Raw genomic sequence first — 57,671 nt, 5'->3', positions numbered from 1 at the left:
AACGCTGTTGCATCCACTGTGGTGATTCGCCATTTTGAACATTGCGTACTTCACGCCAAGCGAAACCTAAACATAATGATGAATCTTGCGAAAAATCTAATGAAACACCGAGAGGTGTTTCAAAAGAAGGCTCAAATTTTGACAAAGATAATTCTTTTAATTTTCCCATTCCAGCGGCAGAAAGATCACGGGCAATACCGCGAACACCTGTGCAATCGGAACGATTAGGGGTCAAACCAATATCAATAACCGGATCATCTAAACCAGCATAAGCTGCAAATGAACCTCCAATAGGACTATCTTCTGGAAGTTCGATAATCCCATCATGTTCATTTGATAATTCAAGCTCCGCTTGCGAACACATCATCCCAAAACTTTCAACACCGCGTATTTTTCCTACAGATAATGTTACATCAAGTCCTGGAATATAAGTGCCTGGTAGTGCCAGAACACCAATAAGACCTACGCGTGCATTTGGTGCTCCACAGACAACTTGAACAGGTGTGGAAGTCCCTGTATCGACTGATAAAATTTGAAGTTTATCGGCATCAGGATGTTTTATTGCTGTTAAAACTTTTGCAATCATAAAACCTTTTAAAGAAGACCGATCATCAACGTGATCAACCTCAAGACCGATAGCGGTTAATTTTTCACAAATTTCATTCAAAGATGCATTTGTTTCTAAGTGATCTTTTAACCACGACAATGTAAACTTCATTTTAAAACCTCACATGAAAGCGATGACTAAGATCACACGTTTTTATTAGGAAAAAAAGCAGGCATATCAAAGCAACGAAAGCCATAATGGTCTAACCAACGCAGGTCAGCATCAAAAAAAGCCCGCAAATCAGGCATACCGTATTTCAACATGGCAATACGATCAATGCCCATGCCCCATGCAAAACCTTGATATTCATCGGGATCTAAACCAACATTTTTCAACACCTGGGGATGCACCATTCCGCATCCTAAAATTTCCAACCAATCCTGTCCTTCTCCGAACTTTACTTCTGAACCAGAACGATCACATTGAATATCCACTTCCATAGATGGTTCGGTAAAAGGGAAAAAAGAGGGACGAAAACGCATTTTTACAGAGGGAACTTCAAAAAATTCTTTACAAAAGGTTTCATGTAGCCACATCATATGGGCAATGGTGGAGGTTTTATCGATGACAAGACCTTCTACCTGATGGAACATGGGAGAATGTGTTGCATCCGAATCCATGCGGTAAGTTTTTCCAGGAATAATGATTCGTATCGGTGCTTTTTGTTTTTCTAGTGTACGAATTTGTACGGGTGATGTATGGGTTCGCAATAATTTTCGTTCTCCCATTTTATCAACATCAAAAAAGAAGGTATCATGCATTTCACGCGCTGGATGCCCTTCAGGAAAATTCAATGCCGTAAAATTATAATAATCTGTTTCAATATCAGGTCCCTCTGCAAGAGAAAAACCCAACTTTGTATAAATGGCAATAATTTCCTCAATCACTTGTGAAATAGGATGAATGCGTCCCCGTTCTATAGGTGAAGAGCGAACAGGTAAGGTAACATCAACTGTTTCACGAGAAAGACGGGCATCCATTGCCTGTCTTTTCAGAAGATCACGCTTTTGTGCCCATAATTCTAAAATGCGATTTTTTAATCCATTAAGAACTGGTCCAACTTTATGGCGCTCGCCAGCATCCATTTTTCCTAATTCTTTTAATTTTTCAGAGATACTACCTTTTTTACCCAATGCTGCAATACGCACTTCTTCAAGTGCTTGTTCATCACCTGCTGCCTCTAAGGCTAAACAAATTTCTTGTTCCAGACGCTCAATATCATTCATATTTTTGCCTATTTTTTAATAAAGAAAAACCCGCACTCGCAATAGCCAGCACGGGACCTCGAATAAATGAATGCTTTAAGAGAACACGACTGGCTTATTTGACAGCGCCTTCGAAAGCATTAGGTGTCGTATCTTTTAAATATTCTAAAGCTTTTTTTGCCGAAGCTACTAAAGCAGAAAATGCTTCTGCCTCATGGATTGCTATATCTGAAAGAACCTTACGATCAACCTCAATACCGGCTTTTGATAAGCCATCAATAAAACGTCCATAAGTTAAACCTTCTGCGCGAACAGCCGCATTAATTCTCTGAATCCACAAAGCACGGAAAGTACGTTTCCTATTTTTGCGATCACGATAAGCGTATTGCTTTGAACGATCAACCGCTGCTTTAGCTGCACGAATGGTATTTTTACGACGACCGTAAAAACCTTCAACCTGTTTAAGAACTTTTTTGTGCTTAGCGTGTGCTGTCACACCTCTTTTCACACGAGCCATATTATAATCTCCTCAAAATCAAAAGCGTAAGGTTTAAATACCATTCGGCAAATAATGCTGAATGACTTTTTTAGCATCTTGTTCACACAAAACCATTGTTCCACGTGCATCGCGAATAAATTTATTCGAACGCTTAATCATGCCGTGGCGCTTACCGGCAGCTGCTACTTTAATTTTGCCTGACGCAGTGATTTTAAACCGCTTTTTAGCGGATGATTTGGTCTTCATCTTGGGCATTTTGCTACTCCGTACATTAATTTATTCAATCAAACATTTTATTCACTCAAGCGGACCAACGCTTGAACAAGCATTTAAACAGCCACGGCATGCCCTGCCGGGCGGCTCTTAAAGACATTTTCATAAGCTAGTATACACAAAATAGCAAGACCGTATTACAAAAAAATCGGCGCTCCATTGCCTTGAAGCTCAACCAAAGGTGCTGGAATTGCATTTGTTTTGATGGCTGCTTTACATAAATCGGCAATAATGCATTGCGTACATTGTGGTTTACGGGCTTGACAAATATAGCGACCATGTAAAATCAGCCAATGATGCGCATGGCGAATATAATGAACCGGTATAATCTTTAATAATTTTTTCTCAACAATTTCTGGTGTTTTGCCAGGCGCCAAACCAAGACGATTGCTTAAGCGAAAAATATGTGTATCTACTGCCAATGTAGGCTGACCAAAAGCAACATTCAAGACCACATTAGCCGTTTTGCGCCCCACTCCAGGAAGGGCCATGAGTGCTTCACGCGTATCGGGTACTTGACCGCCATAATAATCAATTAAACAGTTGCAAAGCGCATAAACATTACGTGCTTTTGCACGCCAAAGGCCAATTGAACGGATATGATTTGCTATTTCTTCTTCCCCTAATGCAACCATTTTTTCCGGTTGATCAGCAAGGCAAAATAATTCTTTTGTCGCTTTATTAACGCTTACATCTGTCGCTTGAGCCGAAAGCACAACGGCAACTAAAAGTGTAAAAGTATTTATATAGTTAAGATCACTCTTAGGTGTTGGGCGTTGCACAGAAAAACGGCGAAATATTTCCGCAATTTCATCTTTATTATACAATATACTAGATAAATTTCGCACCTTTGATAATTTTATGTTACTTTGAGGCATTGAACTCTCTTAAATCTTCTCTCTTGAAGTTATCATTCACGCTCGCCATATGAGAGGAGTGCAGCGAACACTTTTATAGAGTTTGGTCAAGTAAAGCCGTTTTAAAGAGGATACTCATGAATGACACATGTGACGCCTTTCTCCAATCCTTTTCTTTTAGGGTTTGAAACCGTAGAAAAAATATTGCAACGTATCGGTAAAGCTGATGAGGCTTACCCAGCCTATAATATTGAACGTTTGCATAAAAGTGATGATGCAAATCATATCCGGATAACTTTGGCTGTTGCTGGATTTAAGATTAACCATCTTAATATTTTACTCGATGATAATCAATTGGTTATTCATGGTAAACAAACAGACAACCAAAATCATCAATATTTATATCGCGGTATAGCTGCGCGACAATTCCAGCGAACCTTTGTTCTCGCGGAAGGGATGCATGTTACAAATGCAGAGTTGAAAAATGGTCTTTTATCAATTAATCTGTATCAACCAAAATTAAAAAAAGAAATAAAACAGATTCCAATTAAAGTCAGTAGTGGTGAGTCATAAAAGTTAAGGCGTAAAGGAACAGTGAAATGGGAGAACACAAACAAAACTTGTCGTTTCAGAACACATCCTACTCTGATGCGGGACAGATTGCCTATTTAAAAAAAGTTTGTACAGATGATCTGGCTAAAAACTTTCCAGATCTTCCACCGATGACCCCAGGCATTACGATATGGGCTCTCTTTGGTGAAACAGGTTATCCTATCATTTTATCCGATGAGCGTTCTATCGCCCTTGCTGGAGCCAATGAGCATGAACTACAAATTGTAACTCTGCACTAGATTACCTTACGAGAAAACGCTGTACTCTTTGTAAATTCTATCTGTTTTTTCGTAAAGGGTGTAATGTGAGTTATAATGAGATAAGTATTGGTTTATATTCATAATTAATTTTTTACAACTGGAATGAGAGTCCCGAATATCATAAGGTTCTCTCATTTTAGATCCTCTTGTATTAAAACAATTAAAGTCACTTGCTTGTATGTCACACGCAGGGAAAGCCGTGTAGATAAAAACGCTTGAAGGAAGGAATAAAAATATCTCTTGTTAATTGTCTTAATTACCAAGGATGTTCGCAATATTGGGGATGAGAAAAATGTATGATGGTGTCAATTATCTTCTTCATAAGTGTGAAGATGTCCCTTATAGATTTATATTATTCACGGGGGCTGTTATACCATTCATAGGCGCTATCGTGAAATGGGCTCGAGTGCATTGAAAGATGTCTCTTTAAAATGAGTACATAAAGGCTATACAAGTGTATTTTGTTTGGTGTGTTTTGTTTTTCCTGAGGGGGAGTAGCTCTATTGAAGAGTGTAAAAACAAAAGGATGAGATAATGCGTCATCATTATTTAAAAGATATTTTTATGAATGCGTTTGAAAGGTGTAAAGCTGAATTGTAAGGAGATAATAGATTTTTACCACGATTTCTTTATATTCTTTCCAATTCCAGAGATTACGCAAACAGATAGATGCAATATACTAACCAAATCTGGCATACAAAAATCTGGAACTGTTCATGTCACACTGAAGCGTTTTGATATTTGTCTCAAACGTGGACTTGCACAAAGATTAGATGTTGATTAACAGGTAATAAAAAAACAAAGGCTTTATAAAAAAGTTTATGCAGAGCTTTTAATTTTGTGCTTCAACTGCCTCAGTACAAGGTATTTTGCTCTTTTGAATATTAAAGCTCTTGTTTTTATAATGAAGTTACAGCACAACAAGCAAAATGGAATTATTTGAGGGGAAAAAAATAATGCCTTCTTACCGTTCAAGAATATCGACCCACGGGCGTAATATGGCAGGAGCCCGCGGACTTTGGCGTGCAACAGGGATGAAAGATACTGATTTTGGTAAACCCATTATTGCGATTGCGAATTCTTTTACACAATTTGTACCAGGGCATGTCCATTTAAAAGATCTTGGGCAATTAGTCGCACAACAGATAGCAGTTGCCGGTGGTGTTGCGAAAGAATTTAATACCATTGCTGTAGATGATGGAATTGCGATGGGGCACGATGGAATGCTCTATTCGTTGCCCTCACGTGAAATCATTGCTGATTCTGTAGAGTATATGGTTAATGCACATTGTGCAGATGCACTTGTCTGTATTTCTAATTGTGACAAAATTACGCCTGGTATGTTAATGGCTGCTTTACGGTTGAATATTCCGACAATCTTTGTTTCAGGCGGTCCTATGGAAGCAGGTAAGATTAAATGGAAGGATCAAGATCTAACGGTTGATTTGGTCGATGCCATGGTTGCAGCAGCTTCAGAACAAAATTCAGAAGAAGAAGTGGCTGAAATGGAGCGTGCTGCTTGTCCTACATGTGGTTCTTGTTCAGGAATGTTTACGGCCAATTCTATGAATTGCTTAACGGAAGCATTGGGGCTTTCTCTTCCCGGAAATGGATCAATGTTAGCAACACATGCAGATCGACGAATGCTTTTTGAAGAAGCTGGAAAACAGATTGTTGCATTGGTTAAACGTTATTATGAAAAAGATGATGAAACAGTCTTGCCGCGCTCTATTGCTTCACGCAAGGCTTTTGAAAATGCAATGACCGTTGATATTGCTATGGGGGGATCAACCAATACAGTACTGCATCTTTTAGCCGCGGCGCAAGAAGGTGAGGTGGATTTTACCATGACGGATATTGATCATCTTTCACGTCGTGTTCCTGTTTTATGTAAGGTTGCTCCTGCTGTCGCGAATGTACATATGGAAGATGTTCATCGCGCTGGTGGTATTATGGGGCTTTTAGGTGAACTGGATGCGGCGGGACTCATTGATACGTCAACTTATACGGTTCACGCAAAAACAATGAAAGAAGCTCTTTACCGTTGGGATGTGAAACAAACTAATGAACCAACAGTTCGTACATTTTATCGTGCTGCTCCTGGTGGTATTCCAACACAGACAGCTTTTAGCCAATCTTGTCGCTATGAGAGCCTTGATCTTGATCGTGAAAAAGGTGTGATTCGCGATAGGGAACATGCATATTCACAAGATGGAGGATTGGCAGTTCTTTATGGAAATCTTGCAAAAGATGGCTGCATTGTAAAAACAGCAGGCGTTGATCAATCAATTTTAACTTTTAAAGGTCCGGCAAGAATTTTTGAAAGCCAAGATTCAGCTGTTTCAGCTATATTAACTGATAAGATTAAAATAGGTGAAATTGTTTTAATCCGTTATGAAGGTCCACGTGGTGGACCTGGAATGCAAGAAATGCTTTATCCAACAAGTTATCTCAAATCTAAAGGATTGGGCAAGGTTTGTGCACTTGTTACGGATGGACGTTTTTCAGGGGGAAGTTCAGGGCTCTCGATAGGACATATTTCACCAGAAGCTGCTGAAGGAGGAGAAATTGCGTTGGTGGAGGAGGGGGATATCATAGAAATTGATATTCCAAATCGTAAAATTCATATGTTGGTGGATGACGTTGAGATGAAGCAGCGCCGTGCTAAGATGGAAGCAAAAGGAAAAGGTGCTTGGCAACCGATAGAGAAGCGTCAGCGTAAAGTTTCAAAGGCTCTCAAAGCCTATGCAGCGATGACCACATCTGCTGCAAAGGGTGCAGTACGTAATATTTGATGAGATGAATGACGCGTCTTATAAAAGAGAGATAGTATTCTGATTTTTTGCATCTTTTACACGATATTCTAAGCTAATTATTTTATGAGCTTATCAGAATATTTCGAGTCATGATCAGTATGATTAAAAAGCTATCAATACAACTAAAAGCTGCTGCGGATTGCTTATTTTAGCAGCTATGTAAGACAGATAAAGATAGATATGGTATGATTACGTTTCATATCATATTTCAATTTTATACGAAATTACGATTTCCTGTTCTTATATTTATGAAAGATATTTATTGTACTGGTGGCATTATCTTGTTGTACCGTAAAAACACTGTCATTTAGAGCTGTGATATACGGCATCCTACTTAATATATTTAGTGTGTGGTGAATATTCTTAGACTTGTTTATCAAACTTTGAGTTTAAGTGAATTACATGACTAGGAAGTCAAGGTAAATCCCTTAGAATCTGGACTGTTTGCAGACTTGATTCGAATGAAAATCCTTATCCTTTGAGGTGCGGGAAGGAGTTCAAAGATGTTTATGAAAATAAAGTACTGCTGTGATATATCTGATTATATGTTTCATATGAAAACAGTAAAAGAGCTCTTTATAACTTAAAATGTGAAGAAAATGCGAGATCCATTATCCATGAATTTATTATGAAAAATGGGGAGGCATCCCAACACCGACAGCTTTAAACTAAAACTGTTGCTATGATAACAATAATATTGATTGTGAAAAAGCATAATTCATTAAATGTTGCGTATTTGCAAGGTGGAGGAGATTTCATGACAATCTTTGCAAAAAACGACTATCTTGTAAAAATAGTCGATATTGACCAATTTTTTGTATACGGGCCAATGTTGATCTAAGGAAATATGAAATATAATGCATAGGATTTTGCCTCTATATGCATTACACTTATCAAAATATATTGTGTAGAAAAGAGATGGGAATACGGTAAACAACAGTTTGTGCTGTGGCATATCAAAAAGGGATACTTTATCTCCTATTAAGAAAGCTTTTTAATAAAAAATAACATCCGTTTTCTATAAAGGGTTACTCTTTTCAAGCTGTTTGAGGTGGTAAATTGCTTCTAAAGCTTGTTTAGGGGAGAGTTCATCGGGATGGATATTTTTTAAAGCTTCGTGAAGTACACAATGTTTGTTTCTTGCTTCATTGACGGGAGATGTTGCTTTAAGAGAAAAGAGTGGTAAATCATCAATGAGTTTAGGTCCTTTTCCAGCCATTTCACCTTGTTCTAATTGATGGAGTACATCTGTTGCTCGTGTAATAACGGCTGGGGGAAGTCCAGCAAGCTTTGCGACTTGTACACCATAGGAACGGTCAGCAGCTCCTGGTGTGACCTCATGAAGAAAAACTACATCACCATCCCAATTTTTGACTTTCATGGTTACATTATGCAGTCTGTCAAGTTTTTCGGTAAGTGCGGTCATTTCATGAAAATGGGTAGCGAGAATAGCACGACAATGGTTAACCTCATGGAGATATTCAACGGCAGCCCAAGCAATAGAAAGTCCATCAAAAGTTGATGTCCCACGCCCTATTTCATCAAGAATAACAAGGGAATGGTGGCTAGCATGATTGAGAATCGTTGCTGTTTCAACCATTTCCATCATAAAGGTTGAGCGCCCCCGTGCAAGATCATCGGAAGCCCCGACACGACTAAACAGGCGATCAACGACACCAATATGTGCTGAAGTCGCTGGAACGAAGGACCCCATTTGCGCCATAATAGCAATGAGAGCATTTTGCCGCAAAAAAGTTGATTTTCCTCCCATATTAGGCCCTGTCAACAGCCAGATTGCTGCATATTGCTGATTTTCTTGCACAGAGAGATCACAATTATTGGCAATAAAAGGTTCTGCTGCTTGTTTGCGGAGTGCTTGCTCGACGACAGGATGGCGTCCTGCTGTGATATGAAAGGTAAGTGAAAGATCAATTTTAGGTCGGCAATAGCCTTGTTCTTCAGCAAGATATGCTAAGGCGACAGAGACATCTAAAATAGCAAGTGCTTCAGAGGCTTTACGAATAAAATCAACTTGTTCGGTAATTTCCTGAACGAGAATATCAAAAATCTCTAGTTCAAGTGTCAATGCGTGATTGGCAGCATGGGCAATACGGCTTTCAAGGTCAGCAAGCTCTGTTGTCGTAAAACGCATAGCGTTTGCCATTGTTTGCCGATGAATAAAATGTGCTTTAGCTTGTGGATTATTTGTAAGGGCAGATGCTTGTGTACTGGTTACTTCAATGAAATAACCTAGAATATTATTATGCTTTATTTTAAGAGTCTTAATATCTGTTTCTTTGGCATATTGCGCTTGAAGTTCAGCAATGACACGGCGCGATTCATCACGTAAAGCACGCATTTCATCGAGCTCTTTATGATAATTTGAACGAATAAAACCACCATCACGTTTAAGGAGTGGGAGATCATCAGCTAATGTTTGTTCTAAATGAAAGTACAACGCTGTGGGTAAGTTTGAGAACACCTGTTGTACATCACTTATTTCTTGAGGCAGAAGCTCATTATCAAGAAGTTGATGCAATTCACGAATGATTTCAAAGCCGCGCTGGATTGTCGCCATATCACGGGGACCTCCTCGTCCAAGAGCCAAACGTGAAACGGCGCGGGGCATATCTGGTCCCCCCTTTAAAATAAGTTTTATCGCTTCCGCAAGAGAAGGATTATGTAGAAAAAAATCGATAGAATCCAAACGCGTATCAATAGCTGAAGGAGTTGTGAGGGGAGCAATAAGGCGGTCAATAAGAAGGCGTGATCCTCCTCCTGTTACAGTGCGATCAATAGCTTTTAATAAACTTCCATCCCGTTGACCTGATGTCGTTCGAATAAGTTCAAGGCTTAGTCTGGTTGCAGCATCAATAAAAAGAGTTGCACTTTCATTTTGGCGCTCAGGCTGCATGAGGGGAGGGCGATGCGTGATTTGTGTTTTTTCGATATAACGAATAGCAGCTACAATTGCAGAGAGTTCACAGCGTGAATAATCGGCAACGCCTTCAAGAGTTGAGAGTTTAAAATAATTGCAAATATCGCGTTCAGCGGTGAGTGCATCAAAGAGACAAGCAGGTTGAGGTGAAACGATACGATCAAGAACACTAAAAAGTGACTTATGAGATTTATCATGAAAAAATGAATCAGAAACAATGATTTCTTGTGGATCCACACGCATAATATCTGCCAAAAGTTTTTCTTGGCGGCTTTCTGTTACACGAAATATGCCTGTTGAGATATCAATCCAAGAAAGAGCAAATTCCTCTCCATCACTGGTTTTTATACGGGAAAGTGTCATCAAATAATTTGCGCGTGTTGGATCAAGAAGTTTTTCTTCTGTTATTGTTCCAGGTGTTACAAGACGAACAACATCACGCCGAACAACAGATTTTGAGCCACGTTTTTTTGCTTCAGCAGGATCTTCTATTTGTTCACAAACAGCAACGCGGTAACCACAAGCAATCAGTTTTTGTAAATAATCATCTGCAGCATGAACGGGAACACCACACATAGGAATATCTTGTCCTAAATGTTTTCCGCGTGCTGTGAGTGTGATTCCTAAAGCCTGAGCAGCTTCAATCGCATCATTAAAAAATAATTCATAAAAATCCCCCATTCGGTAAAAGAGAAGGGAATCATGATGGACGGCTTTGATTTCTATGTACTGCTCCATCATAGGTGTAAGACGTTCTTGAGAGGAAGCAGATGGGGAAGAAGGCTGTGGAATTAAATTATTTTTATGATTGTTTTTTTTATCCATTTGTACGAGGCCTGTTTCCTTTAAGTGAAGTTTTTACTCTTTTTTGTTTACTTCAATATCTATTTATCTCTAAATTGCAACGCATCATCAGATTTGCTAAGGCAAGAATAGCGATTTCTAATATATGAATCAAATTTAATGACTATACGCATTATCAAGCAAAATTTACACTGTTTTTGGAGAAAATAAAGTGAGATGAAAAAGAGCGAGCAGGATCAGAAAATGTCTCAAACTGTTTACAGTGCGAGCGAAAGAGAAGCTCTAGATTTTCATAGTCGTGGTCGACCAGGAAAGCTTGAGATTATTGCAACAAAGTCTATGGCAACACAGCATGATTTAGCACTTGCTTATTCACCAGGTGTTGCAGTTCCAGTTAAGGCAATTGCTCAAAATCCAGCGCTAGCTTATGATTATACAGCAAAAGGTAATCTTGTTGCTGTTATTTCAAATGGAACCGCTATTTTAGGGTTAGGCAACTTAGGGGCACTTGCCTCTAAGCCGGTCATGGAAGGCAAAGCAGTGTTGTTTAAGCGTTTTGCGGATATTGATTCCATTGATTTAGAAATTGATATAAACGATACAGAAAATTTTATCAATTTGGTGCGCCATTTAGAACCTTCTTTTGGTGGAATTAATCTTGAAGACATTAAGGCGCCAGAGTGCTTTATGATTGAAAGCCGCCTACGCGAGATGATGAATATACCTGTTTTTCACGATGATCAACACGGTACAGCGATTATTGTTGCTGCGGGTGTTCTCAATGCTTTGACTTTAACAGGGCGCGATATGCAAAATACGCGGTTAGTCTGTAATGGTGCTGGTTCTGCAGGGATTGCTTGTATTGAATTGATTAAAGCGATGGGCTTTCGTTCCGAAAATATCATATTATGTGACACAAAGGGTGTGGTCTATGAAGGCCGCAAAGAGGGAATGAATCAGTGGAAATCTGCGCATGCTATTCAAACAGATAAACGTACGCTTATGGAAGCAATGGAAGGTGCAGATATATTTTTTGGGGTTTCTGCTAAAGGTGCTCTTACTCCTGAAATGGTAAGATCCATGGCACCCCAGCCGATCATTTTTGCTATGGCTAATCCCGATCCAGAAATTACGCCGGAAGAGGTTATGCAAGTGCGTCATGATGCCATTGTCGCAACAGGACGTTCCGATTATCCAAATCAGATTAATAATGTTCTTTGTTTTCCTTATATATTTCGTGGTGCGCTTGATGTGCGTGCAAGAGTTATTAATGAAGACATGAAGATTGCTGCGGCAAAGGCTCTTGCTAATTTAGCACATGAAGAAGTGCCTGACAGCGTTGCAGAAGCTTATCATGGAAAGCGATTAAAGTTTGGTCCTAACTATATCATCCCTGTTCCTTTTGATCCGCGTTTATTTACGGTTGTTTCAATAGCGGTAGCAAAAGCAGCAATGGAAAGCGGTGTTGCGCAAAAGAACATAGATGATTTAGAGGCCTATGAGCGCGATTTGAATGCGAGACGTGATCCTACTTCCTCGATGATGCGTGGGGTTTATAACCATGTTCGTCAAGCACCAAAACAAATTGTCTTTGCAGAAGGTGAAGAAGAGCAAGTTATGCGGGCAGCCGTTTCCTATGTTCATCAAAAATTAGGACAAGCGATTTTGGTTGGTCGTGAAGAGCAAGTAAGAGAAACAGCTGTTATTGCTGGAATTGATCTGGAGCGTGAAGGTATTTCTATTATGAATGCTAAGCTTTCTTGCCGTACAGATGCTTATGCGAATTATCTTTATAAAAAGATGCAGCGTCAAGGTTGGCTGTTGCGTGATTGTCATCGTCGTATCAATAATGATCGCAATTATTTTGCTGCGTGTATGGTGGCACTAGGAGATGCTGATGCAATGGTTACAGGGGTGACACGCAATTATGAAACAGCGCTGATCGACATACGTCGTGCAATTGATGAAAAACCAAAAGAACGATTGATTGGTATCTCAATGGCCATTTGCCGAGGACGAACTGTGTTTATTACGGATACAGCTGTTTATGAAAATCCTAATGCTGAAGAACTTGCGGATATAGCGGAACAAACCGCTTCATTTGTACGTGGATTTGGATATCAACCACGGGTAGCATTTTTAGCATTTTCTACGTTTGGTTATATGAAAGGGCAAATCACACAGCAAATTCAGGATGCGATTAATATTTTGCATGAACGCAAGGTTGATTTTGAGTTTGACGGAGAAATGAGCGCCGATGTAGCACTCAATTCCAAATTGATGCAGCAATATCCATTTATGGGATTAACAGAGCCCGCTAACATTTTGGTTATGCCTGGATATCACGCGTCTTCCATTGCAAGCAAAATGTTACAAGAACTTGGTGGAGCAACCATCATTGGTCCTATTTTAATTGGATTGGAAAAATCTGTCCAAATTGTACCGTTTAGTGGAAACGATACAGATGTTGTCAATATCGCAATGCTTGCGGCTTATCATGCCGCAAAAGTCGTCTAAAGGAAAAAAGCCCCTAATATACTAATAATATATCAAGGGGCTTTATGATAGCAAAAGAATAAATTTTTTAAGAGGGCTGTATTTGATTGTCTTTTTGTTCTTCAGCGAGACGCTTTTGGAAGAGGGCTGCAAAATCAATAGGATCAATCCATAAAGGTGGAAAACCACCATTTTGAGTAGCATCAGATATAATTTGGCGGGCAAATGGAAATAAAAGACGGGGACATTCAATAAAGACCAATGGCATAACATGTTCTTGTGGAATGTTTTCAAGGTGGAAAACACCACCGTAAATCAGTTCTACATGAAACAAGGTTTCAGTATTATCATTGGCTTTGACGGAGAGAGACAAAACGACATCGTAATTGTCATCACCAATTGGGTTAGCATTGACGTTAATATTGATATCAATTTGTGGTGATTTTTCACGTGTACGCAATGAACGAGGAGCACCTGGGTTTTCGAATGATAAATCTTTTAAATACTGAGTTAATACAGCAAAAACCGGCTCTCCACCACTGTTATTCATTTCATCTTCGGCCATACGACGAACCTCTCTCATTATAATATGTATATTTATTTTAGATCTAAAGACAAAATTGGTTATCACGCCTTGTAAAAGGTTGCAAGAAATGCGCTCTTTATCTTGAATATTTTTTTAGTTTGTTACAGATTTTTTAGGCATTTCAATGGTTATCATCATTTTTGCGCCATGGAGATTCTGTCGTATCATAAGTTGTGTAATCTTCTGCATTAAGATCAATTATTTTTTCAGCATCATTTTTTCTTTTAGTATTGAGATTCATTTTGTTTTGTAATGATGTAAAGAAATGCCAAACAACAGAGCGAATTGGTTTAATAAGAAGTAATATTCCCAAGAGATCACTTACAAAGCCAGGAAGAATAAGTAAAATTGCACTAAACATAATGAAAACATCATTAATAATATTATTCTCTAATGTGCGTCCTTGGATAAGTTCAGTTTGTATGTTTTTTAAAAGGCTAAACCCTTGAACTCGCAATAAAACAACCCCAACTATGGTTGTGAGAATAACCAAACTCAAAGTTGCCAAAATACCAATTTCTTGACCAACAAAGATAAAACCAGCGATCTCGATTAAAAGAATGCAAAGAAAGATAACAACAAAAAAACGAGGATTTGTAGAATAAAGTTTTATCACATGCAAATTTCCTTCTGAATGAGGTGGGGAGAAATTCTTAAGAGCACTCCATTTAATATAAAATCTATAAAAATATTTGAATGATAAGATTCCTTATTTTACATATTTATTGATAAATGGTATTGACTGCAATGTTTATTAGAGATTTAAGCTTTGGAGATTGATAGCGCCCATGGAATTTGACGTTATACTTGTCATAGCTCTTGTTGTTATGGTTGTTATTTTTGTGCAACTCCGTAATGTATTAGGGAAACGAATTGGGTTTGAAAAGCCCCCCTTTGATCCTTATTCGCGTCGTTCTAAAAAACAGGTTGAAGCAGAAACGGCTGATAATATTGTTTCGTTCCCTCATCAGAAAAATTCACAAAAAGACGACTTTAGTGAAATTGATAAAATTTCACCGGAGGGGAGTATTTTGAATAAAAATTTGCGGGAATTGCATAAAATTGATCCTCAATTTTCTCCTCAATTTTTTATAAAAGGTGCACAAATTGCTTATGAAATGATTGTAACAGCTTTTGCCAAAGGTGATCGCAATCAACTTAAAAGCTTGCTTTGTCAGGATGTTTTTGAGAGCTTTTGTACGGCTATTGAGCAACGAGAAAAAAATAAAGAGAGAATAGAGTTCACTTTTGTTGGAATTAATAAGATCGAATTTGTTGCGGCGGCAATACAAGAAAAGGATGAACTTTTAACGATACGTATTGTCAGTGAGATGATTTCTGTTACTTATAATGAACAGGGTGAGCGTATAGACGGTGATCCTGATGCTATTGTAGAAATCAGGGATATTTGGACTTTCGTTCGCAATAGTTTATCGTCAGATCCAAACTGGAAGCTTTTTGCTACAGAAAATGAAAATTAAAATACTTTTTGTTTTTCTTCCATAAGTATTCAATGATTTATGAGAAATTAAAATGTCCTCAAGTAAATGGAGACAAAAAAGAGATTTATTGGCTTCACAGGATCGCCTTTTATGGGATATGGTTTGTCGTACGATAACACCGCTTCACGGTAAGATGCTCTCTTCTGCTTCAGAAACTATTGCAAATATTAATGATAAAAAACAGCCTGTAACTCAAATCTCCTCATTGTCTCAGGAAAATCAACAATCCTCGACATTTATTAAAAAAGAAAAGAGGGCAGTTACACAAGTACAAAAGATTCATTTCTTTGATCATGTTGCACATCGTAAAATTTCCCAAGGTCGTTATCCTCTTGAGGCGCGCCTTGATCTCCACGGTTATATGCAGGAAGAAGCTTATTTTTTCTTAAAAAAATTTCTACAATCCTCTCAGCAGAGAGGATTGCGTTATGTCCTTGTGATTACAGGAAAAGGACGATCTGTTGGGAGCGATGGAGCTTTGTATAGATTTGTTCCGTATTGGTTATCAACACCAGCTTTTCGATATTATGTCCATGCGTTTGAGCAAGCAGCGCGTCAGCATGGCGGAGAAGGTGCACTTTATGTTTGGTTGCGCCGTTTCGTGTCGGGAAAAGGAAAGTGATGTTATTGTGGTCGTTCTAAGTTTAATATTTATTTATACGTAATAATTCATAGTTTTCGTATATTTCGTAAGAGCCTTGAATACAATATCCCCTTATTTATAATTTTTTATAAAAAATTATAAATATATCATTTTACATTCTACGTATTGCTTCACGCTTTTGTTTATCGCATTCTTTAATGGGGCACATCCCTCACGCAAAACAGAATGAGATTGGATTGCATATATGCGCAGGCTTTTTTTAAAGAAACATTTCTCAACGCACCCAAGCCTATATTGCGACGGCATCCGTGAAGGGTATAACGATAAATCCATTAAGACTCCTATCTTTATGCTTAATAAAAGAGCAAGCTGGCATCATCACACACTTTGCTAGCTCCCAATGTTGCAACAACTCTTGAAGCCCTTGGCACTTGAAAGCATTTGTAGAAGGCATGCTTTTCTTTAAGTGTTTTTACTCTCCCCAGTTCTCATTTCATTCGTGACGCCCAAACGAAAGATTTTGATTGATTTAATATAAGAAGGCTTGAAATGAAAGAGATATTGATGGATCTCATTTAGGGTGCAACGCGATAAATTGTTTTTATAAACCACAGCATTACTCTATTAAATACACGAAGAATAAAAACATGAGAAATTGTCTTATTCAAAAGATATTGCTATGGATAGTGTTAAAAGTAGTACAACTAAATTAAAGAGAATCTTGGAAATAAGCAGGAATATAACTTTACAACACATAATTGTGCAACAGCACAAAAGATACAATTTCGTTGAATAGTTTCATGAAGAAAATTTTTCACTCATTAAAAGCTCTATTAAATTTCTTTCTCATAATAATTCGATAATTAAAATTTCATAACGAAGCGCAGAAGGTGTAGAATATGAGATTCAATCGAGGATATTACACTCTTATCCGACGTCTTTCAGATATTGGTTGAAATGCTAGCTTAGCATGAAAGGCACAATAGGGGCTATTTTCATCAGAATCTGCACCACAAAAATGAAAATCTGCTGATAATGGATCGCCAACCGGCCATCTACATGTATTTTCACTCAATTGTAAAAGATTAAGTTGACGTGATATAGGCACAACCACATTGGATTTTGTGGACATATCAACTTCTTTTATATCTTCCGCTACAAATTCTGTCTTTAAAGCTGTTTCTTCAATACTTACAGATGATGTGTTCATTGGCGATACCGTGGATGTGTTGCGACGCACACGTGGAGATGATGGGCTGCTTCCCACGGGGGTTTTTTGCGTACGCGCACTTCCTTGTGCTGTTTTACCGCGTCCTGGCAACTTTAATCGGTGTACTTTGCCGATGACTGCGTTTCTGCTGACCCCACCTAATTGAGCAGCAATTTGACTTGCGCTTAACCCTTCACTCCAAAGCTTTTTAAGAAGCTCAACGCGTTCACATGTCCAACCCATACCAGCACTCCATTCCGATTACGTCACTAAGATGCTCTCCCCCGTTGCATCTTCAAATGTTTAAATAATGTTTCATTACGCTGAATGAAAGAACTTTACACTCTACGTGAGCATAAAAAAATCATCCAACCTGTGGATTTACAAATCAAAACACATCATCTTGCTTATTATATTGTAAATTACAATATGCACTCACTCTATGACAAGAGTCTTTACCTCTTGAAGAGTTTATTTAGAATGTTTTCCCCAACTTGCAAATCAATCATAGGTTAAACTTTCACTTTTGTTTAAGGCTTTTTCCCAAAATGCTTATTTGTAGAACCCTCATTGACTTTTTTTCAATTGGTGTAATGATCTATTCCATAGGTGTAATCACTAATCGTAATGAAATGTTGAAAGCACCGTAACGAAATATACCATGCTGTTTTATTTGTAGTGTTGCTTTGTATATATATTGAAAAGACTAAAATATAAAGGGAATTATGATGGATGTCGTCTCTATACAACCACTTTATGAATGCTTCGCACGACGAAATTTGCATTTTGAACAAGGGCATGGTGTATGGCTTATTTCCGATAAAGGAGAACATTATCTTGATTTCACATCTGGTATTGCTGTTAACGCATTAGGGTATTCACATCCAAAATTAGTTGATACGCTCAAAATACAAGCTGAAAAACTTTGGCATGTTTCTAATATTTTTCAATCTCCTGAACAAGCATCTTTTGCCACGCGGCTTTGTGCAAATAGTTTTGCGGATAAGGTTTTTTTCTGCAATTCAGGTACTGAAGCATTGGAGTGCGCATTCAAAACTGCACGCCATTATTACTATGCTGCTGGTCATTCAGAACGCATTGAAATAATTACTTTTGAAGGGGCATTTCATGGACGTACACTTGCTGCACTTGCTGCGACTGGGTATGAAAAATATCTTGAAGGCTTTGGACCTAAAGCTGGTGGATTTATTCAAGTACCTTTTTGTGATGAAGTCGCTTTGCGTAACGCTATTAATAAAAATACCGCCGCTATTCTTATTGAACCTATTCAAGGAGAAGGAGGAATACGAACGGTCCCTCATGAATATTTAAGATTTTTGCGCAAAATATGCGATGATAATGGTCTGTTATTGATTTTAGATGAAGTCCAAACGGGTATAGGACGAACAGGAAAGCTTTTTGCTTATGAATGGAGTGATATCACGCCTGATATTCTTACCCTCGCAAAAGGATTAGGAGGAGGATTTCCATTAGGTGCTTGCCTTGCAACGGATAAAGTTGCAAAAAGCATGACACTTGGGACCCATGGTTCAACCTTTGGAGGAAATCTTCTTGGAATGGCTGTAGGAAATAGTGTTCTTGATATTTTGTTAGAGCCAAGTTTTCTCAACCATGTTCAGCGTATGGGGGATAAACTAAAAAGTGGACTTTTGTACATTCTCAATATCTATCCTGATATTATCTGCGCAGTTCAGGGGATGGGGCTTATGTTGGGTATTCAGTGTATTGTACCTTCAAATCTTGTCGTTAATGCTTTGGAAAATGAATATCTCTTAAGCGTTGCAGCCAACAACAACGTTGTGCGCTTATTGCCTCCTCTTATCATTAGGGAAGAAGAAATAGATGAAAGTTTACATCGTATTGAAAAAGCAATAGCTTATCTTTCGCAAGTAAACAAAGAAAGACAAATATCACACACATGACAAATGCTCTTCGTCATTTCACGGACTTATCCATTTTAACGCCAGCAATAGCACGTGCACTGATCGATTATGCAAAGATCCTTAAAGCATCTTTTAAAGCAGGAAAAGATTCAAAACCTTTTATAGGTAAAACACTTGCGATGATTTTTGAAAAACCATCCACACGAACCCGTATTTCATTCGATATCAGTATGCGCCAGCTTGGCGGAGATACAATCATGCTCACGGGTTCAGAGATGCAACTTGGTCATAGTGAAACCATAGCTGATACGGCGCGCGTTTTATCCCGTTTTGTGGATATAGTGATATTACGAACAACGAAACACCAACGTATGCTCGAATTGGCACAATATGCACAAATTCCTGTCATTAATGCTCTTACAGATGATACACATCCTTGCCAAATTCTAGCAGATATCTTAACCTATGAGGAACATAGAGGGCCAATTGCTGGCAAAATATTTGCGTGGATGGGGGATGGTAATAATGTGCTCCATTCCTTAATTGAAGCCGCAGCTCTTTTTGATTTTCATTTGCGTATTGCTACTCCAAAGGGCAGTGAACCACAGGAGAAATTTATACATTGGGCACGTGAACGAGGAGCGCATCTTACACTAACCCATGATCCCCAAAAAGCGGCTCAAGATGCTGATTGTATTATGACCGATACATGGGTCTCCATGGGACAAGAATTTCGTGCTCGCAGTCATTCTATTTTTCAGCCTTATCAAGTCAATGAATCTCTCATGAAATTAGCAAAATCTGATGCTCTTTTTATGCATTGTCTTCCTGCTCATCGTGGTGAAGAAGTGGTTGATTCTGTGATTGATGGACCGCACTCCGTTGTTTTCGATGAGGCTGAAAATCGTCTTCATGCTCAAAAAGCAATTCTTTCTTGGTGTTTACAAGATGCGTTTTTCTCTCCACAATAGCCTCCCTACAATAAATTATATAAAAAAGGCAAAGCTATGAGTGAACAAGCTAAAGATGAAGCCTCTCTCAACAACAACTTCTTGCATGAAGATGATAGTGTTATTCCCTTTCAAGTTGAAGAACTTGATATCCGTGGACGGACCGTACAACTTGGGGAAACTTTAAATTCTATTCTCACAAGACATCAATACCCTGAACCGGTTTCTTATCTTCTAGCAGAAGCTTTACTTTTAACGGTTCTGCTTGGAACTTCTCTAAAACTTACGGGAAAATTTATTTTACAAACTCATTCCGATGGACCAGTTAATATGTTGGTGTGCGATTTTTTGCCTCCTTCCAGTTTACGTGGATACGCTCGTTTTGATAAAGAACAGCTTAAACAAGCCATAAACAATGGTCAAACCTCTTCAGAAACACTTTTAGGAAAAGGCACTTTAGCTTTCACAATTGATCAAGGTCCCCATATGCAACCCTATCAAGGGATAGTTGCATTAGATGGATCAAATTTACAAGAAGCTTCTCGTATTTATTTTGATCAATCAGAACAAATTCCTACCGATATCCGTCTGGCTGTTGCTATATTAATTAATCGTGACCAACAAGGAAAACAGCAGAAAAGCTGGCGAGCTGGAGGTATTTTGATCCAACTTTTACCCCAAGAATCGTCTCATCATAAAATAGATGCCCCTCATCAAAAGCGAGAAGAAACGAAAACTCATACCCAATTGGATAACCAATGGCAGGAAGCTAAAATACTCATGGCAACGATTGAAAGTTCAGAATTAACAGATCCCCAAGTCGATAGTAAACAGCTCTTGTTCCGTCTTTTTCATGAACAAGGTATTAGAGTTTTTAACCCTTTTTCTCTTGTCGATCAATGTTCTTGTTCACACGAAAAAATTAAAGGAATCCTAGAAGGCTTTTCTATTGATGAACGCAATAAAATGGTTAAAAATAAATATATTTCAGTCACATGTGAATTTTGCTCAAAAACATATTGTTTTACACCGCAAGAATTTTTAGAAGAAAAAACATAATCAAATATTTTTCATAAAAAATGATGATTGCAACAAAAGCCTATTTTATTTGCGTCATAAAAGTTTACGCATAATCTCATATGAACTTCTAGAATATTTCTTGTCTTAGAGTTTTTTTAATGTATACGAGTGATCGTTCTGTTGAGATCAGTAATTACGTCATAGAGTGCTTAAAAAAGAGTTCTCTGTAAAATATATTTTCTCCTCTCGAAAAAGCTTCTTTTGTACTTTTTACATCTCAAAAGTTTATTTCTTACAATGAGTTCTTTTATAATGTTCATTGATAAATTGATTATGCACTCATAACTTATCTTCTCTGTTAAATGAGACTTTTTGATTGTAGTCATATTTTCTTACTCGAATTTATCTTATTAAGACTCAATAAAGCTTCTTAGTTATAATCATAAGGGAAATTATCGAGAGAATAAGAATGTATAGATTCAATATAGACTTTATGGAGTCTATTACGAACAGATAAGTGTAATGGGAATAAATATAAAAATGACGCTGCAAAAGAGCAGATTTATTATTTTATAAAGATGAGAATAGTGGTGAAGTCCCCTCATAACAATGTGTATTTCAGATAAAAAAGCGGAGAAAAAATACTATATGATTTTGAAAACAATAGTCGGTTGCTGTCACTAAGCTAACGATGGTTCTATAGCAATATTGTTTTGTCCAAATAATCAAAAATAAAGCTCCCAAACAGATATTTAATCGCTAAAGAAAAATGAAAACTACTTAAAATTTTTGTCATATTTTGGAAGTTTGTTCTACAGATATTTCTTTACACATGTTTTTGAATCAACAATGATAATACTCTTGTCAAATCTTTCCAAGAAGAATAAGTGGCCGTATAAATAAAATAGCATACATAGCATGATAAAACGTTATGTTTTTACAAACCTGCATTATTTTTCTTCTATCATAATCACTTGTTCAATTTTTGGTAGAATTTTTTTTTTGATAAATTTGCCATGTTAAGGGACCAACATGTTTGGCAATAATGATGCTCTCTTTATTCAAGAGAAAGGTTTCTGGGGGTCCATATATTCCCCAATCAATGGCTGTATATCCTGAAATATCAAAGCCAATAAATTTAAAAGGATTACCAAAACTGTTTAAAAAGCGCAGGGCGTTTGTTTTATTATCTTTATAATTAATACCAATCAGATCAAAACGTTTATCTTGTGCAATTTGCATAAGAATAGGATGCTCTTCGCGACAGGGCAAACACCAAGAGCCCCAAAAATTGACCAATGTGACACGTCCTTTAAACTGTTTTGAATTGAGATAACTTTCTTTATCAAGAAGAGGAAGATGAATATTGGGAGCAGGTTTTTCAGCCAATGCGTTTGGGAGAAGAGAAGAATCTTGAAGGTGTTTTTTATCCATAAAGTTGAAAAAAAACACCATGAGAAGAAGAAAAAGCACAAATGGTCCAAAAAAAACAAGTAGAACAGGCAAAGATATATTTTTTTTAAGTTTTGGAGGGATGTTTTTCATTATACTTTTCTTTTTGTGACAGCTCTTTTTTGTTTAGCTGTTGGAGAATTTTTTTTTGGTATAGGGCTTTGCAAAGAATATATCCAATAAGACATAAGAGGGATATTGCAGAAAGCACATAGCTTAAAACAACAATTTGCTCGTGTTTAAGGGTGCTCAGGAAAAAATCAATTTTCTGAGATAGATTTCCTAAAAGTCCGCTATGGATGCCATTTAGGTCGAGCATGATGAAGCGTCCTGTTGTTGTACACGACGGGATTTTTTAATCTGAAGTATTCGGATATAATGACTATTGATTTCATTTCGCATAGCCATCAAATAAAGAGCAATAAACATAAAGATAAAACAAAAGAGCATTGTTATAAGGGGCCATAACATAGCATTGTCGATTGTTGATCCTCCAGCACGTAACAATGATGCTGGTTGATGCAATGTATTCCACCAATTAACGGAAAATTTAATAACAGGGATATTAACAAATCCAACAAGTGTAAGAATTGCAGTAGCGCGAGCGGCTTTTACTTGGTTGTCAAAAGCACGCCCAAGCAGGATAATGGAGAGATAGATAAAAAGCAGAATTAAAACTGATGTTAATCGTGCATCCCAGACCCACCATGTTCCCCATGTAGGTCGCCCCCAAAGCGCTCCTGTCATGAGAGCCAAGGCGGTAAAAATTGCCCCAATAGGCGCTCCACATTTAAGTGCTACATCAGCAAGATGATATTTCCAAATCAGATTTCCTAATGCCGCTGCACTCATCGTTACATAGCAGAATGTAGACAACCACGCAAAGGGTACATGAAGGTACATAATCTTAACAGTAATGCCTTGTTGATAGTCATCAGGGGAATGCATCACTAGAATAAGCCCTAAGATAAGGAAACACAATGTTATGCCGGTCAACCAAGGTAAGACGACTCTGCTTATTTTCATGAAAAGGGTGAAACTTGCAGGGAGTAACCTGATTTTATATGTACGAGATAGTTTATTCATAAAATTCATAATAGGCAGAGTTTTGCTATGCGGCAATCATCTTTTATTATTCTGATAAAAGTTTAAGCGTTATCGCAGCAACAAAAGAGCTAAAGAGACTCAAAAGAAGTGAAAAAGCGCTGAGAAGAGCTAGAGAAGTGAGAAAAGAGGTATTTGGGTTTATTGGGGCTGTAGCAGCGGAAACACCAAAAATCATAATTGGAATGATCCACGGCAAGATAATGATAAAAATAAGCAAAGTACTGTGCAACAATGAGGTTGCGAGTGCAGCGCCTATAGCACCAATAAAAATAATAGCTGGTGTTCCGCATAAAAGGGTAAGTATTGTTGTAAAAGTTATTGTTATATCTAAATGGAGCATGAGGGCTAAAATAGGTGTGGCAAAAATAAGAGGAAGCATTGTTCCTACCCAATGGGCAAGACATTTTGTAAAGATAATTAGTGTAAAACTTTGTCTTTTTCCTGAAAGGATAAATTGGTCGAGATTACCATCATCACGATCGATTTGGAAAAGTTTGTTCAGATTGAGGAGTCCTGCAAGAAGGGCTCCAAACCACAATATACCTGGTCCTATTTGTGCAAGAATTTTGGGATCTGGTCCAATGGCAAAGGGGGTTATGACAACAACAGCGATAAAAAACAATAATCCTGTTAGTGAAGTGGCTTGTAGCGCTAATAATAGTTTAAGATCACGCCAGAACAGTGCTTTCATTTTATTCTCTCCTAGAGAGGTAAAAATTTTTCCAGAGCGATGTTATGGTTTTCTGGAATGCCTATGGAATTATGAGTTGCAGCGATAATCATACCACCTTGATTGAGATGACGTTGGAAAATACGGGCAAGGAGTTTTTGGGCATGGTTATCAAGCCCAGATATTGGTTCATCTAAAATCCAAAGAGGACGATAGGAGAGCAAAAGGCGAGCAATAGCTACGCGTCTTTGTTGTCCAGTTGATAGAGCGTTAAAGGGTAAATGTTCAAGGTTAGAAAGACCAATATCGGCAAGAGCTTCATGCGCAAAACGTAAATGTTGACCGTAAAAATCTGCCCAAAATTGCAAATTATCAATGACAGATAAGAGAGGTTTCATAGCATTTTGAGGACCAAGATAATGACACGCAGTTGCAACAGGGTATATTTGATCATGGTCTTTAAGTATTATATGACCTTCAGCAGCTTCAAGAAGACCGACAATGATTCGGAGTAATGTAGACTTTCCGATACCATTAGGACCGGTGATTGTCATAAGTTGCTGTGAAAATAAACAAAAAGAAAGACCTTTAAACAGAATTTCCTCGTTTCTGTAAGCGGCTAAATCTTTGCCTGATAACACCATGTGATTGCCTATTTTGTTTTTATTTTCATATTCTTTATTGCATTATAGAATAAAAAACACATTTTTTATGCAATTGTACCTAGAATAGTTCTAGAAATAGTTCTATAAGGGATACCTTACATCAATATCTGGTGTAAAATGGTTTCTGGCGCTGATTTCCGCATTATGCCTAGAGGGTGGAGGGGAAATGGATGGCGGAGGTAATTGCGTCTGCGCTCAAGCTGCGACCTTGACTCGTAGTTTGTGTTGTTCATTCCTGGAAATTGGGTGGTTATAGTATGAGGGTGGACAGTCATGACTCAAATTGATAGCTTTAATTGTCGTAGAGTATTAAATGTTGATGGCAAAGAATATACTTATTATAGCTTGATTGAAGCGGAGAAGAACGGACTTGAAGGTGTTTCTCGTTTACCGTTTTCGATGAAAGTTATTCTCGAAAATTTATTGCGATTCGAAGATGGTCGCACAGTTAAAAAAGAGGATATCTTCAATGTTGCTAAGTGGTTAAACGACAAAGGGAGCGCTGGGGCAGAAATTGCTTACCGTCCTGCACGTGTTCTTATGCAGGATTTTACAGGTGTTCCAGCAGTTGTTGATCTTTCTGCAATGCGTGATGCTATGGTTAAACTTGGCGGTAACGCTGAAAAAATCAATCCTCTCATTCCCGTTGATCTCATCATTGATCACTCAGTTATTGTTGATGCTTTTGGCAATTCCATGGCTTTTAAGGAAAACGTTGAGCATGAATATGAACGCAATGGTGAACGCTATCGTTTCCTTAAATGGGGGCAACAAGCCTTTCAAAATTTTCGCGTTGTTCCTCCAGGAACAGGGATTTGTCATCAGGTTAACTTAGAATATTTAGCACAATGTGTATGGATGAAGAATGAAGAGGGCTGTGAGACGATTTATCCTGACACCTGTGTGGGAACTGATTCGCATACGACTATGGTAAATGGTTTAGGGGTTTTAGGTTGGGGTGTTGGTGGTATTGAAGCAGAAGCAGCAATGTTAGGACAACCTGTTTCTATGTTGTTACCTGAAGTGATTGGTTTTCGTCTAACAGGTAAACTTAAGGAAGGTGTAACAGCCACCGATCTCGTATTAACGGTGACCCAAATGCTACGTCGGAAGGGTGTTGTCGGTAAATTTGTTGAGTTTTTTGGTCCTGGTTTGGAGCATATGACGCTTGCTGATCGGGCAACGATTGGAAATATGGCACCTGAATATGGAGCAACGTGTGGTTTTTTCCCAATTGATAAGGAGACAGTGCGTTATCTCAATATGACAGGGCGTGATGAAAGTCGGATTGCCTTAGTGGAGGCTTATACCAAAGCACAAGGGATGTGGCATGATGAAATGGTGGCTCATCCCATTTTTAGTGATACAATTGAATTAGATATGGGAACCGTTGTCCCTTCTATGGCTGGTCCTAAACGTCCTGAAGGACGTATTGCGTTGGAAAATGTTGGGCAGGGTTTTGAGAAGGCATTGGTCGAAGACTATAAGAAGACTTCTGGACAAGATAAGCGTTATCAGGTTGAGGGTGAAGAATATACGCTTGGTCACGGTGATGTGGTGATCGCTGCGATTACGTCGTGTACGAATACATCGAATCCAAGTGTTCTTATTGCAGCGGGTCTTTTGGCACGAAATGCTGTGGCAAAGGGTCTTAAGAGTAAACCATGGGTAAAAACTTCTCTTGCACCTGGTTCACAAGTCGTTGAAGCTTACCTTCAAAATTCGGGTCTGCAAAAAGATTTAGATGCATTAGGATTTAACTTAGTAGGATTTGGGTGCACAACATGTATTGGGAATTCTGGTCCTTTGCATCCAGCTATTTCCAAAACGATTAATGACAATGGTATAATTGCATCTGCGGTTCTTTCAGGAAATCGTAATTTTGAAGGGCGTGTTTCCCCTGATGTGCAAGCGAATTATTTAGCTTCACCACCGTTAGTTGTTGCACATGCGCTTATCGGGACGGTGTGTAAAGATTTAACCAAGGAGCCTCTAGGTGAAGATTCAAATGGCCACCCCATTTATTTGAGAGATATTTGGCCAACTTCTCAAGAAATACAGGAGTTTATTGAAGAAAATGTCACGCGGAAGGTTTTTGCCGAAAAGTATGCAGATGTTTTTAAGGGAGATGAAAATTGGCAAAAAGTTCAGATTCCTACGGGTTCTACCTATTCTTGGGATGAGCAATCCACCTATGTACGCAATCCACCTTATTTCGATGATATGCAGAAAACACCTGATATCTTACCAGATATTAAAGATGCACGGATTTTAGGTTTATTTGGTGATAAAATCACGACGGATCATATTTCTCCTGCTGGTTCTATTAAAGCAGCTTCTCCTGCCGGAAAATATTTAATGGATCATGGTGTTAAAGTGGCTGATTTTAATCAGTATGGAACGCGTCGTGGGAATCATGAAGTTATGGTGCGTGGGACCTTTGCCAATATTCGCATTCGTAATTTCATGTTAGGGGAAAATGGTCGAGAAGGAGGTTATACGGTTCATTATCCGTCAGCGGTAGAACAAACCATTTACGATGCAGCAATGGCGTATAAACAAGAAGGTATTCCACTCGTTGTTTTTGCAGGTATTGAATATGGTAATGGATCATCTCGCGATTGGGCTGCCAAGGGGACCAATCTTCTTGGTGTCAAAGCAGTGATTGTGCAGTCTTTTGAAAGGATTCATCGCTCTAATCTTGTTGGTATGGGCATTGTCCCTTTTGTCTTTGAGGAGGGGCTAAGTTGGAAATCTTTAGGCTTAAAGGGAGATGAAAAGGTGACAATTGAAGAGATTCATAACTTGAAACCTCGTCAAAAGACTGTAGCGAAAATTACTTTTTCTGATGGTACGGTAAAAACCGTTCCATTATTATGCCGTGTTGATACTGAAGATGAGCTAGATTATTTGCATCATGGTGGAATTTTGCAATATGTCTTGCGTAAGTTAGCCGTTTAAATTCTTTTGTTTGTTAAGGAATATCTATTATTAAGCTATAAAGTTGCGGATCAAAGAGTTTGGCTTCGTTTTTTTATGGCTATCTTTGAAAATCTAATTGACGTTAGCTTTAGGATTGCGCTATAAACCACACAGTTATAGGCAGCTTTATAGTTTTGCTTGGGTTGGATTTATTTATATTGGTAGAGTTGTTATTGAGACTCATTTTACCAAGGTGTTGAAAGAGAGATTATATTTATGGCGAATACACCTTCTGCTCGAAAAGCGGTGCGCAAGGTTGCGGCGCGCACACAGGTTAATAAGGCCCGCCGTTCACGCGTTCGTACTTTTATACGTAAGTTTGATGATGCTTTAGCGGGTGGCGATAAGGCATCTGCAGAGATTGCATTTAAGAATTTTGAGCCTGAAATTATGCGTGCAGTTTCTAAAGGGGTTTTTCATAAAAATGCTGCTGCGAGGAAAGTATCGCGTTTAGCTAAACGTTTGAAGGCTCTCAGCGTTTAAGCTTTTCTCCTTTAATTGAGAACAAAGCCAGTATCCATGAGGATGCTGGCTTTTTGTTTATTATTTCAAAAAGTTTCTATTGAAAATAAGAATCGATAATGATTCTCCACTTGAAAAAGGAGAGAAAGTTTATAGGGGGAGGTATGGTTATCCACAAGCTTTGTGGATTTGTACAGAGTCTTTTTTGTCAAGCATTTTATTTTTTTTTTTAAATCTGAAGAGATTCTTTAATTATTGGTAAATTTAGAGAAAAAAAATGAATTGAATCAATATTTTTTTCAGTCCTCATTAATATAAGCATTTTTTTCGGGTTTTTTGATTTTATTTTGACCTCTTGCATTTTACCTCTGCTGTTTTGTATGGTTCTTATGAAGACTAAGAAGCATGAAGGGGTCACATCAGCGCATTATTCTGTATTTTGTTGAATACAAGATGTTTTGATTTAGGCTTTTCGAAACTTTTGTGTTGGAGAGGTTTTCTGACGGTTTTTTAGTTTTCTTAATGGATATGTTTACCATTTTAGAAGGGTGGGTCATATCATGAGTGCAAGTAAATCTTATTGGTCATCTTTGTTATTGGGGTTGTGATGAGGCTATCCTAGGGGAGGGTGAGTAATCTTATTTGGGGTAGGGCGTTTTGCCTTCGCTAGATTTATTTTAGTTGTTTGGCAGGACAAAATTTTATTTTTATCAGGATGGAAGATGGTGGATAAATTGAACTCTAAAGCTAGTTCCTTTAAAAGGGTTTCGGTAAATATCCTGTCGGCAGAGAACATAATAAAGAATAGGATGACGGAAAGTGATGAGAACGTTTGTAGAAATGCTTCTATAGGGCATTCTATTGTTTCAGAGGAGGAAAGTGCGGCGGCTTTTATACGTGTTATGGCGCAATTAAAGGTGCAGGTTGGTGTTGAGGCTTATACCAGTTGGTTTGGACGTGTGAAGCTTGCTGAATATAGTCATACTCTTGTAAAGCTTTCTGTTCCTACTGCTTTTTTACGTTCATGGATTAATAATCACTATGGTTCTCTTCTGACACATTTATGGAAACAAGAGAATTCAGCAATTCTTCGTGTTGAAGTTATTGTTCGTGGTATGGAACGCGTTTCAAGAGATGTCGTTTGTAAAAGAAGTGTTCCTCCTGTTGTGCTAGAGGAGCAGGCGACTTCATCTTTTGTTGAAAGTTGCGCAGAGCATTCAGTTAAGAATTCTCAAACGGGAGTTTTTGGATCTCCACTTGATTCTCGCTATACTTTTGAAAGTTTTGTTGAGGGGGCTTCTAATCGTGTTGCTTTAGCAGCAGCGCGTTCCATTGCAGAAGGGCATAAAAGTGCCTTACGTTTTAATCCTCTTTTTATTCACGCATCTGTTGGCTTAGGAAAAACACATTTGCTTCAAGCGATTGCTGCTTCTGCATTGAAGCGTTTAACGTCTGCGCGCGTTATTTATTTAACTGCTGAATATTTTATGTGGCGTTTTGCAACAGCTATTCGTGATAATGATGCTCTTTCTTTTAAAGAACAGCTTCGTGATATCGACCTTTTGATTATTGATGATATGCAGTTTTTGCAGGGTAAGTCGATACAACATGAGTTTTGCCATTTGCTTAATATGTTGCTTGATAGTGCAAAACAGGTTGTTGTCGCTGCAGATCGTCCACCAGCAGAATTAGAATCGCTTGATCTTCGCGTTCGCTCTCGTCTTCAGGGAGGGGTCGCTCTTGAAATTGAAGCACCAGATTATGAAATGCGTTTGCAAATGTTGCGCCAGCGGTTGAAGGTGGCACAACAAGATGATGGCATGGTATCAATTTCTGATGATATCTTGGAATATATTGCGAAAACGGTTTTAGGGTCTGGGCGTGATATTGAAGGTGCATTTAATCAGCTCTTGTTTCGTCAATCTTTTGAGTCTGATTTATCTTTAGAGCGGATTGATGAGTTATTAGGTCACTTGACACGTCCTGGTGAACCTAAGCGTATTCGGATTGAAGAAATTCAGCGTACGGTAGCACGCCATTATAATGTTTCTAAACAGGACTTGTTATCTAATCGTCGAACACGTACGGTTGTGAAGCCACGGCAAGTTGCAATGTATTTAGCAAAAGTATTAACTCCTCGCTCATTGCCAGAAATTGGGCGCCGTTTTGGTGGGCGTGATCATACAACAGTTTTACACGCTGTGCGTAAAATTGAAGATTTGGTTTGTGGTGATCAGACCTTGGCTAAGGAACTTGAGTTGCTTAAGCGGTTGATTGGAGAACAGGCTGTATAGTGTTTATCGTTTCTTTCTTTGGAGAGACTTTAAAGAATTTAATGAAAAGATTTATTTTTTCTTATGCAGGAGTGACTTGCCATTTTAAGAGAGGTTTAATAAACTCTAGCAGGCGATTCTCTAAAGGGATCTATTCTTTAATTCTAAGGAATTCTTATAGTTTTTAGTAAATCATACGGGGCTTTTATGCGTATTACAGTTGATCGCAGTCAATTTCTCAAGTCTCTTGGTCGGGTTCACCGTGTGGTAGAGCGCCGTAATACTGTTCCTATTTTATCGAATGTGTTGATTGATGCAGAAAATGGCCGTGTACAGTTAAAAGCAACAGACCTTGATTTAGAGGTTATGGAATCTTTTGCAGTTAATGTTAAACAAGCTGGAGCAACAACTGTTCCGGCACATTTGCTCTATGATATCATTCGAAAACTTCCTGATAGCAATGAAGTTGTATTATCCCTCGATGAGAATCAAGCAGGTACAATGTCCGTTGTTTCGGGTTGTGCACATTTTCAGCTTCAATGTCTTCCGAAGGCAGACTTTCCAGAGTCGCTTCCTGGGCAATTTGGTTATCGTTTTTCTCTATCGGCATCAGGCTTAAAACATTTACTTGATTGTACACAATTTGCTATTTCTACTGAAGAAACCCGTTATTATCTTAATGGTATTTATTTCCATATTATTAATGATGGTGTTTTGAAATTGCGTTTGGTTGCAACTGATGGTCATCGTTTGGCACAAGTTGAGATGGAAGCTCCTTCGGGAGTTGAGGGAATGCCTGGTGTTATTGTTCCCCGTAAAGCTGTAGGAGAATTGCAAAAACTTCTTTCAGAAGAAAATGATAGCGATGTATGTATAGAGCTTTCGGAGACAAAAATTCGTTTTTCTATAGGCTCTGTGATTTTTACATCAAAATTAATTGATGGAACATTTCCAGATTATCAACGTGTTATCCCTCTTGGAAATGATAAAGAATTAATTGTTAATAGGCAGGACTTTTCTTCTGCAGTTGATCGTGTTTCAACGATTTCAAGTGATCGGGGGCGTGCAGTTAAATTAACGATTGAGCATGGACAGTTAAGGCTTGTTGTTAATAGCCCAGATTCGGGCAGTGCAGAAGATCAATTATCAGTAACTTATGCATCTGAACCGCTTGAGATAGGATTTAATTCACGTTATCTTTTGGATATTGCTGGGCAGCTTTCAAGTGATGAGATGGTTTTTATGTTGGCTGAGGCTGGAGCACCAGCTCTGATTCGTGATAATGATGATGCAGATGTGCTCTATGTACTGATGCCTATTCGCGTTTAGGGGCAGTTGTTTTGCAATGCATGACCAGTCATGTGCACAAAGTGGCAGTGAGGCAGCTGAAGCTTTTACGTTATCGCAATTATTCTTTTTTCAATATTCATTTTTCTGGTCAGCATGTGGTTTTTACTGGCCATAATGGTGCTGGTAAGACGAATCTTTTAGAGGCGTTATCTTTTCTTTCTCCTGGTCGTGGTTTGCGGCGTGCTGTTTATTCTGACGTTAGCTTTGTAGATGGTGGTGGTGGAGGATTTGTTGTATTTGCGCGTCTTGAATGCGCTCTTTATGGTGAAGTAAAGATTGGTACAGCTTTTGAGGTTAGCGATAACAGTCGAAAGGTCCATATTAATGGTGTGAATGAGTCGAGTGATTGCCTAACAGATTATTGTCATATTAGTGTCCTAACACCGTCTATGGATGGTCTTTTTACAGGTCCTTCACTTGAGCGCCGTAATTTTTTGGACCGTATGGTTTTGGCGATTGATCCCTTGCATAGGCGCCGCATAGCCGATTATGATAGAGCTATGCGCGCACGAAATCGTTTGTTTTTAGATGGAAATGAAGATTGTGCTTGGTTTGATGCTTTAGAAAAGCAAATGGCAGAATTGGCGACAGCTATTTCTGCGGCGCGTGTTGATGTCATTCGTCTTTTAAATGACATGTTTACACAAATGCCCTCACATATACCTTTTCCACGAGCTTTTTTGCAAATTGATGGTTTTTTAGAAACAGCTCTTAGTGAAATATCAGCAACTGAAGTTGAAGAACAATTTTGTGATCGATTACGGCATAATCGCGCAATGGATCGTGCTGCTGGTCGGACGTTAGAAGGACCACATCGTGCAGATTTGCAGGTTTTTTATGCTGATAAAAATAGAGCAGCAACATCTTGTTCAACAGGTGAACAAAAAGCGCTGCTAACAGGTTTAGTTTTGTGTCATGCACGTCTAACAGGTATGATGTCGGAAAGATCTCCCATTCTTCTTCTTGATGAAATGGCTGCCCATCTTGATTCGCATCGACGTGCTGCTCTATTTGATATTCTTGATGATTTAGCTGTACAAACATTTATGACAGGAACAGATCGTCTTTTATTTGATGATTTAAAAGGACGCGCAGAATTCTTTGAGATTAAGGATGGAGCTTTATTGCCGTAAAAACATGCTAAATATTTTTTTAATAAGTGATAGGTCTGAAAGAAAAGGCTTGCTATGTCAGAGATAATAACGATTTTAAATGGTCCTAATTTAAATTTTCTAGGTCAACGTGAGCCAGAAATTTATGGAACTGAAACTCTAGAAGATATTGAAAAAAGATGCAGAGAATGGGCAAAAAAAAATGATATCATAATAAATTTTTATCAAAGTAATTGTGAAGGGCAATTAGTAGCATGGATACAAGAAGCAATAGAGGCAAGTTCTGGATTGATCATTAACCCAGCGGCTTACAGTCATACATCTGTTGCACTTCTTGATGCCCTAAAAATGTTTTCAGGGCCGAAAGTAGAAGTTCATTTATCTCATATTTATCAGCGTGAAGCTTTTCGTCACCATTCTTATACATCTGCAGGTGTAGACGCTATCATAACTGGGTGTGGAGGTGATGGATATCGGTTTGCACTTGAGTATATTGCAAAACAATTAAGCAAAACAATTAAATTGTGATAGGTAAAGAGTAAGCGTTTAATAAGAGTAATATAGGCATTTAATTCTCTTGATAATTATTTTCAAATCTGTACAATGTGAGGTATATATTTATGACAGTTTTTAGTGCGTATGACGGGGGTAAATAGAGATGAAAAGCTTTGTTAGACAATTAGAAATGCTTGTGATTTTAGGGGGAGCACTGCTTTTGTCTGGTTGTAAAATTGATGTTATGCAGCCATCAGGTTATGTTGCACGTCAACAGCTCATTTTGATCGTTGTTTGTGTGGTGGTGATGCTTTGTATTGTTATCCCAGTTATGGTGAGTGTGGTATTTTTAGCTATAAAATATCGTGCATCGAATATGAAAGCGGACTATTCTCCTGATTGGGCACATTCAAATAAAATTGAAGCATTTATGTGGGGTATTCCAGTTGTAATTGTAATGGTTTTAGGTTCATTAACAGCTTATTATACCTATAAGCTTGAACCTACAAATCCTCTTCCAGTGGAAGTTGTAGGTGAAGGAAAGCCATTACAGATTGATGCTGTTGCTCTTGATTGGAAATGGCTTTTTATTTATCCTGAATACGGTGTTGCATCGATTAATGAGATTTATGCGCCTGAAGGACGTCAAGTTTTATTGCAATTGACGTCAGAGAATTCTGTCAATGCTTTTTGGGTTCCCAAATTGGGTACAGTTCTTTACGCTATGCCGCAGATGAATGCTAAGTTGCATTTGGTCGCTGAAGAGCAAGGAGTATTCAAAGGAGCCTCAGCAAATTATAGTGGTGATGGTTTTTCGGGTATGCGGTTTAAGTGGTATTCTGTGTCTTTGCAGGATTTTGAGGATTGGATTGTAAAAGCTCGGGCTAATGGTCGAGTACTTGATCGTTCATCTTATCGTCAACTTTCTATTGCGCCTCGTATGGGTGATATTGCTGCGAAGGAAAAAGATGCTGAAGTTCGTTATTTTGCACCTGTTGAGAAGCGGCTTTACTATCGTGTTGTTAATCGATGTGTCGATGAAAAGACGGTATGTAATGAAGATTTAATGAAACGTGCTGCTGCTCAGACGCTATGGGGTGCACTATGTTCAGTATTTGATCCTGATGTTATTTAACAGAGTCAATAAAGTAAAGAGCCCTTTTAACAAAGGTTTCTTTTAAACTTGAATTTCATTTGAAATGGGTTGAGAAATGTTTGGAAGACTTACAGATCCTACGGCAGGTGCTTTTCATGCGCTTGCACATGAACCGATCGTTTTGTATACATGTATTGCGATTGTTTTGGTTGGTTTAATTGCTGTTATTGCTCTAACAGTACTTGGGTGGTGGGGGATTCTATGGCGAAATTGGATTACAACGGTTGACCATAAACGCATAGGTATTATGTACATCGTTCTTGGAATTATTATGCTTGTTCGCGGTTTTGCGGACGCACTTATGATGCGAACGCATCAAGCTTTAGCTCTTGGGAGTGAAACAGCAGGTTATTTGCCCCCTGAGCATTTTGATCAAATTTTTTCGGCGCATGGTACGATCATGATTTTTTTCATGGCCACGCCTATTTTATTTGGTCTTTTTAATTATCTTATACCGCTTCAAATTGGTGCGCGTGATGTTGCTTTTCCCTTTGCAAATAATCTAGGTTTTTGGATTACGGCTGCAGGGGCGATATTGATTAACATATCCCTAGGTGTTGGGAATTTTGGTCGTGGTGGTTGGTTGATGTATCCACCTTTTACAGAATTGCAAACGAGTCCAGATACAGGGGTAGATTATTATTTATGGTCACTTCAGCTTTCTGGTATTGCAACAACAATGGGATCAGTGAATTTCATTGCAACGATGATTAAAATGCGTGCTCCTGGAATGACAATGATGAGAATGCCTATTTTTTGTTGGAGTGCTTTTGTCAGCAATGTTCTTATTGTAGTCATTTATCCTGTTTTGGCTGTAGCATTTGCACTCTTGGCATGTGATCGTTATTTGAACATGAATTTCTTTACCAATGTTGGTGGCGGAAATCCGATGGTATGGATTAACTATGTTTGGGTTTTTGGTCATCCTGAGGTTTATGTTTTGGTTGTTCCTGCTTTTGGAATTGTTTCTGAAGTTGTATCAACTTTTTCTTCAAAACGCCTCTTTGGTTATACTTCAATGATATGGGCCATGTTGGTTATTTTGATTCTTTCGCTTCTTGTTTGGGGACATCATTTCTTCACAATGGGTGGGGGTGAAGCTGTAAATACCTTCTTTAGTATTGCTACGATGATTATTGCAGTTCCAACCGGTGTAAAAGTTTTTAATTGGCTGCTTACGATGTATAGAGGTCGGATTCGCTTTGAGCCTCCTATGCTTTGGTGCATGGGTATGATCTTTACATTTGTTGGTGGTGGATTAACAGGTGTTTTATTATCTATTGTTCCTGCTGATTGGCAGTTTCATAATTCGCTCTTTTTGATAGCACATTTCCATCATACAATTATTGGAGGTGTGGTTTTTGCGTACTTAGCGGGGATTGCATTTTGGTTTCCAAAAGTTTTTGGTTATAAACCAAATCGCATACTAGGTATTACATCTTTTTGGTGTTGGTTTATTGGTTTTTACCTTGCCTTTTTCCCCGTTTATGCGCTTGGTTTAATGGGGGCGACGCGTCGTCTTCAGCATTACATGGAACCTAGTTGGCAGCCGATGTTTATTATTGCTGCATTGGGTGCTTGTATTATCTTACTTGGTATCCTTTGTTTCGTGCTACAGGTTGTTTTGGCGATTTGGTACGGTATTAAGCATAAAGGGCACTTACCGGTAACATTAAATGATTCTTGGGGTGATGCACGTACACTTGAATGGTTTACCTCTTCACCGCCTCCTTCCTATAATTTTGCCCTCCTTCCAAAGATACAGTCTGATGATGCTTATTGGAATATGAAGAAAAGTGGTTATCAACGGCCGACAAGTGGATTTACAAAAATTCATATGCCATCGAATACATCGGCTGGAATTATTGCTGGCTTCTTCTCATTAGTTGTTGGTTTTGCGCTTGTTTGGCATATTTGGTGGCTTGTTGCGGTTGGACTGGTTGGTTTTATCGCAACGCTTGTGTGTCATTCATTAACAGGTGATCATCATGGTTACTATATTCCAGCTGAAGAAGTGCAAAAAACTGAAGATGCCTTTACGGCTGTTCTTAAAGAACGAGGAGTAATAGTATGAGTGCTGTAACAATGAATAACGCGAGCACTATAGATGAACTTCACCACGATAGTAGCTCGGTAATGACGTTTGGTTTTTGGGTCTATATTCTTTCAGACTTAATCCTGTTTTCGACACTGTTTTCAAGTTTTGCTGTATTTTCTGCTTCTTATGGTGGTGGTAAAGCGGGCAGTGAGTTTATAGATTTAAAGTTTGTTTTGGTTGAGACTGCTTTCTTGTTGTTTTCATCCGTCACTTATGGCTTTGCAATGGTACAAGCACATAAAAATAACATCAGTGGTGTGCGTTTATGGATGGCTATTACCTTTGTATTGGGGTGTTGCTTCATTGGTATGGAACTTTACGAATTTCATGAACTTTTGAGTGAGGTTTTTTATTTCGATCCAAATGCTTATGCGGGTATTGATCCTGCAACAGGTTTACAGCTTTTTGGACGGGAAATTCTCTCTGCTTATTGGTCAGCATTTTTTGCTTTGGTTGGCACCCATGGACTTCACGTAAGTGTTGGCCTTCTTTGGATGGTTGTGATGTTTTTTCATCTTCGTCGTAATGGCTTAGATCAGAACAATAAGACACGTTTAGCATGCCTTTCCATTTTTTGGCATTTACTTGATATTGTATGGATTGGTGTTTTCACCATGGTTTATCTATTAGGAGCGTTGTGATGAGCGTGCAAAATGAAACACATGGTCCCAGTACTGGTTCCTATTTGGTTGGTTTTATTCTGGCTGTATTTTTCACTTTGGGTTCTTTTATTCCTGTGATGTATGGAATGATGGAAAGTTGGGCAGTTAGTACAAAGGTTGCGTATCTTATTGGGATGGCGATTATTCAGATTATAGTACAAATTGTTTTCTTTTTGCACTTGAATTCTGGTCCAGACGCCAAGTGGAATTTAAGCGCGTTGTGGTTTGCTGCTATTTGCGTTTTTGTTATTATTGGGGGAACTTGGTGGGCTATTTCTCATTTGAATTATAATATGATGGGTGGTTCAGGACGTGTTATTGAACCGGAAATATCAAGTAGAGATGATTCTTCAGTGTCTGAGCAGTTATCAACCAAAGATATATCCGTAAGAAAACAGCCAGAAAAGATACAGGGCTCAGAGGTTTCGATGGAGCAAGGTGTAAGTACGCAAACTCCTGTAGATCAAGCACCTGGTTCAGAAATGCCCATGGGGCAGGGTCTAAGTACGCAAACTCCTGTAGATCAAGCACCTGGTTCAGAAATGCCCATGGGGCAGGGTCTAAGTACGCAAACTCCTGTAGATCAAGCACCTGGTTCAGAAATGCCCATGGGGCAGGGTCTAAGTACGCAAACTCCTGTAGATCAAGCACCTGGTTCAGAAATGCCCATGGGGCAGGGTCTAAGTACGCAAACTCCTGTAGATCAAGCACCTGGTTCAGAAATGCCCATGGGGCAGGGTCTAAGTACGCAAACTCCTGTAGATCAAGCACCTGGTTCAGAAATGCCCATGGGGCAGGGTCTAAGTACGCAAACTCCTGTAGATCAAGCACCTGGTTCAGAAATGCCCATGGGGCAGGGTCTAAGTACGCAAACTCCTGTAGATCAAGCACCTGGTTCAGAAATGCCCATGGGGCAGGGTCTAAGTACGCAAACTCCTGTAGATCAAGCACCTGGTTCAGAAATGCCCATGGGGCAGGGTCTAAGTACGCAAACTCCTGTAGATCAAGCACCTGGTTCAGAAATGCCCATGGGGCAGGGTCTAAGTACGCAAACTCCTGTAGATCAAGCACCTGGTTCAGAAATGCCCATGGGGCAGGGTCTAAGTACGCAAACTCCTGTAGATCAAGCACCTGGTTCAGAAATGCCCATGGGGCAGGGTCTAAGTACGCAAACTCCTGTAGATCAAGCACCTGGTTCAGAAATGCCCATGGGGCAGGGTCTAAGTACGCAAACTCCTGTAGATCAAGCACCTGGTTCAGAAATGCCCATGGAGCAAGATCCAAATACGCAGTTTCCTGTGGAGTAGTTGTTAGAAATATCTACGGAGCTCTGATGCGGCATGTATCAGCTTCGTAGAAGAAATTCGTAAGATATAAAGCAGGAGATAAGTACAAGATATCAGTGGAATGAGTATCATTATTTTGAATATACTTTTAATTTAAAAGAGAAAGTCCGTGGGGTATTTAGTCAATCTTTAATTTTTGAGACAAATAGCTATTTGTAGAATATACAAAAAGTGATGTTTGTAAAATTTACTACAAAGAAAGAGAATGTGTGAAACAAGTTTTTATATTGTGTGAGATAAAAAAGCTACGAAGCAGTAATATTTTTAGATTTAAAGAATTTATATTAAAGATAGCATTAAAATTATTTGTAATAATAATATGTAATTGAAATCAAAAATTTAGAGAATAATCAGAAAATTTAATGAAAACCGTTGCAATGACAGTTATAGGTGCTGGTTCTTTTGGTACTGCATTAGCGATAGCTCTTGCCCGTAATGGTCATAATGTTTTACTTTGGGGATATAGTCCTCAACATATCAAAGAATTACAGGAACAACGTTGTAATCAAGTATATTTACCCGATATTCGATTTCCTGACAATTTATTACTTGAAGCTTCGCTTGAAACTGCTATAACAGCAAGTCACAATATATTAATCGCTGTTCCAAGCCATGTATTTCATCAAGTTTTGTATAATATTCAGCCTTATTTAGATCAGCATTCACGCGTTATTTGGGCGACAAAAGGTTTAGAACATGGTACCGGACGTTTCTTACAAGAGGTTGCTCGTGAGATTTTAGGTGAAAAAATTCCTTTAGCTGTTTTTTCTGGACCAACTTTTGCTCAAGAACTAGCTATTGGTTGGCCTACTGCAATGACGATAGCAGCTTCTGATGTTGAGTTTGGTAAAGAATTGCAGCAACTTTTTCATTGTGACAAAAGTTTTAGAGTTTATAAAAGTTCAGATATGATTGGTGTTCAATTAGGGGGAGCAGTCAAAAATGTTATTGCTATTGGTGCAGGAATATCAGATGGTATAGGTTTTGGGGCAAATGCACGAATAGCTCTTATCACACGAGGACTAGCTGAAATCAGTCGTTTAGGGGGGGCTATGGGTGCTGAGCTTTCCACATTTATGGGAATGACAGGCTTAGGTGATCTGGTTTTGACATGTACTGATAATCAGTCACGTAATCGTCGTTTTGGAATACTTCTTGGTAAAGGAATAGATATAAAAGAAGCGGAAAAACAAATTGGTCAGGTTGTGGAAGGATACTTGAATACCAAGGAAGTACATACGTTGGCGCAGCGTATTGGGGTAGAAATGCCCATTGTAGAACAAATTTATCAAATTCTCTATTGTGGTAAAAACATAACTGAAGCGGCAAACACATTATTAAGCCGCGCCCTCAAGGACGAAATACAATAATATCCTGTTTTTTAATAATTCAAATCATAAAAAATAGAAACATGCTATGATAGACATATAAAATAGATTGTATTGATGGTTGTATAAGGTAGTCATATTCCAGCAAATTATAGATTCATATCATTCGATTCTTTATGAAACATGGCTGAAATATAAAAGTTTTTGCTTTTGTCTAAGAGCTATCTCTTTGAAGATAAATTATCCGTTTCCACTTACACATGTTTGTGTAATGTAATGAACAAGATATTTTTATTGTCTCTTAAATTCATCTCACAATGATATTTGCAAACAGAATAATACAAGACTCATTAGGTAGAAGCATCTTATTTATATAACGTATAAGCTAAGAATATCGGGGCAGGGATATTGTGTATCTCTGTTTTTGTAATTCTTTAAAACAAGAAGACAATCTGTTTTGGGAAGAAGATGAAATTTTAAAGATGAAAACTAGTTCCCATTTCTACAATCATTTTTAAATTCAGTTTTACGCTATCTAAAGCAATATCTTTTAAATAATGGAGATTATCTCACACCTTTATTTTTCTCATTTTCTAATGAAAGCATTTCCCTGATGTGTCAGGTAAAATAGAACGCCCAAAAAAACACGATTGCTGTTATATATTCACGCGCTTGTTTTAAAGAGATCTCTCTTAAAACTCCCAAGTCTAATTCGCGACGGTGACCGTGAATAGTGTAACGATAAAGCCATTGTGCACATCCCCATTTTTACGTTTATGAAGGAGGAAGCCGATCATCATTACACCCCCCAATGTTGAGACAGCTCTAGGTACTTGAAGCTGTTCAGTAGAGATATTTAAGCCTTTTATTTTCTCACATATCAATTCTGTTTTTTATATGCAAGAAATGATTTTTGGAATTATAACTTTGAAAGTCTAAGATTGAAAAAAATGTTATTGTACTTGTTTGTGGCTGTCATTTAAACTGAAAGAATAATCTGATTATAAAGATAATAAATTGGTTTATATGAATAATTTATTTTTGTATTGAATTAATTAAAAATATGCGTTTACTTGTCACAAGTAGATTAATATGTGGATAAAAATTATTAAAGATACTTCTAATGAATCATCTCAAGTGTCAAGGGTTGTTTCAATATGAGAACATGGCAAGTAAAATGACGGTGTCGGTTTGTCATCTGTATAAACATTAAAATGGTGGTGAAAAAAGGATTTTATGTACTTCACAGGGATTTTTATACGTTTTACAGGTACCATTGTGAAATGGAATGGCGTGCATTGAGAGATATCTTTAAAAAAATGCATGAAAGAGCAACAGCTATAGTATTTTTGGGCGTTCTATTTTACCTGATACATTAGAGAAATGCTTTCATTAAAGAATAATAGTAAGATTAATGATTGATTTCTTTACGCCTTCATATTCATCCTAAATTAGATTGTATTTGCGTTTCAAGAATAAATCAAACGGTAGGAATATTTTTTTCAATTTTCTACACAAAAGCTGAAACTAAGGATTTTAATAATTCTCTAATCTCTTTTTCAAAATACGGTGGCATGAGGGCTGAGGATTGATTTATAAGCAACGACAAAAGCGTATGCTTTAGTAAGGTAAATAACGTCATAAAATACAAAATTTATCAACCATGGATTGAAGAAATATTCCGGATTTTTATAAAATATTTTGCGAAACAGGGCATCGTACATCTGGTTTTGTATTGACTTATTCTTACAAATATTTGCACATATTCCTTACGTCATATTATTATAAGTCAATACACTATTATATAGCTGAGAAAGTACTCAATACCCGATTAAAGCACTATGCACATGATTGATTTTATTTTTTAGTGCAATGAAATAAAATTTATCCTTCTTGGGAATCGTCACTTTTTTTCAGTTCTTCAAGTATTGGCATAGACATGATGTTATATCCTGAATCAACATAATGAATTTCACCTGTAACACCTGATGATAAGTCAGAGAGTAGATAAAGAGCAGATTTTCCAATTTCATGAATATTTACGGTACGCCGTAATGGGGCATTACGCCGTTGATGTGAAAATATTGCACGTGCAGCTGCAATACCATTACCTGCTAAAGTTCTAACAGGACCAGCGGAAATCGCATTGACACGGATATTTTGAGGACCAAAGTCCGCAGCTAAATAACGTACCATAGCTTCTAAAGCTGCTTTAGCAACACCCATGATGTTATAATTAGGCACAACTTGCTGTGAAGCACCATAGGTAAGAGTTAAAAGTGTTCCTCCATTGGGCATAAGCTTACCGGCGCGCTGGGCAATTTCAGTAAAGGAATAAGCTGAAATAACCATCGTGCGTTGAAAGTTTTCACGTGTTGTAACATCAACGTAACGCCCTTTTAGCTGAGTTTTATCTGAAAAACCAATGGCATGGACAATAAAATCAATTGTTTTCCATTCTTTTTCAAGTTGCTCAAAGACGTAATCAATATTTTCACTTTTTTCAACGTCACACTCTAGCACTAATTTGCAGCCAAGTTTATCTGCTAGGGGATGAACACGTTTTCCAAAAGCATTTCCTTGATAAGTCAACGCTAATTCCGCTCCTGCTTGTGCGAGCTGACAGGCAATGCCCCAAGCAATTGAATGGTCATTCGCAATTCCCATAATAAGGCCGCGTTTGCCCTCCATCAAACCTTTCATATTATTCTCCGTAAGACCGTACTTTTTTCAATTACTAAGAGCTTTTGTTTATACATAATGTTGGAAAACAAGCGTTGCATTGGTACCGCCAAAGCCAAAAGTATTCGACAATACGGTATTCAGTTGTTGATGATCACGTCGTTCACGAACGATTGGCATATCAGCAAAAGCTGGATCAAGTTCTTCAATATGGGCACTTTCACAAATAAAATTATGATTCATCATTAACAATGTATAGATTGCTTCGTGAACACCTGCTGCTCCCAAGGAATGTCCTGTTAGAGACTTGGTAGCGGAAATGGGGGGGCATTGATCACCTGCTCCAAAGACACGACGGATAGCTTCTATCTCAGGAGGATCACCAACAGGAGTTGCTGTCGCATGGGGATTGATATAATCAATTTTATTATTGACTGTTGCAAGAGCCATGCGCATGCATCGTTCTGCTCCCTCTCCTGATGGGGCAACCATATCATGTCCATCGGATGTCGCACCGTATCCAACGATTTCTCCGTAGATTTTTGCACCACGTGCTTTAGCAAGTTCTAAATCTTCAAGGACTAAAACGCCAGCCCCTCCAGCAATGACAAAACCATCACGATTAACATCATAAGCACGTGAAGCTTTGTGAGGGGTGTCATTATATCTGCTGGACATAGCGCCCATGGCATCGAATAAAACAGATAGTGTCCAATCCAAATCTTCGCAGCCACCGGCAAAGATGCGCTTCTGTTTACCATATTGAATCATTTCGTAAGCATTACCAATACAATGATTGGAGGTAGCACAAGCTGAAGAGATTGAATAATTGATCCCCTTTATTTTAAAGAAAGTTGCTAATGTTGCAGATGCTGTAGAACTCATCGCTTTAGGGACAACAAAAGGTCCAACACGTTTTGGACCTTTTTGGCGTGTAATGTCAGCAGCTTCTACGATTGAATGTGTTGAAGCACCTCCAGAACCCATAATAATACCCGTGTGTTCGTTCGACACTTCATGCGGTTCTAGACCCGCATCAGCAATTGCTTGATCCATGGCGATGTGATTCCATGCTGTTCCACGCCCATGAAAACGTAGAGCACGTCGATCTACGAGTTCTTCTATATTAATATCGGGCTTGCCATAAACTCTGCTACGAAAGCCTAATTCAGCATATTGAGGTGCGTAAGAAATTCCGGATTTTGCTTCACGTAAACTGGTTAAAACAGCTCCAGGGTTATTTCCAATTGCGGAGACAATTCCCATTCCGGTTACAACAACTCGACGCATTCATACCTCCTCGTTCCATACAGAATAGTGAAAAGTTCTTTCTGACGGAAATAACGTTCAATCTTCTTTGAATAAAGCAACGCGTAAATCGTTCGCCTTATAAATAGTCTCTCCATCTGCTTTTAGCCACCCATCAGCTATTCCTAAGACTAAATTTCCACGTCGAATACGCTTAAAATCTATTTCATATTCAAGAATTTTGGTTTGTGGAGTTACCATCCCTGATAACTTTACTTCACCTGTTGATATTGCTCTTCCTTTGCCTGGTTCGCCTAGCCAACCAAGAAAAAAACCTGTTAATTGCCACATACCATCCAGTCCAAGACATCCTGGCATGACGGGATCGCCTATAAAGTGACAATTAAAGAACCACATGTCTGGTGTAATGTCAAATTCGGCGCGAACCATTCCTTTATCGTATTTACCATCAGTTTCACTAATTTGAGTGATTCGATGAATCATTAACATTGGCGGTGCTGGCAATTGCGCATTACCTCTACCAAACATTTCGCCGCGAGCGCAGCTTAGAAGCTCTTCATAAGTGTAGCGAGACTTTTGTTCAGCCATTGTTACTCCATTTATTTGCATATATCTTTATTTCTGCGCTTTTCCCAACCTACTTTTAGAGCAAATTTTAAAGAGAGGGAAATGATTTTATATCATTTTTAATGACAAAAGCCTTTTTTTATGTATTCTACATAGGTAATTATTTAAAAATGGAATACAAGATTACACCATACTATTCCCATTTTTTTGTATTTTGATCTTATTTAGCAGGAATATATTTGGGTTTGTAATATGTCAGTGAGTGCAGACAATTTAGATATGAATGAAGAGCAGCAGTTCACAAAAGAGTGTGGAAAAATTGTGCAATATTATTCCATTTCTATGTTAGAAAAACGTTTGCGTCAAAATGGTCTGCGTCCAACACGTCAGCGGTTGGAACTTGCACATATGATTTTTTCTCAAGGAAATCGTCATATTACTGCTGAAGAGCTCTATGAGGAAGCGGTGAGGGCAGGTGTACCTGTATCTTTAGCAACGGTTTATAATACGCTTCATCAATTTACGGAAGCGGGATTATTACGGATTATTGCCGTAGAAGGCTCAAAAACTTGGTTTGATACCAATACCTCTGATCACTACCATTTTTATATAGAAGGCGAAAATCGTATTCTTGATATTCCTTATAATTTGGAAGAAGCTCCCATTATTAGAAATTTGCCTAAGCCACCAGAAGGTATGGAAATTTCACATGTTGATTTAATCGTGCGATTGAAACCAAAAAATCAATCTTGTGATAGGCAGTGAGGATATTCAATGAGGAATAAAAATTAAACTTGTTGAGTTTGAGTATTCACCAACCTTTTACTTTTTCATCAGGATAGATTCCCCATAACTGGGGTTGCTGAAGCCATCCGCGCGTATTATTAATGTTTAGTTCGCACCATTGTCCATCACATTGGCGGATGTTACCAATGACGTTAGGTTCTACTTCCGCCACAAGTTCTGCGTTATCGGTGGGGTTTTTTCGTAGCATCAGCCTTTTTGTTTTATCTTTTTGCCATGGAATAGTTATAGCAGTTCGCTTTCCCGATAAAAGCGATTGATACACCCATCCCTCATCGCCTTCTGCATCACGAATTTTGCGCCATTGATCATATTCTTGAATGATTTCAATAGGTAAGCCCTTCTTTTTGTAGGTGAAAATGATAGAATAGTTGCTTCCTGGTCCGACGCGTACATTAACGCTGGTGGGTTTAATCGAAGCAAATCGCGGAAGTGGTAAACCACTGGGCCCTAAATTTTGATTAAATGTTTGTGCATGCAACAAATGAGGTGAACCCAATACAATGACTATTGCTATTAAGATACATGATATGAGTATTGAAACGCGAGACCAACGAGAATTTTGCACACCGAACTCCTTTATTTCGTCATATATTGGAAATTTAAAATCTGAAAGATAAGACTGGAAACTGATAAAAAGTATGACACATTGCTCGTTAAAGAGATCTAAACGATGAAAAAATTGCTAAAAAAATATCAAAATAAGGAAAACAAAAGGTTTGTATTTCTTAGTGCTTATCTTGTTTATGAGGGGGTAGATATAAATAAACATGAGATTTTTATGTAGCTGTAGGCGTGATAAAACAGTAAAGTATACTGGAGCCTTGGCAGTTTTTGTACAGGAAATTAGGGCTAAAGTATTGCATCTCTTTTCTGAGTTTGTTTCTCAAAGTAAAAGTGCATGTATGCATATTATGAACAAAGAGCTGTTCAGTAAAGGGATTATTGTGTGGCTTGAAAAGAAGTTTTGAATGAACAAAATAATACGATAAATAAAACATTTAAGCGTAAAAATATGAGCAACATTTATAGAGTAGATTGATATATGAAGGGCTAACAGGATACTTTTTCGTGATAATTCATTTATAAAATTTGCTACACTCTAATTTTATGCCATGATAATGCTTATCCGTATGGTAGATAAGCTGGCTTCATCGTTCTATTTACCAGCTTTCAATGTTATGCTATTCCTATTATTTATGGTATTCATAAGAAGCCTTTTTGTTTTTTCTTAAATAGCTTTTATTCTATTTGCGGACGAATCCCGCTTATGATGTACAAGAAAATAATCTTCATTGATTCAATATGAGAAAGTGTTGAGAAACTTTAACTCGTTATTTAAATTTTAAAAACATTTCCATCAAAAATGGTAATAAAAGGCACATTCATCCATATTAAAACACAGTGTTTTCTCTGTTTATTGTCAATTTTCTTTTTCTCTAACTCAGTATAGAAGAAAGTTGAATGAAATAGAAAGGCTTATTCGATACACTGATGAGGGTAATTACATAAGTGATGAATAGAAGAAATTTATCAAGAAAAAAGAATCTATAGTGCAGTGGTTGAAATTCGTCATCCTTTAGAGAGACAGAATCAAGAGATATAAAAAGTTATGGAATTATATCGTTTCGTTACATAACTGAAGGGAAAGAGGATTATGAATTTGATATTATATTTTACACACAATCGCATATTGCGATAGTTATTTTTGTTTTGTAATCAGACCTAGGATGATCGAAAGATGTAGAATATTTAATGACAAAAAAGAAATTCATCATGAAACTTGTACATAAGAAGCAGTGATGTAAGAGATATCCAGAAGGAGAAAATTATAGCGAAAAGTGATAATAAAACACCCCGCACTCAATTTACATAGGAAAAAGTCGCTTAAATATCTCAAGTGTAGTTTGTTATCTATTTTTTGAAATATAAGAGTGAAATAAAAACCACCTCTATGATAGAAATCTTATTATTTTCAAATAACTAACATATTAGATAACATTGTACACAAAAACCTACACACAAGCAATTTATTGCAATCGCCTATGAAGATAAAATTTTCTAGTAGCTTACTATCTATTGCTTATGCAATTATATAATATTATAAAGTATATTACTTTACCGCAACAGTTCGTCCGTTACTAACAAAACCTTCTCTTTGTGCACGCTTACGAGCAAGCTTACGTGTACGACGAATAGCTTCAGCTTTTTCACGAGCACGCTTCTCAGATGGCTTCTCATAATAACTACGCATTTTCATTTCACGGAAGATACCTTCACGCTGCATCTTTTTTTTCAACGCACGGAGCGCTTGGTCAACATTATTATCACGAACGAGTACTTGCACTATCTATCCTGCTTTTTTCAGTGTCATAAATGATAGGAAAAAACCTACGTCCTTTTAAAGGCATATCCAAAAGGACAAGCGCTTATATCATATAAATAAGACATTTGTCTATATCGCTTTTTAAAATTCTATTTTTTTTATAATAAAACGCTTTTTATAATGAATGATAGAATTTACGGTTATAAATTTATGAAAGTCCTTGTATTTGATCATTTTCGTCAAGATGAATTTTTTCAGCCGTGGGATAATGGGGTAGTCCCGGCATGGTCATAACATCTCCACAAATGACAACAATAAAACCGGCTCCCGCACAGAGATGAACTTCTCGTATGGGAATTTCAAAATCAACAGGAGCGCCGTATTGCTTGGGATCAGAAGAAAAAGAATAAGGTGTTTTTGCCATACAAATAGGGTAGACGCCAAAACCTTCTTTTTCCCAAGTTTCAAGTTGTTTGAGAATAGGGGCTGAGATGATGGCGCCACGTCCACCGTATAGCTTTGTTATAATACAATTAATTTTTTGAACGAGTGGAATATCATCTTGATAGAGAACTTTAAAATCAGAATCGTGCTTTTCAATCAAGGTAACGAGTTCTTGTGCAAGTTCTATAGCGCCTTTTCCACCTTGTTCCCAATGCTTACAGATAATAGCTTTGTGTCCAGTTGTTGCAACTATTTTTTGTAATGTTTTTATTTCAGCATCGCTATCGCTGTCAAAATGATTGATAGCCACAACACAAGGAATACCGTAGTGCTTCATATTTTCTATGTGTCGTAAAAGATTGGCAGCTCCTTTTTCTAAAGCGGTGATATTTTCTTCTGTCAGGTTATTTTTATCCAGACCACCGTTCATTTTTAATGCACGAATAGTTGCGACGATCACTGTAACATTTGGTACAATACCTGCTTGCCTACATTTGATATTGAAGAACTTTTCTGCTCCAAGATCTGCTCCAAACCCTGCTTCGGTGACAACATAATCAGCAAGTTTTAAAGCAGTTTTTGTTGCTATAACTGAATTGCAACCATGAGCAATGTTGGCAAAAGGTCCTCCATGAACGAGAACAGGATTATTTTCAATTGTCTGTACGAGATTGGGTTGTATAGCATCTTTTAGAAGAACTGCCATTGCACCTTCCGCATTAAGATCAGCAACGGTGATGGGCGTTTTATCATAACGATAAGCAACAATAATTTTCTTGAGTCTTTGTGTGAGGTTTTCTAAATTTTCAGAGAGACAAAGAAGCGCCATAATTTCTGATGCAACAGTAATATCAAAACCTGTTTGGCGTGGAAAACCATTTGTTATGCCCCCCAATGAAATGACAATATCGCGCAATGCACGATCATTCATATCAAGAACGCGTTTCCAAACAATGCGACGTGGATCAATGTTTAGAGTGTTTCCCCAATAAAGATGATTATCTATCATTGCGGCAAGAAGATTATGAGCAGCTGTAATAGCATGAAAATCACCGGTAAAATGTAAATTAAGGTCATCCATTGGAATGACTTGCGCATAACCACCACCAGCAGCACCACCTTTTACACCAAAACAGGGACCTAAAGATGGTTCTCTCAAGGTAGCTATTGTTTTTTTACCAATAAGATTAAGAGCATCACTTAGTCCAACTGTTGTTGTTGTTTTGCCTTCTCCGGCAGGTGTGGGATTGATAGCTGTGACAAGGATAAGTTTACCATCTGGATTTTTATTAAGCGATTTTATGTATTCAGAAGAAATTTTAGCTTTATCATGACCATAGGGAATGAGATTTTCATGTGAGATACCAATTTTTTGTGCAATTTCAATAATATGTTGCTTTTTAGCAGTGCGAGCAATTTCAATATCAGTTTTAGGCATGGAAAAATTCTTTAAACTTAGCTTTTATTAACGTTTGGGATTTGTACCCCATGGATTAATTAGAAAAATTCATAGAGAACAGAAAAATATTAAGATATCATAGAAATCAATGATATGCCATGCAAGAGATAATGCTAAAGAAGCACAAGAAGAGTTTTATTGTTTTTTAGGAAAAAGAATCTTTTTGCTTTTAAGCAGTAAAAATACGTTTAATTCAATTAAAAATATTGCGAAAAGAAGCTTTGGTTTGCAACAAATGCTGATGATATTAATGGATACCATAAGTGTTTCATAGTAGTACGTTTGAGAAGTAGTTTATTTATTCTTTCCAACAACACACTGAAAAAGTTTCACATGGTGGTAAACCGGAATTTATGGCGGCACATCTGAAGTCCCTCTTAAGATGGGACTGCTAGGAATAAAATATCCAGAAGCATCCAGTTATGGAATAATTAGAAATAAGCACGTAAAAAATTACCTAACTGAGTAGAGAGTATAATCCGGAAGAGACCAAAAACAAGCGCATAGATTGAAAAAAGAAAACAACAACACACGCTACTCATGCAATCGCTACGATTATAAGCTAATAAAAGCACCTTAGAGCTGAATTGAAGAACTCATAACATCTTATTTTAGCAAAATGGCTAAAGAAACGACTCACAACAAAATGAAATGACAAAATACAAAATAACAAATCACAAAATAAAGAATTTAAAAAGTCTGACTTTATAAGAATTGTTGATGATGGCGCACCCGAAGAGATTCGAACTCCTGACCCCCAGATTCGTAGTCTGGTGCTCTATCCAGCTGAGCTACGGGTGCATACATTTCAATTTTTTACATTGTCTAAGACAAAGGGTTCCTAATCGTTTCATTAAAGAAATGCAAGTGAAACTTGGATAGTAATAAAAAAAATTCTCTTTTTTATGAGATATTTTAAAAAAGGATATAATATATTATGGCTTCAGTTGGTTTTGATATGAACATTTTTTTGTCATGACCATACAAAGCAATATGAACGATAGTTAACTTGACGTTTTAATCTATGAAAGATAGTCAAGCAGAGATGAGATGTGTTTTTTGCGGTGGGGGTAAGATATACACACCCGCTGTTGGGTTTTTGTGTAAAACGCCGATATTACTGTTGAAAACTATTTCAGATGAAGATGGCACAGCAAGGGCGGATGTATGGCGTTATTAAAAAAGAGCTTTCCATTGGTGTTTTTAATCGTTGTTTTAACGGTTACCTATTGGGCTGGAAAAAAGAGTGCGGACCAACCCATTTCTATGGTGGATAAAACAAGAGTATCGGATAAAGCTTCAAATGAAAAAATGGGAAGGCCACCGGTAAATGTTGTCGTTGATCTTGTAAAAGTTCAAGATCTTTATGAACAACTTAACGTTCTTGGGAGTGGAAAAGCTCTTGCAGAAGTCGAGCTTACCCCTTTATCCTCAGGTGTTATTGATAAGCTTTTTGTATCAGCGGGTACAAAAGTACAAGCCGATGATGTGATTGCAAAGCTTGATTCTAAAAAAGAAGAAATAGCGGCTGCAAAAGCAAAAGTGCAACGTGATAACAATGCGTTAACGCTTTCGCGCATTCTTAAATTACGCGCCAGCAATACAGCAACGGAAGTTCAAGAAATTATGGCACGCTTAGAGTTGGATAACGCAAATTTAGTTTTGCGTAATGCTGAATTAGATCTCGATCGGCGAACAATTCGAGCACCGATTCCTGGAGTTGTTGGTATTTTGCCCGTTGATGCGGGGAATAACGTGGCCCTTAATACTGTAATAGGCCGTATTGAGAATAGAGAACGTATTTTGGTCGATATATGGGCCCCTGAACGATACGTGTCGCGCATCCATAAAGGAGATGAGGTAACGGCAACGTTAATCGCGCAGCCAGATAGATCTTTTGTTGGTCATATTTATGCGATTGATAATATCGTTGATCCAGAAAGTCGCACACTTCATGTTCAGGTTGAAATCAATAATGAAAAAGATACGCTCATGTCTGGTATGTCCTTTTCTGTTTCCTTGCAGTTTCATGGTGGTTCTTTTCCTGTCGTTAATCCTCTTGCAGTTCAATGGAATAGTAAAGGATCATTCGTTTGGCGTGTGAGAGAAGGAAAAGTAGAGTCTATTCCCGTAACAATTATTCAGCATAAAGCGGATCAGGTTTTCGTGAAAGCTCCCCTAGAAAATGGTGATCAAGTTGTCATTCAAGGGGTGCAAATGCTTTATCCAGGAAGTAAAGTAACTATTGATGACCCAAAGTCTCATCAACAGCAATTATCAGTAGGTTATGGAACGGATATACAATGAGCCAAGAATTGAGCACAAAACAGCCTACGTCAAAGGTGGAGCAAGGTGGTCTCATTACCTTATTTATTCGCAGACCGGTTTTTACTCTTGTTTTGAATGCTATGATCATCATTGCAGGATTTGCAGCATGGTTAAATGTTGATGTAAGAGAATTACCCGATGTTGATACTCCCGTAACAACGATTGTGACGATGTTTTCTGGTGCATCGGCGGAAACAATTGATCGTGAAGTTACAAAAATTATAGAAGATGCTGTTTCTCGTGTTTCAGGTGTTAAGACGATTTCTTCAACGTCTTCTTTTGGACGCTCCCGTGTGAAGATTAACTTTAATGTCGGTGTTGATTTGAATGTTGCTGCATCTGATATTCGTGATGCTCTCTCTCGTGTTACCTATTCTTTACCGAAAGATGCGGATTTGCCTTTGATTATTAAAGCAGATTCGAATGCTGCTGCCATGATGTATTTGGTTGTAACGTCACCAACAATGAGTGTTGATGATTTAACCACGATTGTAAACGATCAGATTGTTGATGCTATTTCTGCTGTTGATGGTGTTGGTGATGTACAGGTCGATAGTGCTCGCACAAAGATTTTTCAGATTGATATAGATCAAGCAAAACTTGCAAGTTATGGATTAACTGTAGCAGATATTTCACGTGTTCTTGCTGATATGACAACAGATGTGCCAGTAGGGTCATTACGCAATTCTAAGCAAACTTTAGTTGTACGTGCTACTGCACGTTTAACAACACCAGAATCTTTTGAACAAGTTGTTTTAAAGCCTCATGTGCATCTTGGTGATGTTGCGCATGTTACTTTATCGCCGGATATAGAAACAGTTATTCTTCGTATCAATGGAAAGACAGGTATTGGATTAGGTATCGTGCGTAAAGCACAATCCAACACTCTTAATATTTCTGAAGGTGTGAGAGCCGTTGTTGATAATCTCAAAAGTATTGTTCCTTCTTCTGTAAATATAGACGTTATTAATGACGATGCAATTTTTATTAAAAGCGCTCTTCATGAGGTTGAAGTTGCTTTGGTCATTGCTATTTTGAGCGTTATCTTGGTCATTTTTCTTTTTCTCAGAGACATTCGTGTAACGCTGATACCTGCTTTATCTCTTCCTGTCACTTTGATTGGTACCATTGCAGCTATTTATCTTGTAGGGTTTTCATTGAATATTCTCACATTTTTAGGACTTGTTTTAGCAACAGGGCTTGTTGTGGATGATGCCATTGTTGTTCTTGAGAATATTGTTCGGTGGCGCAACATGGGATTAGGTTCCAGAGCAGCAGCGGTGATAGGAACACGTGAAGTATTTTTTGCTGTTTTAGCAACAACATTGACATTAGTGGCTGTGTTTGTTCCTATTTCCTTTCTTCCTGGGCAAGTTGGAGGACTTTTTAGAGAATTCGGTTTTGTTTTGGCAATTTCTATTTTGCTTTCTTCAATTGTTGCTTTAACGCTTTGTCCCATGTTGGCTTCACGTTTTCTCAAAGAACATATTGAGGAGAAAGAGGAAAAGTCCCATCATTATTTTACTTTTTTATATAAATTAGGTACTTTTTTTCATAAGGCATATACGTACAGTTTGCATAAGTGTTTAGAAAAACCTTGGGCTGTTGTTTTTGCTTCACTTATTTTTGGGGGGCTTTGTATTGGGGGCTATATGAAACTGCAACAGGAATTAACGCCAGCAGAAGATAGAGCTCTTATCTTTTTGGTCATTAATGGACCACAAGGTATTTCGATACAATATTTGAACGAGCAGGTAGAGCAAATTGAAGCAAGTCTACAGCCATTACGTGATGCAGGGGAGATTGCTAACAGTTACTCTATCGCGGGTATTGGAGGTTCACCCAATACTGCTTTTTTGATTTTATTGCTTTCATCTTGGAATAAACGTTTACGTAGTCAGCAAGAAATCGTGAAAGATGTTAATGCAAAGGTTAAACAGTTTCCCGCAGTTTTTGTGTTTGCTGCGCAGGGAAATTCTCTAGGTGTGAGCGGAACTGGGCAAGGGTTGCAATTTGCAATTCTTGGCAATGATTATGCAACATTACAACCCATTGCTGATAAGCTGGTTAGTGCTTTACAAGATGATCCGCGTTTTATTCGCCCACGCCTTACTGTTGATGCAACACAACCGCAATTTTTTATTGAAATCAATCGAAAAAAAGCCTCCGATTTAGGGATTGATATCACGAATTTGGGCGATACATTACAAGCAATGTTGGATGGTAAAAAGATTGGTTCCATTAACGTGGATGATCATTCTTACGATGTTAAATTGATATCGCGTACAAATTCTATGAAGAGTCCTAGCGATTTAGAAAATATTTTTTTAAAAACCAAAGACAATCGATATGTTCCTTTATCGGTTATTGCGCGTTTACATGAAAAAGCTATTGCTCCCCAACTAAAACGGGAAAAACGCATGAGTGCTGTTATTTTAAGCGCAAATCTTGCTCCAGATATTGCTTTAGGGGAAGCTTACCAAACTGTACAGAAAATTGCTTCTCCTTTGTTATCGAAAGGAACCTACTTGGTTCCCTTAGGGGAAGCCGAAACGCTTAATGAAACATCTTCCAATTTTATGATTGTTTTTGGCATTGCCTTTTTGATTATTTTATTGATTTTGGCTGCTCAGTTTGAAAGCTTTATTTCAGGATTCATTATCATGGCCACTGTCCCATTAGGGATTGGTTGTGCTGTAATTGCTATGCTATTAAGTGGTGTAAGTCTTAATATTTACAGCCAAATTGGATTAATTTTGTTAATTGGTGTTATGGCAAAAAATGGTATTCTCATTGTTGAATTTGCAGATCAATTACGCGATCAGGGAAGAAGCGTGCGTGAAGCCGTAGAAGAAGCAGCAAACATTCGCCTTCGTCCAGTTTGTATGACAATGATTTGTGCCATTTTAGGAGGTATTCCTTTGGTTTTGGCCAAAGGTGCTGGCGCAGAAGCTCGTATAGCTTTAGGTTGGGTTATCGTTGGTGGCTTAGGTTTAGCAACTATTTTTACGCTTTATGTTACACCGGTTGTTTATCTTTTTTTAGGGCGTTTTATAAGACCAAAAGCAGAAGAAAATTTACGCTTAATAAAAGAACTCAATCAAGTTAAATGATGTATATGATAGAAAAGATTTGAAAGTTTATTCTTGTAAAAATATCATTTTCGGATCTTATACTTTATATTTTGTATATTCCTTCATTTTTATGTGAGCAGTGAAAATAGCGATCAATAAAGGAGATGCTTTCTGCTTTGTTATTGTTTGGGCATAGATTTCATTATCAATAACCGTATAGGATAAGCTTATGGGAGATAGCTTTTCGATTCGAAATGAAATGGCTTTTGAAGCCACATTAAAAGCTTTAAGAAACCATGCCGCAAAGGATGGGGTCTATGATATTCGTCGGCATTTTGTAGAAGATGAACAGCGTTTTTCCCATTTTTCCCTCAGACTTGATGATCTTCTTTTCGATTTTTCAAAATGTGGTGTGACATTTAAAACATTGCAACTTCTAGATGATTTAGCTGTCGCAGCAGATGTGTTAGGCCGGCGTGACGCAATGTTTTCTGGTAAGGCTATTAATACAACTGAAAAACGCTCAGTTCTTCATATTGCGTTACGTTTACCTGCTGATGAAATTTTCATGTTGGATGGTCATAATCTTATTCGCGATATTCAAGACGTCCTTGAAGATATGGAAAGATTTTCTGAAAAGGTGCGTGATGGCAGCTATAAGGGAAACAGTGGCGAGAGAATAAGTGATATTGTCAATATTGGTATTGGTGGTTCTGATCTTGGTCCTGCAATGGTCACATATGCTTTAAAACCTTATCATGATGGTCCACAGTGTCATTTTGTTTCTAATGCTGACAGTGCCCATATTTCTGATACTCTCTCTATTTTGAATCCAGCAACAACGCTGTTTGTCATTGCTTCTAAAACTTTTACAACGGCTGAAACAATGGTAAATGCTCAAGTTGCACGTCAGTGGATTTGTTCACATTTAGGAGAAGAAGCCATTGGTACGCATTTTGTTGCTGTTTCAAGTGCGCTTGATAAAGTAGCAGAATTTGGCATAGATTCCACAAGAGTTTTTAAATTTTGGAATTGGGTGGGAGGACGTTATTCAATTTGGTCAGCCATTGGACTTGTTGTTATGTTTGCAATAGGTGGTGGAAATTTCCGCCAATTTCTCAATGGTGCATTGCAAATGGACCAACATTTTAAAACAATGCCTTTGCATAAAAATATTCCTATTCGTTTTGCTCTTTTAGGATTCTGGCATCGTGTTATTTGTGGTTATTCATCACGTTCTATCATTCCTTATGCACAGCGTTTAATACATTTTCCAGCTTATTTACAACAGCTTGATATGGAATCAAATGGTAAGCAAGTCTCGCTGGATGGAAAACCATTAAGTTTTTCAAGTGGTCCAATTGTTTGGGGGGATTCAGGAACAAATAGTCAACATGCTTTTTTTCAGCTTCTGCATCAAGGAACAGATATTATTCCTGTAGAATTTATTTTATTTATAAAAGGGCATGAGAAAAAATTACATTCTATGTATGAGATGTTGCTAGCAAACGGTTTAGCACAATCAAAAGCCTTGATGAAGGGGCGTAGTATTGAAGATGCTCGGCATATCTTGATAAAAAATGGAGTTGATGAGGGTGAAGCAGACCATTTAGCACGTCATAGAAGTTTTAAAGGAAACCGTCCCAGCATTACGCTGGTTCAAGATTCATTAACACCTTTTGCACTCGGTCGTCTTATTGCGCTTTATGAACATCGCACTTTTGTTGAAGGGATTTTAATGAATATTAATTCATTTGATCAATGGGGTGTTGAACTTGGTAAAGAATTAGCAAACGAGTTACTACCAATTCTTCGTGGAGAAAGTAAAGCGGATAATCGTGATAGTTCAACATTAGGGTTGCTAGCACATATTCAAGCAAGACGTGCAAAATAAATATAATTTTACAGTAGTTTTTGTACTAACTAAGCAAAAGTAGAATGAGAGAGAAATATGAGATAATTCTTTAATTTTACTATACGTTCTCTTATTATCTGGATTAGATTTATGTAACAGAAAATCAAAAAAGTGCAAAAATTGTAAAAATGAGAATTTATTCGCAAAAACGATAAAGACCTTTGAGAGGTCTTTGAAGACCCTTTGAGACCCCCCTTAAAATCCTTCGAAAAAAATAAATTGGTACAAAACCTAGTGTAGTTTGACACTAGGTTTTATACTAAGTGGGAAAAGGTGGGATTAGGTAGGAATACGTGATAATTTGTTGTTTTTATGTATAAAATTTAGCATTAAATGCGCGTTTTGTCAAAATAGATTTTGACACCTAAAATTGTAAAAAAGAGCGAAAAATAGTAAAAATTAGAAAAAAGAGCGTTTTAAAGGTAAAAATGAGAGAAGGCTTTGAAAGGTCTTTGAAAACCCTGTGAAAAATTTTGAAAAGTCTGTGAAAGCCCAGAAAACC

At 37.9% G+C, this 57,671-nt stretch carries 43 protein-coding genes, 1 tRNA gene and 2 pseudogenes (1 of these 46 running past the window's edge); 24 read left to right on the top strand and 22 right to left on the bottom strand.

Annotated features, from left to right (window positions below):
- The 5 genes from pheT to nth form a co-directional block, all read right to left on the bottom strand.
- A protein-coding gene (gene pheT, locus ACFIK1_RS02105; RefSeq protein ID WP_375661974.1) for a phenylalanine--tRNA ligase subunit beta crosses the window boundary here: on the bottom strand, positions 1-718 show its start. The gene continues 1,697 nt to the left of window position 1, outside the view; only the first 718 of its 2,415 coding nucleotides appear in the window; its start codon is at positions 716-718; its stop codon lies off the left edge, out of view.
- Positions 719-750: 32 nt separating this feature from the next.
- Positions 751-1,833 carry a phenylalanine--tRNA ligase subunit alpha gene (gene pheS / locus ACFIK1_RS02100; RefSeq protein WP_375639516.1) on the bottom strand — a complete coding sequence of 361 codons (1,083 nt, stop codon included), beginning with the start codon at positions 1,831-1,833 and terminating at the stop codon, positions 751-753.
- Positions 1,834-1,927: 94 nt separating this feature from the next.
- Positions 1,928-2,329 carry a 50S ribosomal protein L20 gene (rplT, locus tag ACFIK1_RS02095; RefSeq protein WP_375661973.1) on the bottom strand — a complete coding sequence of 134 codons (402 nt, stop codon included), beginning with the start codon at positions 2,327-2,329 and terminating at the stop codon, positions 1,928-1,930.
- A 33-nt stretch (positions 2,330-2,362) separates the two neighbouring features.
- A complete protein-coding gene (rpmI, locus tag ACFIK1_RS02090; RefSeq protein ID WP_183193590.1) occupies positions 2,363-2,566 on the bottom strand; it encodes a 50S ribosomal protein L35 in 204 nt (67 codons plus the stop codon).
- Between the two features lie 155 nt (positions 2,567-2,721).
- On the bottom strand, positions 2,722-3,462 hold the full coding sequence (nth, locus tag ACFIK1_RS02085; protein ID WP_375612818.1) for an endonuclease III: 741 nt from the start codon (positions 3,460-3,462) through the stop codon (positions 2,722-2,724).
- A 120-nt stretch (positions 3,463-3,582) separates the two neighbouring features.
- Between nth and ACFIK1_RS02080 the strand changes: the two genes are divergently transcribed.
- From ACFIK1_RS02080 to ilvD, 3 genes are all read left to right on the top strand, one after another.
- Positions 3,583-4,014 (top strand): Hsp20 family protein, encoded by a 432-nt coding sequence (locus ACFIK1_RS02080; protein WP_375612819.1) that lies wholly within the window; start codon positions 3,583-3,585, stop codon positions 4,012-4,014.
- Positions 4,015-4,040: 26 nt separating this feature from the next.
- Positions 4,041-4,292 carry a DUF1150 domain-containing protein gene (locus tag ACFIK1_RS02075; RefSeq protein ID WP_012754519.1) on the top strand — a complete coding sequence of 84 codons (252 nt, stop codon included), beginning with the start codon at positions 4,041-4,043 and terminating at the stop codon, positions 4,290-4,292.
- 977 nt (positions 4,293-5,269) lie between these two features.
- The gene (gene ilvD / locus ACFIK1_RS02070; protein WP_375661972.1) at positions 5,270-7,108 is read left to right on the top strand and encodes a dihydroxy-acid dehydratase; all 1,839 of its coding nucleotides are present in this window, start codon (positions 5,270-5,272) and stop codon (positions 7,106-7,108) included.
- 1,039 nt (positions 7,109-8,147) lie between these two features.
- Here the strand turns inward: ilvD and mutS are convergent.
- Entirely contained in the window at positions 8,148-10,892 is a 2,745-nt protein-coding gene (gene mutS, locus ACFIK1_RS02065; protein WP_375661971.1) for a DNA mismatch repair protein MutS, read from the bottom strand.
- A 195-nt stretch (positions 10,893-11,087) separates the two neighbouring features.
- Between mutS and ACFIK1_RS02060 the strand changes: the two genes are divergently transcribed.
- Complete coding sequence (locus tag ACFIK1_RS02060) at positions 11,088-13,388, top strand: NADP-dependent malic enzyme (RefSeq protein WP_375661970.1); 2,301 nt, start codon at positions 11,088-11,090, stop codon at positions 13,386-13,388.
- Between the two features lie 67 nt (positions 13,389-13,455).
- On the opposite strand, the gene secB is transcribed toward ACFIK1_RS02060, so the two are convergent.
- Both secB and ACFIK1_RS02050 read right to left on the bottom strand, forming a co-directional pair.
- Positions 13,456-13,932: a protein-export chaperone SecB gene (gene secB, locus ACFIK1_RS02055; protein ID WP_375661969.1), complete on the bottom strand. Its 477-nt coding sequence runs from the start codon at positions 13,930-13,932 to the stop codon at positions 13,456-13,458.
- A gap of 142 nt (positions 13,933-14,074) precedes the next feature.
- Positions 14,075-14,569, bottom strand: a complete 495-nt coding sequence (locus tag ACFIK1_RS02050) for an FxsA family protein (protein WP_375627955.1) — start codon at positions 14,567-14,569, stop codon at positions 14,075-14,077.
- A 172-nt stretch (positions 14,570-14,741) separates the two neighbouring features.
- On the opposite strand from ACFIK1_RS02050, the gene ACFIK1_RS02045 reads away from it, so the two are divergent.
- Positions 14,742-15,434, top strand: a complete 693-nt coding sequence (locus tag ACFIK1_RS02045) for a Tim44/TimA family putative adaptor protein (RefSeq protein ID WP_012754525.1) — start codon at positions 14,742-14,744, stop codon at positions 15,432-15,434.
- 52 nt (positions 15,435-15,486) lie between these two features.
- Complete coding sequence (locus ACFIK1_RS02040) at positions 15,487-16,077, top strand: Smr/MutS family protein (protein WP_375661968.1); 591 nt, start codon at positions 15,487-15,489, stop codon at positions 16,075-16,077.
- A 136-nt stretch (positions 16,078-16,213) separates the two neighbouring features.
- Here the strand turns inward: ACFIK1_RS02040 and ACFIK1_RS02035 are convergent.
- A pseudogene (locus ACFIK1_RS02035) lies at positions 16,214-16,490 on the bottom strand (integrase arm-type DNA-binding domain-containing protein); the annotation flags it as partial.
- A 488-nt stretch (positions 16,491-16,978) separates the two neighbouring features.
- Entirely contained in the window at positions 16,979-17,512 is a 534-nt protein-coding gene (locus ACFIK1_RS02030) for a GcrA family cell cycle regulator (RefSeq protein WP_273787476.1), read from the bottom strand.
- Between the two features lie 485 nt (positions 17,513-17,997).
- On the opposite strand from ACFIK1_RS02030, the gene ACFIK1_RS02025 reads away from it, so the two are divergent.
- From ACFIK1_RS02025 to ACFIK1_RS02015, 3 genes are read left to right on the top strand one after another with little or no spacing between them, the layout of a single operon-like run.
- Complete coding sequence (locus ACFIK1_RS02025; protein ID WP_375642822.1) at positions 17,998-19,212, top strand: aspartate aminotransferase family protein; 1,215 nt, start codon at positions 17,998-18,000, stop codon at positions 19,210-19,212.
- The gene (gene argF / locus ACFIK1_RS02020; protein ID WP_375636344.1) at positions 19,209-20,144 is read left to right on the top strand and encodes an ornithine carbamoyltransferase; all 936 of its coding nucleotides are present in this window, start codon (positions 19,209-19,211) and stop codon (positions 20,142-20,144) included. Before ACFIK1_RS02025 ends, argF begins: the two co-directional genes overlap by 4 nt.
- Before the next feature lie 36 nt (positions 20,145-20,180).
- A complete protein-coding gene (locus tag ACFIK1_RS02015; RefSeq protein WP_375661967.1) occupies positions 20,181-21,182 on the top strand; it encodes an Hsp33 family molecular chaperone in 1,002 nt (333 codons plus the stop codon).
- A 911-nt stretch (positions 21,183-22,093) separates the two neighbouring features.
- Here ACFIK1_RS02015 and ACFIK1_RS02010 read toward each other — a convergent pair.
- The 5 genes and pseudogenes from ACFIK1_RS02010 to ccmA form a co-directional block, all read right to left on the bottom strand.
- Positions 22,094-22,688: pseudogene (locus ACFIK1_RS02010) on the bottom strand (DsbE family thiol:disulfide interchange protein).
- Complete coding sequence (locus ACFIK1_RS02005) at positions 22,663-22,914, bottom strand: hypothetical protein (RefSeq protein ID WP_375661966.1); 252 nt, start codon at positions 22,912-22,914, stop codon at positions 22,663-22,665. The pseudogene ACFIK1_RS02010 and the gene ACFIK1_RS02005 overlap by 26 nt, the downstream one beginning before the upstream one ends.
- Positions 22,902-23,681, bottom strand: coding sequence for a heme ABC transporter permease (locus ACFIK1_RS02000; RefSeq protein ID WP_375661965.1), 780 nt, complete (start codon positions 23,679-23,681; stop codon positions 22,902-22,904). Before ACFIK1_RS02000 ends, ACFIK1_RS02005 begins: the two co-directional genes overlap by 13 nt.
- A 46-nt stretch (positions 23,682-23,727) precedes the next feature.
- Complete coding sequence (gene ccmB / locus ACFIK1_RS01995; protein WP_375661964.1) at positions 23,728-24,393, bottom strand: heme exporter protein CcmB; 666 nt, start codon at positions 24,391-24,393, stop codon at positions 23,728-23,730.
- An 11-nt stretch (positions 24,394-24,404) separates the two neighbouring features.
- On the bottom strand, positions 24,405-25,016 hold the full coding sequence (gene ccmA, locus ACFIK1_RS01990; RefSeq protein WP_375617535.1) for a heme ABC exporter ATP-binding protein CcmA: 612 nt from the start codon (positions 25,014-25,016) through the stop codon (positions 24,405-24,407).
- A 294-nt stretch (positions 25,017-25,310) separates the two neighbouring features.
- Here ccmA and acnA point away from each other — a divergent pair, with 294 nt between their 5' ends.
- The 11 genes from acnA to gpsA all read left to right on the top strand — a co-directional run bounded on the left by acnA (position 25,311) and on the right by gpsA (position 40,343).
- The gene (gene acnA, locus ACFIK1_RS01985) at positions 25,311-27,998 is read left to right on the top strand and encodes an aconitate hydratase AcnA (protein WP_375661963.1); all 2,688 of its coding nucleotides are present in this window, start codon (positions 25,311-25,313) and stop codon (positions 27,996-27,998) included.
- 237 nt (positions 27,999-28,235) lie between these two features.
- A complete protein-coding gene (rpsT, locus tag ACFIK1_RS01980; protein WP_273790272.1) occupies positions 28,236-28,502 on the top strand; it encodes a 30S ribosomal protein S20 in 267 nt (88 codons plus the stop codon).
- A 701-nt stretch (positions 28,503-29,203) separates the two neighbouring features.
- Entirely contained in the window at positions 29,204-30,775 is a 1,572-nt protein-coding gene (gene dnaA, locus ACFIK1_RS01975) for a chromosomal replication initiator protein DnaA (protein ID WP_375611430.1), read from the top strand.
- 186 nt (positions 30,776-30,961) lie between these two features.
- Positions 30,962-32,083: a DNA polymerase III subunit beta gene (gene dnaN, locus ACFIK1_RS01970; protein ID WP_375606188.1), complete on the top strand. Its 1,122-nt coding sequence runs from the start codon at positions 30,962-30,964 to the stop codon at positions 32,081-32,083.
- 20 nt (positions 32,084-32,103) lie between these two features.
- Positions 32,104-33,237, top strand: coding sequence for a DNA replication/repair protein RecF (gene recF, locus ACFIK1_RS01965; protein WP_375662048.1), 1,134 nt, complete (start codon positions 32,104-32,106; stop codon positions 33,235-33,237).
- Positions 33,238-33,291: 54 nt separating this feature from the next.
- On the top strand, positions 33,292-33,744 hold the full coding sequence (gene aroQ, locus ACFIK1_RS01960; protein ID WP_375632160.1) for a type II 3-dehydroquinate dehydratase: 453 nt from the start codon (positions 33,292-33,294) through the stop codon (positions 33,742-33,744).
- Positions 33,745-33,874: 130 nt separating this feature from the next.
- Positions 33,875-34,846 (top strand): ubiquinol oxidase subunit II, encoded by a 972-nt coding sequence (cyoA, locus tag ACFIK1_RS01955; protein ID WP_375661962.1) that lies wholly within the window; start codon positions 33,875-33,877, stop codon positions 34,844-34,846.
- A gap of 76 nt (positions 34,847-34,922) precedes the next feature.
- Complete coding sequence (gene cyoB / locus ACFIK1_RS01950) at positions 34,923-36,941, top strand: cytochrome o ubiquinol oxidase subunit I (RefSeq protein ID WP_375617542.1); 2,019 nt, start codon at positions 34,923-34,925, stop codon at positions 36,939-36,941.
- Positions 36,938-37,606: a cytochrome (ubi)quinol oxidase subunit III gene (locus ACFIK1_RS01945; RefSeq protein WP_375617543.1), complete on the top strand. Its 669-nt coding sequence runs from the start codon at positions 36,938-36,940 to the stop codon at positions 37,604-37,606. Before cyoB ends, ACFIK1_RS01945 begins: the two co-directional genes overlap by 4 nt.
- Positions 37,606-38,934, top strand: coding sequence for a cytochrome o ubiquinol oxidase subunit IV (cyoD, locus tag ACFIK1_RS01940; RefSeq protein ID WP_375661961.1), 1,329 nt, complete (start codon positions 37,606-37,608; stop codon positions 38,932-38,934). Before ACFIK1_RS01945 ends, cyoD begins: the two co-directional genes overlap by 1 nt.
- A gap of 401 nt (positions 38,935-39,335) precedes the next feature.
- Entirely contained in the window at positions 39,336-40,343 is a 1,008-nt protein-coding gene (gene gpsA / locus ACFIK1_RS01935; RefSeq protein WP_375633702.1) for an NAD(P)H-dependent glycerol-3-phosphate dehydrogenase, read from the top strand.
- A 1,842-nt stretch (positions 40,344-42,185) separates the two neighbouring features.
- On the opposite strand, the gene fabI is transcribed toward gpsA, so the two are convergent.
- Genes fabI through fabA form a run of 3 tightly spaced genes read right to left on the bottom strand, consistent with a single transcriptional unit; the run spans position 42,186 to position 44,840 of the window.
- The gene (fabI, locus tag ACFIK1_RS01930; RefSeq protein WP_375634021.1) at positions 42,186-43,004 is read right to left on the bottom strand and encodes an enoyl-ACP reductase FabI; all 819 of its coding nucleotides are present in this window, start codon (positions 43,002-43,004) and stop codon (positions 42,186-42,188) included.
- Between the two features lie 48 nt (positions 43,005-43,052).
- Positions 43,053-44,273, bottom strand: a complete 1,221-nt coding sequence (gene fabB / locus ACFIK1_RS01925) for a beta-ketoacyl-ACP synthase I (RefSeq protein ID WP_375661960.1) — start codon at positions 44,271-44,273, stop codon at positions 43,053-43,055.
- A gap of 57 nt (positions 44,274-44,330) precedes the next feature.
- The gene (gene fabA, locus ACFIK1_RS01920) at positions 44,331-44,840 is read right to left on the bottom strand and encodes a 3-hydroxyacyl-[acyl-carrier-protein] dehydratase FabA (RefSeq protein WP_273722474.1); all 510 of its coding nucleotides are present in this window, start codon (positions 44,838-44,840) and stop codon (positions 44,331-44,333) included.
- A 231-nt stretch (positions 44,841-45,071) separates the two neighbouring features.
- Between fabA and irrA the strand changes: the two genes are divergently transcribed.
- Complete coding sequence (irrA, locus tag ACFIK1_RS01915) at positions 45,072-45,584, top strand: iron response transcriptional regulator IrrA (RefSeq protein ID WP_375610040.1); 513 nt, start codon at positions 45,072-45,074, stop codon at positions 45,582-45,584.
- A gap of 46 nt (positions 45,585-45,630) precedes the next feature.
- On the opposite strand, the gene ACFIK1_RS01910 is transcribed toward irrA, so the two are convergent.
- From ACFIK1_RS01910 to ACFIK1_RS01895, 4 genes are all read right to left on the bottom strand, one after another.
- Positions 45,631-46,191, bottom strand: a complete 561-nt coding sequence (locus tag ACFIK1_RS01910; protein ID WP_375661959.1) for an SH3 domain-containing protein — start codon at positions 46,189-46,191, stop codon at positions 45,631-45,633.
- 1,545 nt (positions 46,192-47,736) lie between these two features.
- Complete coding sequence (rpsU, locus tag ACFIK1_RS01905; protein WP_012754552.1) at positions 47,737-47,970, bottom strand: 30S ribosomal protein S21; 234 nt, start codon at positions 47,968-47,970, stop codon at positions 47,737-47,739.
- 187 nt (positions 47,971-48,157) lie between these two features.
- On the bottom strand, positions 48,158-49,831 hold the full coding sequence (locus ACFIK1_RS01900) for a formate--tetrahydrofolate ligase (RefSeq protein WP_375661958.1): 1,674 nt from the start codon (positions 49,829-49,831) through the stop codon (positions 48,158-48,160).
- Between the two features lie 745 nt (positions 49,832-50,576).
- Positions 50,577-50,653, bottom strand: a tRNA-Arg gene (locus ACFIK1_RS01895).
- A gap of 366 nt (positions 50,654-51,019) precedes the next feature.
- Between ACFIK1_RS01895 and ACFIK1_RS01890 the strand changes: the two genes are divergently transcribed.
- The 3 genes from ACFIK1_RS01890 to pgi all read left to right on the top strand — a co-directional run bounded on the left by ACFIK1_RS01890 (position 51,020) and on the right by pgi (position 57,148).
- Positions 51,020-52,159: an efflux RND transporter periplasmic adaptor subunit gene (locus ACFIK1_RS01890; protein WP_375661957.1), complete on the top strand. Its 1,140-nt coding sequence runs from the start codon at positions 51,020-51,022 to the stop codon at positions 52,157-52,159.
- Entirely contained in the window at positions 52,156-55,293 is a 3,138-nt protein-coding gene (locus ACFIK1_RS01885; RefSeq protein WP_375661956.1) for an efflux RND transporter permease subunit, read from the top strand. The genes ACFIK1_RS01890 and ACFIK1_RS01885 overlap by 4 nt, the downstream gene beginning before the upstream one ends.
- Positions 55,294-55,483: 190 nt before the next feature.
- Positions 55,484-57,148: a glucose-6-phosphate isomerase gene (gene pgi, locus ACFIK1_RS01880; RefSeq protein WP_375633709.1), complete on the top strand. Its 1,665-nt coding sequence runs from the start codon at positions 55,484-55,486 to the stop codon at positions 57,146-57,148.
- Positions 57,149-57,671 lie beyond the last annotated feature (523 nt).

Source organism: Bartonella sp. OC16QHHD, from assembly GCF_042194035.1.
Lineage (GTDB): Bacteria > Pseudomonadota > Alphaproteobacteria > Rhizobiales > Rhizobiaceae > Bartonella.
This window is presented reverse-complemented; position numbering and strand designations above follow the sequence as displayed.

Excerpts from the sequence above, each read along its gene's own strand:
- ACFIK1_RS01890 (WP_375661957.1), top strand. The coding sequence starts at position 51,020 with ATGGCGTTATTAAAAAAGAGCTTTCCATTGGTGTTTTTAATCGTTGTT.
- secB (WP_375661969.1), bottom strand. The coding sequence starts at position 13,932 with ATGGCCGAAGATGAAATGAATAACAGTGGTGGAGAGCCGGTTTTTGCT.
- acnA (WP_375661963.1), top strand. The coding sequence starts at position 25,311 with ATGACTCAAATTGATAGCTTTAATTGTCGTAGAGTATTAAATGTTGAT.
- gpsA (WP_375633702.1), top strand. The coding sequence starts at position 39,336 with ATGAAAACCGTTGCAATGACAGTTATAGGTGCTGGTTCTTTTGGTACT.
- ACFIK1_RS01945 (WP_375617543.1), top strand. The coding sequence starts at position 36,938 with ATGAGTGCTGTAACAATGAATAACGCGAGCACTATAGATGAACTTCAC.
- ACFIK1_RS02080 (WP_375612819.1), top strand. The coding sequence starts at position 3,583 with ATGACACATGTGACGCCTTTCTCCAATCCTTTTCTTTTAGGGTTTGAA.
- ACFIK1_RS02030 (WP_273787476.1), bottom strand. The coding sequence starts at position 17,512 with ATGGGTTGGACATGTGAACGCGTTGAGCTTCTTAAAAAGCTTTGGAGT.
- rplT (WP_375661973.1), bottom strand. The coding sequence starts at position 2,329 with ATGGCTCGTGTGAAAAGAGGTGTGACAGCACACGCTAAGCACAAAAAA.
- fabI (WP_375634021.1), bottom strand. The coding sequence starts at position 43,004 with ATGAAAGGTTTGATGGAGGGCAAACGCGGCCTTATTATGGGAATTGCG.
- ccmB (WP_375661964.1), bottom strand. The coding sequence starts at position 24,393 with ATGAAAGCACTGTTCTGGCGTGATCTTAAACTATTATTAGCGCTACAA.
- ccmA (WP_375617535.1), bottom strand. The coding sequence starts at position 25,016 with ATGGTGTTATCAGGCAAAGATTTAGCCGCTTACAGAAACGAGGAAATT.
- ACFIK1_RS01885 (WP_375661956.1), top strand. The coding sequence starts at position 52,156 with ATGAGCCAAGAATTGAGCACAAAACAGCCTACGTCAAAGGTGGAGCAA.
- ACFIK1_RS02045 (WP_012754525.1), top strand. The coding sequence starts at position 14,742 with ATGGAATTTGACGTTATACTTGTCATAGCTCTTGTTGTTATGGTTGTT.
- recF (WP_375662048.1), top strand. The coding sequence starts at position 32,104 with ATGACCAGTCATGTGCACAAAGTGGCAGTGAGGCAGCTGAAGCTTTTA.
- ilvD (WP_375661972.1), top strand. The coding sequence starts at position 5,270 with ATGCCTTCTTACCGTTCAAGAATATCGACCCACGGGCGTAATATGGCA.
- ACFIK1_RS02005 (WP_375661966.1), bottom strand. The coding sequence starts at position 22,914 with ATGCTCGACCTAAATGGCATCCATAGCGGACTTTTAGGAAATCTATCT.
- cyoD (WP_375661961.1), top strand. The coding sequence starts at position 37,606 with ATGAGCGTGCAAAATGAAACACATGGTCCCAGTACTGGTTCCTATTTG.
- argF (WP_375636344.1), top strand. The coding sequence starts at position 19,209 with ATGACAAATGCTCTTCGTCATTTCACGGACTTATCCATTTTAACGCCA.
- ACFIK1_RS02015 (WP_375661967.1), top strand. The coding sequence starts at position 20,181 with ATGAGTGAACAAGCTAAAGATGAAGCCTCTCTCAACAACAACTTCTTG.
- ACFIK1_RS02025 (WP_375642822.1), top strand. The coding sequence starts at position 17,998 with ATGGATGTCGTCTCTATACAACCACTTTATGAATGCTTCGCACGACGA.
- ACFIK1_RS02040 (WP_375661968.1), top strand. The coding sequence starts at position 15,487 with ATGTCCTCAAGTAAATGGAGACAAAAAAGAGATTTATTGGCTTCACAG.
- pgi (WP_375633709.1), top strand. The coding sequence starts at position 55,484 with ATGGGAGATAGCTTTTCGATTCGAAATGAAATGGCTTTTGAAGCCACA.
- dnaN (WP_375606188.1), top strand. The coding sequence starts at position 30,962 with ATGCGTATTACAGTTGATCGCAGTCAATTTCTCAAGTCTCTTGGTCGG.
- fabA (WP_273722474.1), bottom strand. The coding sequence starts at position 44,840 with ATGGCTGAACAAAAGTCTCGCTACACTTATGAAGAGCTTCTAAGCTGC.
- ACFIK1_RS02000 (WP_375661965.1), bottom strand. The coding sequence starts at position 23,681 with ATGAATAAACTATCTCGTACATATAAAATCAGGTTACTCCCTGCAAGT.
- ACFIK1_RS01900 (WP_375661958.1), bottom strand. The coding sequence starts at position 49,831 with ATGCCTAAAACTGATATTGAAATTGCTCGCACTGCTAAAAAGCAACAT.
- pheS (WP_375639516.1), bottom strand. The coding sequence starts at position 1,833 with ATGAATGATATTGAGCGTCTGGAACAAGAAATTTGTTTAGCCTTAGAG.
- irrA (WP_375610040.1), top strand. The coding sequence starts at position 45,072 with ATGTCAGTGAGTGCAGACAATTTAGATATGAATGAAGAGCAGCAGTTC.
- dnaA (WP_375611430.1), top strand. The coding sequence starts at position 29,204 with ATGGTGGATAAATTGAACTCTAAAGCTAGTTCCTTTAAAAGGGTTTCG.
- aroQ (WP_375632160.1), top strand. The coding sequence starts at position 33,292 with ATGTCAGAGATAATAACGATTTTAAATGGTCCTAATTTAAATTTTCTA.
- ACFIK1_RS02060 (WP_375661970.1), top strand. The coding sequence starts at position 11,088 with ATGAAAAAGAGCGAGCAGGATCAGAAAATGTCTCAAACTGTTTACAGT.
- cyoB (WP_375617542.1), top strand. The coding sequence starts at position 34,923 with ATGTTTGGAAGACTTACAGATCCTACGGCAGGTGCTTTTCATGCGCTT.
- rpmI (WP_183193590.1), bottom strand. The coding sequence starts at position 2,566 with ATGCCCAAGATGAAGACCAAATCATCCGCTAAAAAGCGGTTTAAAATC.
- ACFIK1_RS02075 (WP_012754519.1), top strand. The coding sequence starts at position 4,041 with ATGGGAGAACACAAACAAAACTTGTCGTTTCAGAACACATCCTACTCT.
- rpsT (WP_273790272.1), top strand. The coding sequence starts at position 28,236 with ATGGCGAATACACCTTCTGCTCGAAAAGCGGTGCGCAAGGTTGCGGCG.
- cyoA (WP_375661962.1), top strand. The coding sequence starts at position 33,875 with ATGAAAAGCTTTGTTAGACAATTAGAAATGCTTGTGATTTTAGGGGGA.
- fabB (WP_375661960.1), bottom strand. The coding sequence starts at position 44,273 with ATGCGTCGAGTTGTTGTAACCGGAATGGGAATTGTCTCCGCAATTGGA.
- nth (WP_375612818.1), bottom strand. The coding sequence starts at position 3,462 with ATGCCTCAAAGTAACATAAAATTATCAAAGGTGCGAAATTTATCTAGT.
- mutS (WP_375661971.1), bottom strand. The coding sequence starts at position 10,892 with ATGGATAAAAAAAACAATCATAAAAATAATTTAATTCCACAGCCTTCT.